The following is a 57,671-nucleotide window of genomic DNA, read 5'->3' as shown; positions in this document are numbered from 1 at the left end:
CGAATATTCGCTTCCCGTTGCCAAAAGTGCTGCGTCGCGCTTGTGGCGTCCGGTGTTCGGGACGATGGTGTTCTGTTTCATGAGCGGGATGATGATGCAAATATCGGGCCAGCAAGAACTGCCGCTTTCGACGGTGCAGGAAACCTCGATCGTGTCGAGCGGGATCGTCGTGGCGATCCTCCTTGTTCCGGTGCTGGTGGTCTCGAAGCCGCCGAACCTGAGTCGTCTCTACAAGATGGCTTTGCCGCTTTCCGCGGCGGGCTTTCTTCTTCTGCCGATACTCTGGAACGCGGCAGGGGGGATCGTCAATGCGTTCGCCCAGCTTGGATCGATGGTGGCTAGCATCATTCTGTGGTGCATGCTAGCCGACATGGCGCGAGACACCCGATTGCCCTCACCGCTCGTATTCGCCGCCGCTTTGGCGTGTACGAATGCCGCGCAGCTGCTCGGCGTGCTCGTCGGGTTCTTCAATGCGTCGAGCATCACTTCCGGCGGAATCATGCTGACGGTAATAGCGCTCGTCTCGCTGTATCTGCTCTCCATGCTTTCATTGTTTCTGTTCAAAGACAAAGGGCTTGCCCTGGAGGAGCCTGCGACGCCCGCTCCTCAGTTGGTCGTGCGCGAGGAGCAGTGGTTTTCCGCTCGCTGCGAGGAGATCGCGTCAACTCATCAGCTAACAGCCAGAGAGCAGGAGATATTCGTGCTTCTTGCCCAGGGGCGCACGGTTCACGGCATCTCGGAGAAGCTCTACGTATCGGAGAACACGGTCAAGTCGCACATCAAGAGCATCTACCAGAAGCTCGGAATCCATCTGCGTTCCGAGCTGCTCGAACTCGTCAATCATGTTGATGACGAGTTCGATCAGCAAGCAAAGCAGATTCGCTGAGGGACGTTGGCGCTCTCCTACGAGCAGCTCATCCCCGGTGTGCACGAGGCGCAGAAGCCGCAGGCGGCGGGCGTTGCGGCTATGCCGCCGAGGGCGCTTTCGCGCAGCTCGAACGGCAGCGAGCGGCCTACCTTGCGCATGGCTTCGACCGTTTCGTCGAAGTTGACGAGGTTGCCGATGCCTGCGAGCGCGATCTGCGCGCTCACGAGCGCCGTTGCCGCGCCCGAGGCGTTGCGCTTCTGACAGGGCACTTCCACGAGCCCGGCGATCGGATCGCATACGAGCCCCATCATGTTGGTGAGCGCGTTGCTTGCGGCGGCGAAGCACTGCGCGGGCGTCCCCCCAGCGAGTTCGACGGCTGCTGCTGCGGCCATTGCGGCCGCCGAGCCGATTTCGGCCTGGCAGCCTCCTTCGGCTCCCGATACCGTGGCGTTGCGCGTGATGAGGTAGCCGATGGCGCCGGCGCAGGCGAGCCCTCGCTTCAGATCGTCGTCGCTGAAGCCCCTGCTGTCCTGCAGGGCCAGGAGCACGCCGGGGATCACGCCCGCCGAGCCTGCCGTGGGAGCGGCGGCGATGCGTCCCATCGAGGCGTTCGTCTCGAGCACCGCCATCGAGTAGGCGATGGCGAGCGAAAGCTGATCGTCGCAGAGGTTGCCCCCGAGCCTTCTCAGTGCGGAGAGTTTCAGCGCTTCGCCGCCGATCAATCCTCCCATAGAGGGGAGGGGCTCTTCGAGGGGCCGCGTTGCCGATTGCCTCATAACGGCGAGCGCCTCGTCGAGGTAGCCGTCGGTGTCGCTCGCGTAGCCGAGGCTGGCTGCAAGCGCGTCCTCGCGTTTTAAAAACGCCTCGGAAATGGACATGCCGCTCTCTTCGCAGTAGGAGAGCATGGCGGCACCGTGGGGGAAATCGAGCTCCTCGAAGCGCGCTTGGGCCGCTTCGACATCGGCTGCATCGTCTTTCGAGACGCCGGTTGCGCTGTCACCGGGAATGATGCGCACGTCGCGGATTGCGGGATGCGCCTCGATGGCGGTCTTGATTTCCGGGCAGACCGCCTGATCGGTTTCCAGGATAGTGTAGGCGGCATCGCCCTTTCGCTCGCGGTACATGCGGGTTGTGGCGATGTTGACGCCCTGATCGCTGATGCTTTTGGCGATATGGGCCAACACGCCCGCTTCGTCGTGCTGACGGATCACGATGCTCGTCTTCTCGCCGGTCACTTCGACGTCGATGCCGTCGATGCGCCTGATGACAGCTGCACCGCCTCCGATGCTCTCGCCGCGGATGCTCATCTCGTTGCCGTCTGCGTCGATGATGCGGATGTCGACGGTGTTAGGGTGGTCGTACTCGGCATCGGGTTCGGGCGTAAACGAGAACGCCATGTTCGCTTCGCGGGCGAGCTGAAACGAATCGCGGATGCGCAGATCGTCGGTATCGAGGCCGAGCATGCCTCCGACGAGCGCTTTGTCGGTGCCGTGGCCGACGAGCGTGTGGGCGAACGATCCGAGAAGCGAGAACTCGACGGATCGTGGTTCCGCGAGGCAGAGCCTGCGCGCCATGTAGGCGATGCGCAGCGCTCCTGCGGTATGCGAACTCGAGGGCCCGACCATGATGGGGCCGATGATGTCGCGTATGCTCAAGGTGTCCATTGAGGCCTCCTTGGAAGTGGTTTCGAATACGCGGCCATCGTATCACGACCGCGGGCGTCTCCATCGAATCGTAACGCCGCTCGGCAAGCGGATATCCGGCCGCGTGCAACGGCGGGTAGGAAGCATTGCGTGCGGGAGTGTGTGGCGCTGCGGCGCTCGGTTGCCGAACGTCTGGCTCTCGCCGAAAAATCGCTCACCCGATGGGGCGCGGGCGAACGCTGTGCGGATGCGTCTGCGTGCAGCGTCTGAAACGCAGTGCGGGAAAAACCCTCGGGTCGGTGCAAGTTTTTTCGGTTGTGCGTGATCGGGGCGTGTTGTTTGACCGCTATTGCGGCGAGTTCGACTTGCCACCAGGGAAAACGCCTTGATCGGCGCGCCTGCGCATACGCAGGAACAGACGCGCGGGCTGGTTTTCCGCCTTTCGGTTCGCATAACCGAAAAATCTTGCACCCAAGTGCCCCGATTCCATACGGTATGTCCTTGCTTTTATGGGGGCGCGTGACGAGACGAGCCGCGCGGCGCGGGCCGGGTGCGCGTGATGGGCGGGGCGCAGGCGGGGACGCGTGATGGGTTGGGCGCACGTGACGGGCGCGCGTGACGTAGAGCGGGTACGCGGCGCAGGGCGGGGCACTCCGAAAGGCAGCATGCGCCCGGCAGCAGGCCGGCAACGAGCCGCAGCGCGCGGCAGAAGACCGTACGCGGAATCGATTTATGATGAATGCTTCACATGACGCGCATTTTCGCGTGAACCAGCTACAATGGCTAACGTTTCGCCCGAGGGCGTGCATGCAGAAAACCCCGATACACCAATGCAAGGAGCACAGAGCATGACGGCACCTATCGTCATCGTAGGACATCGCAACCCCGACAACGATTCGATCAGCGCGGCGGTCGGCTACGCATATCTGAAAAACGAGCTGGCCAAGCGAGAAGCAGCGCGATCCGGCAAGGCGCCGGCGGAGTACGTGCCCATGCGCCTCGGCCCCATGCCCCCCGAAACCGCCTGGGTGCTCGAGGGCAACGGCATCGCGGCCCCCGCGATACTGAGCCACATCCACGCGCGCGTGCTCGACGTCATGACACCGAACCCCATCTCCATTCCGCGTACCGCGACGCTGCTCGAGGCAGGGCGTCTGCTGCGCAAGCACAACATCCGCTCGCTCGTCGTGGTGAACGACGATAGGACCTACCACGGCCTCATCACCACGCGCATGATCGCCGAGCGCTACATCTCGGCTACCGATGCGCTCGAGGGCGACGGCTCCAACAGCATGGCGGTTGCGGGCGACCTCATTGCGTCGCTCGGTCAGAAGGTCGACGAGATGACCGAGACCGATGTGCTCGTGCTCGATAAGGAAGGCCTGCTCAACGAGGCCGTCGAGGACCTTATGGCAAGCGCTCTGCGCGAGGCGGTCGTGCTCGACGACGACGGTTACTGCATCGGCATCGTCACCCGCTCCGACGTGGCTACGCGTCCGAGGCGCAAGGTCATCCTCGTCGACCACAACGAGACGCGCCAGGCCGTGCGCGGTATCGAGGAGGCCGACGTGGTCGAAATCGTCGACCATCACCGCATCGGCGATGTGTCCACCGTGAATCCCATCCAGTTTCTGAACCTGCCGGTCGGTTCCACGGCGACCATCGTCGCCATGGAGTTCGAACGTCACGACGTCGAGATCCCGAAATCCATCGCGGCGGTCCTCCTTTCCGCCGTCATGACCGATACCGTCATCCTCAAGTCGCCCACGGCGACCTCGTTCGACCGCGAGCAGGCCGAGCGCCTTGCCGCCTTGGCGGGCGTCGAGGCGACCGAGTTCGGTCTTGCCGTGTTCAAGTGTCGTGGCGGCGAGGATAACCTGCCGGTCGATAAGCTCGTCGGCGCGGATTCCAAGGAGTTCCAACTCGGCGATTCGACCGTGCTCATCGCGCAGCACGAGACGGTCGATCTGCCCGCCGTCATGGAGCGAGAGGACGAGATCCGAGCCTATATGCGCCAGCTCAAAGACGACAACGGCTATGAGTTCGTGCTTTTCATGGTGACCGACATCATGGCGGAGGGCAGCCAGTTTCTGTGCGAGGGCAACCGTCGCATCGTGGATCGGGTGTTCAACATCAAGTGCACGGGCGTGGGCGGTACGTGGATGCCGGGCATCCTGAGCCGTAAGAAACAGGTCGCAGCCCGCATCCTCGGCTCGTAGACCGACGGACGGGTTGGTGCGCAATCGGCTCGTAGGCTGACGCGCAGGTTGTTGTGCAGTCGGTTTCTTGGGCCGACGCGCGGGTTGGCCTTTATTCTCGGCTCGTGGGTCGGTGCGTAGACGAGAGCATGCCCGAGCGGGCGGTGCGCTTCAGGCGCACTGCCCGCTTTCCTTTTCCCAGATTCTCCCGATATGCCCGATGAGGAACTCCTCGAACCGCCTTGCTTCGGGGGATTGTTCGCCGTCCGAATCCACGATGGCTATGGTCCGCGCAAAGCGAGTATCGGCGAGGGAGACGAGATCCGCTTCGTAGTCCGAAAGGTCGCCCCAGCTGTGCTCGGGCCAGAATCCGATGCCGAGGCCGAGGCCGATCATCTTTTTCACGACCGAGGGGTTGTCGCTTTCGAAGGCGATGTGCGGTGTGAAGCCCGCAAGCGCGCAAAGCTCGTCGCAGAGCGTCCGGAAGGCCCTCGATCCCGCGAGGCAGATGAAGCGGCTTTCGGCCAGACCGCTCAGATCGGCGGGTTCGGGAGGACGCGGGCCGCGGCTTGCCACGGCGATGCCGATGCGCTCGGTAAACGTCGCTTCGACGGCGGCGTCGGGCGGCGAAGCGCTCAACCCGTGAAACGACCCGTCGGAGGCGAGGGCCGTCACGTGGATGTCGCACAGGGGCTCGTGCTCGTTCTGGCTGATGAGGAATCGGGTGTCGGGATGCTCGGCGCTGTAGAGAGCGATTGCGTCGACGACGATGCCCGAAGCAGCCTGGACGTCGATGCGAACCGTGTGCCGTTCGCTTTCCGAGAAGGCGGCGATATCGCGGGCGATGCCGTCGATGCTCGCGAGGGCCGGCGCGAGCCTGTCTTTGAGGTAGGCTCCTGCGGGGGTGAGCCTGATGTTTCGGCCTGTGTGCTCGAACAGATTCACGCCGAGCTCGCGCTCGAGGCGACGGATGGCCTGGGAGAGGGCGGGCTGCGCCACGTGGAGCTTCTTGGCGCTGTTCGTCACGTGCTGGCTTTCGGCCACTTCGAGGAAATATTTCAACTGCAGCAGTTCCATAGGAGATCCTCGCTTATTAATAATATAAAACTTATTATAACGATAGAAACAATATATTAGACGGTATTGAAAGAAAAGCGTAGCGTACTGTCCGTTGGCATGCAATCGATAGGGCTGCGCATCGGCGCGCCTTTTGGTAGGAGATGGTTCTTCGTGGCTGAATTTCTCGAAGCGGCAATGCTCGTCTGCTTCGGACTCTCGTGGCCTCTCAATGCGTTCAAGGCGTACAGAGCGGGTACGGCGAGGGGGACGAGCTGGCAGTTCATCGGTTTGATCACGATCGGGTATGCGGCAGGTATCGCCGCAAAGTTCGCGTCGGGTTCGATCAACTGGGTGCTCGCCGTGTACTTCGTCAACGTGGTCTGCCTCGGTGCCAACTGGCTCGTGTATTTCAGGAATCGCAAGCTCGACGCCGTCGCCGATGCGGATGCTGCCGCCCGTGCGCTCGGGGACGAGCAGGCGTGTCGGATGCGCGTCGAAGCGGCGCTTGAAGAGGGCTTTGCCGATGGCGTGCGCGCCGCCGCCCGCGGCATCTAGACGGCTGGCCCGGTTGCGGTTGCGCCGCCGCGAGTGGTGAAGCGCTCCTGCGAGCAGCGTCTCAGCCGCTCGCCCTCACGCGGACATCGGCGTTCGGGCGACGCATCTCGTGTTGTTTGGCGACCTTGCGATGCGTGCAAACGGGCATGCGCCCGGGCGCCGTACTTGGGTATAATGGCGTTATGACCCTCATCCGAACCAATACACCGAACGCTGCGGCAGCCGACGAGGCTGCATTCGAGTACGCCCTCCGCGTCTTTTCAGAAGGAGCGCGCCCCGTTGTCATCGTGCCCTCCTACGACGAGACGGTCCGCCTCAAGAAGGCCTGGTCCGAGCGCATGTCGTTCGGCATCGATGTGGCTACGCTTTCTTCATGGGCAGCCGATCTGTGGGAGCTGTACGGCGACGGGCGCACGTTCGTGGACTCCGTGCAGTGCGAACTCATTGCGGGCGCAGCCCTGCGCGACCATTGCGAGCAAAGCCCCGGATGCCTCATGCAGCCCACTTCGGGAACGCGCTCGTTTATCGCGCGCGTTGCGCGCGAAGCGCTGCCGAAGGCGGCGGGCGAGCACGATCTCGGCCAGGGCGAGCGCGAGGCGGTCGAAGTGCTCGACCGATATCGCGACATCGCGGCTTCGGCGGGCTTGGTCGAGCAGTCCGAAGCCCTCGCGCTGCTTGCGGATACTTCCGTGCTTGCGCAGTACCGTCCCGCTACCGTGGGGTTCGAACCCGACGCTTTCACAGCTGTCGAGCAAGATTTTCTCGCGTGCGCTGGGGCGGTCGCGTTCGTCAACGAGAGAAGCGCGGAGCCTGTCGGGAAGCGCGCGCCCGAGCTGGCATCGCTGCTCGCAGCGCTTTTCGAACCCGATGAGGAGCATCCCGTTGCTGCAACCGGCGCAGTGCGGTTCGTGCTGCCTTCGGGACGCTACGCTGCGCCCCGATCGCTGTGCGATGCCCTTGCCGCAATCCGATCCGACGATCCCGGTGCGTCGGTCGCGGTGGCGGCGCGTGACGCCTATGCCTGCTTCGAGGAACTCGCACCGAGGCTTGCCGCGCGCGGCATCGCGGCCGAAGTGCGCGGCAGCGCGCCCTTCGCTGCGACCGAATTCGGCTCCTCATGGCTCGCCTTGCTTGAAACGCTGTTCGGGGAAACCCCGTTGCTTTCCCGCGCTGCGACGGACTTCGCGATCGGCGCCTATTCGGGCGTCGGCGTGCGCAGCGCATATTGGATGGACGCTCGCTGGCGGGCGAACCGCTCCGTCGATCGCGATTCCATTCTGACCGATCTTGCCGGAAACGCCGACCATGGGCTCAACGGCTTGGTGGGTTCTCTCGAAAGCGGCAGGGTGGAAGAGGCGTTCGATATCCTGCAAGCCCATATCCTCAAGCAGGCGGGATGGCCCGAGGGCTACCGTGATCGGCAGATGTCGGCGCTCGCCCTGGCGCGAACCGTCTTCGAGGCGGCCGCTGCGCTCGGGGCCTGTATGGAGGACTACCGCTCGGTGCTCGAAGGGCAGCGCCTGTTCGTGCGAACCGTCTCCGATCCGGCGGCGGAGCGATCGGGCGAGGCGAACAGCGCCCTGGCGGACGAGTGCGGCGAGGCGGGCTGCGGTACATCGCCCGTTCTGATCGTCGATCTCGAAGGCACCGCGGCCTTGGGCGCCGCGTCCTGCGACTGCCTGTTCGTCACCGATCTGACGGCGGCGGCGTATCCCGTGCGCGATGACGGCGGTGCCGTCTCATCGCTGCTCGAGAAGCTCGATGCGGCGGTCGAGTGCGACGGGCTCTCTTCCGTACGCGCAACGTTCGCCGATGCGCTTTCAGTGCCGAGGTCGCTGCTCGTGCTGTCGCGGCCGCTCAACAACCCGGCGGGCGACGAAGAGCGGCCTGCGGTCGTGTTCGAGGACGTGATCGACTGCTACCGCTCCGAGCTGCAGAATCCTGGCGAGACCGACAAGAAGACGGGCCTTACCGCAGCGCTCCTCCCGTACGCGAGCACCCTCGGCGAACAGGGCGCCTACGAGAATCTCTCGTTTCAGGGAGAACCGCAGAGGATGACGGCTGAGATCCCCGTCATGCCCACCGGGTTCGTCACGTCCGACGCGCGCGACAAGATCCTTCTGCCCCAGCAATGGGGCGGGGTGGTAAGCGAGGGCTACAGCCTCTCTCCTTCGGCAATCGAAAGCTACCTCGAGTGCCCCTACAAGTGGTTCGCCCATCGCAGGCTTCGGCTCGAAGAGCTCGATGCCGGGTTCGGGGGTCGTGAGTTCGGCCTGTTCGCCCATCGTGTGCTGGAGCATTTCTACGCTCAGTTCAGATGCGAGGTCGCTCCGAAGGTCACCGCCGATACGCTGCCGCGGGCTCGCCGTATCCTCGAGCGCGTGTTCGACGATCAGCTCGCATACGACGCGACGCTCGTCGGCGATGCGACGGCGCTCGTCGCGCTCGACGATCTGGAGCGGCGCGAGGTCGACGATCTCAAGCGCAAACTCGTCGGCTACCTCGATCGCGAGGCGAGGCTTCTGCCCGGGTTCGCTCCTCTCGACGGCGAGGTGAGCTTCGGCCGGAAACAGGGAGCCTTCGAATATGCGGGCTTCAAGGTGAACGGGACGATCGACCGCGTCGACGTGGACGGATACGGCCGTGCGGTGGTCGTCGATTACAAGGGTGCCGTAGGCAGGTCCTATGCGCTGAGGGAAAAGGCGGATGCACCCCCCGCTCTGCCCCGCAAGGTGCAGACGCTCATCTACGCGCAGGCCGTGCGCAAGACCATGGGCCTCGAGCCGGTGGGCGCGCTCTACCTTTCGTACGGCAAAGACGAGGGCATCGCAGGCTCGTTCGACCATGCGCTGCTCGACCCCGAGAAGGACCTGCTCGGCATCGATGCCGCTACGTGCGGAACGCTCGGTTTCGCAGAGCTGCTCGATCGCGTCGAGGAGGCCGTGGCCATCCGCCTCGAATCGCTGCTTGCCGGCGATATCCCTGCGTGTCCGCGCGATGAAGACGCCTGCACATACTGTCCGGTTACCGTCTGCAGCGTGCGCGATGCCCTGCAGCGTCGGAGCGAGGGAGACGAGTGATGGGCTCGGTATCCTACACGAGCGAGCAGAAGCTCTGCATCGAACAGCTTGTCGGGCCGGTCGACATCTCGGCAGGCGCCGGATCGGGGAAGACGTTCACGCTCTCGCAACGCATCGCCTACGCCCTTTCGCCTGAATCGAACTCGGGGATCGACGACATAGACCAGGTGCTCGCCATCACCTTCACCGATAAGGCCGCATCCGAGATCAAAAGCCGCGTACGGTCGACACTGCGCGCGAACGGCCTGTTCGAACCTGCGCTCAAGGTTGATTCCGCGTGGATATCGACCATCCACGGCATGTGTTCGCGGATACTGCGCGCCCATGCGCTCGAGCTCGGGCTCGATCCCGGGTTCGCGGTCATCGACGGCTTGGATCGCCAGGAGATGATCGACGCTGCCGTGAACGAGGTGATCGGGGAAGGTTCTGAAATCGTGAGCCGCTCCGAATTCGATGCGCTGTTCGAGGCGTTTCCCGCGCGCAGCAGCGGGTTCGGAGGATCGTCGATATCGGCGATGGTCGAAGAGCTCATCGCGAAGGCGGCGGGCATGGTGAGGGGCTTCGACGGGTTCGAGACGGGACCGGATCCGGCGCCGCCCACGGAGTTGGCGAAACGGCTCCTTATCGCATATGAGGAGCTGCTCGCTTCCTACGAAGGCACCAAGCAGACGGCTTCTCTCGAGAAGAACCGCGCGTTCGCGCTCGATGCCGTCCAAGCCTTGCAGGAGTTCCTCGAATCGGGCGACAAAACGCTCGACGGCCTCATCGCCGTGCTCGATGCGTGCGAGTTCCTCGGCAAGCGCGGGTGCCCAGCGGAGGAAACCGAGTACTACCAGAACGTTCATGCGGGCGTTGCGCAGGAGGCGTTCCTCGCGAAGGCACGCCCGCTTCTGGGCGATCTGCTCGCGCTCGCCAGGCGAGCCCAGAGCGTGTACGAGGCGAGCAAGCGCTCGCAAGGCGTGCTCGACAACGACGACCTGCTCAAACTCGCGCTCGATGCGCTTTCCCGCGAAGAGATCGCACGCGAGTACCGCGATCGCTTCCGGCTTGTGATGGTCGACGAGTTCCAGGATACGAGCCAGCTGCAGATCGAGATCGTCCGCCATCTGGCGGGCGAGGGCCTGCGCTACCTGTGCACCGTCGGCGACGCCCAGCAGAGCATCTACCGGTTTCGCGGTGCCGATGTGAACGTGTACAAGGCGTTTCGCGCGGGGCTGGAAACCGACGAGGTCCGTGTCGGTGGCGGCGAGCCGACGCTGCTCAAGCTGTCCCGCAACTTCAGGAGCCACGCCGACGTGCTCGCGTTCGTGCGTGCCGTCTGCTCCCAGGACCAGGTGTTCGGAGGCGATTTCCTCGATCTGACGGCGGTATACGATGGAAGCGGCTACCGCTCCGCGAAGCCGCGCATCCAACTCGTGGCGGCTACGGTTCCCCAGGGCCTGCCGGGCAAGACGGCCGATCTCGTGGAAGCCGAAGCGCGGGCGATCGCTGCATATTTCCGTGAAATGCACGAAGCGGGCCATCCGCTTTCCGATATGGCCGTGTTGCTCGGTCGCATGGCGTTCGCCGAGGTGTACGCCCAAGCTATCCGCGACGAGGGCTTCCCGTGCATCATCGCAGGCGGTTCGCTGTTCCATAAATCCCCCGAGGTGAAGGTCGTCGAGCGCCTGCTTCGCGTGCTTGCCGACATGGGCGATACCCAAGCGCTCTTCGAGGTATTGACCAGCCCTATGTTCGAGCTTTCGGCCGACGATATGCTCGAACTCGCAACCGGCTTCGACGAGGCGAACGGCATCCCTATCAAGCGCGATCTCAGCAAGGGGTTCGCGGCGCTGTCCGACCGCATCGACGAACTGTCGGCGGGCCTGCGCCATGCGGTGCTGCTCATGCAGAAAGCCCAGATGGAAATCCGCTACAATCCGCCGTCGAGAGCGCTCATGGACGTGCTGCTCGATTCGGGATGGATCGCGCGTCTTGAAGCCCAGGGAGCCGAGGGCTCGGCGCGCATCGCCAACGTGCTCAAGGCCGTACGGTTCGTTGAATCGATGGAGCGCGACAAGGGTTTCGGCATCTCCCGCTGTTCCGCGGAGTTTTCGGCGATGATCGCCGCCGGCATGAAGGAGGCGCCCGGCGCGCTTTCGGCCGATGGGCAAGAGGCCGTGAAGATCATGACCATCCATGCTTCGAAGGGCCTGGAGTTTCCCGTCGTGGCGCTCGCCCGGTTTGCGAAAGGCCCCTCGGGTCCTTCGGGAAAGCTCGTGGCCGAGACGATGGGAAACAGCACGTACCTCTCGCTCGCAGCGCCCTCTTCGTTGCCCGTCAAGGGTTCGCTTTCGGCCAAGGCGCAGGGAAAGCCGTACGCCGCCCCTGCGGGCGAGGATCCCCGCACGGCAACAGGGCTGCTCGACTACCACGCTTCGCTCAAACGGGTTTCGCGCATCGAGGAAGACGCCGAGGAGCGTCGCCTGTTCTACGTGGGTGCGACGCGCGCCAAGGAGGCGCTGTGCGTAGTGATGGGCATCAAGGAGCAGAAAACCGATCCGTACAAAGCCTATCGCGGCACCCTCGACGATATCCGTTCGGCGTTCTGCGGCGAGGGGCTTTTCCCGTCCGAGAACGCTTCTTTCGAGTACGGCGGAAGCGAGCCTGCCGAGTTCGTACGGGTTGCGGTGGTTGCCGAGGGCGAGCGGGAGGCCGGGGACCCGACGTGCCAGCAGGCGGGAACGTGCGCCGATCTTGGAAGGTTGGGAACGGTGAGCATCCCCGATGTCGAGCCGTTTTCGCTGCTCGGAACGCGCTCGGCTCTTCGGGGGGCTGCGGGGCTCTTCTCGTATTCGTCGATCGCCGAAGCGCACGATCCGGATTTCGCCGAACCCGTGTTGCCGCCCGAGGCGTTTGCGTCCGACGCCGACAAGGCGACCGACTTGGGTTCCGCCTTCCATCGGCTCGCCCAGCTTGCCGCGCTGCACTCGATCGGTTTCGCCCGCTCGCGCATCGGCGCGATCGAGGCGACGTACGGCATCAAGGACGTCGATCGACTGCACCGCGCTGTGGACCGCTGGTTCTCGTCGCGGGTTTGCGCAAAAGCGCTCGGCATGCGGCGCCATGATGCCGAGGTTCCGTTCAGCGTGATGGTCGCAGGCGCAGGGTGCCTCGAGGGCGAGATCGATCTTCTGTGCACAGACGACGGCGCCTGCGCCTTCGTCGTCGATTACAAGACGGGCGGAAACGATGCCGAAACCGACGAGCAGCTGCATGAGAAGCACCTGCTGCAGGCGCAGTGCTATGCGTACGCCGTGCTGAACCAGGGGTTCGAGTCGGTCGAGTTCGCGTTTGTCCGCGTTGAGCGGGACGATCCTTCAGGCGGCGATACGCTGCAGGCGGTGCCGTACCGCTTCGAGAAAAGCGAGCTGCCTTCGCTGGCTGCCGTTATCGCCGATCGCGCAAAGGCCGCCCGGAACTGAAGCGAAGCTGTTCGAGGCCGGGCGAGCGTCTTGGGTGTTGGGTGTGACGTGCGGCATCGGCGCCGAATGGGCAGCCCGATTCGCGCAGCGACGCGTAGGAAATCGGTTGGGCTGTCGAACAGGATGCGTGCGTTCCGATTGAACAGCGAACATGCTGCTCTGCGGGCGCAGCTGGAATCGATGCGGCCTGCGTACGGCACCCGATGGCGATCTGTTCTTTAAGGATTCGAGCAGATGCGTGCCAATAGCGGCTTATCGGCGAATATGCCGTAATGTGGCAGAGATTTCGACCTGTGTCAATAAGGGAATCGAATACATGATTGCTGAAGCGGCGGATCGCGGAGAAACACCAGGTCGCGAATTCTCGAAAGCCGCTGCAACCGAAATGTATTATATTATCATTTGGCACAGATCGATTTTTCTGCCAAAACCGACGGTTTCTCCATCGGATCGGGGCACCGCAACGGTTGCCGTGATCCGCGTCTTCGAATAGGGGCTCATCGTCGGCTTACTTTTCCAGCAGCACTTCTTCGAGCGAGCGCTTCGGTACGTGGTGCACGCGGGCTTCGTCGCGCCAGTAGGCGGGGGAGCCGTTAGCTGGCATGTCTTCGACGACGACGTGCTCTGCGGGCTTGCCGAGGGCGATAACGAGGTCGGGCGCGAACGTCGCTCGGTCGATTCCGAGCGCATCGGCGAGGCTCTTCTTCTTGAATGCGCCGATCGGGCAGGCGGCAAAGCCGGCGCTTCGCGCGGCGAGCATGATCGTCTGCAGGGCGATTCCCTCATCCCATGCGGTGAACAGATCTCCCATGACCAGGCTTTCGTCGTGTAGCATGACGATGTAGCCGGTTGGGCGCTCGCCCTCGCCGGGTCCCGGCCAATCGGGAAGCGCAGCCGCCCACGAGAGGCAGTCGAACACGCTTGCGCATGCAGCCGGATCGCTGACGATCAGATACTTGAGCGGCTGTTTGTTGCCGCTTGAGGGGACGAGCCGCGCGGTGTCGACGAGCTCCACGAGCAGCTCGTGCGGGATGCGCTCGCCTTCGAGGAACCTGCGGCAGGTTCTGTTTTGGATTACGGCGTCTTTGAACACGGGAACTCCAATCCTTCGTCTTTGTCTATAATGGTGGTAACCGAACGACAGCGCAAGGCGGGCTTTCGAACCGTTTTCCGACCGTTTGCATGCGACTGCACGAGCTAAGGACTGAAGCATATGGATACCACCGCAGACAGCATAACGTCAACTGACGAGAGCGCATTGGGCGAACCGCCGATGTCCGATGCGGCTGCGAGCGCAGAGGCTTGCGCTGCCGCCGTACTCGAAACGTTCTTCGATCTCGTGCGCATCGACAGCCCCTCGCGCAGCGAGGCCCAGGTCGCCGCGTATTGCAAGCGGCGTCTCGAGGAGCTTGGGTTCAGCACCCGCGTCGACGATACGCGGGAGGCGACGGGTTCGGATACCGGTAACCTGATCGCGCGTCTTCCGGGCACGGCGCCCGGGCACATCGCGCTTTCGGCCCATATGGACTGCGTGAGCCCGTGCTGCGGCGTAGAACCGGTTATCGAAAACGACGTTGTGCGTTCGGCGGGGGATACCGTGCTCGGGGCGGATGACAAGGCAGGCGTTGCCGCCATCATCGAGGGGCTTGCCGCCGTTGTCGCATCCGGTGCGCCGCGTCCCGACATCACGGTCGTGCTCACGGTGTGCGAGGAGCTGAGCCTGCTCGGCGCTGGTGCGCTCGACTCCGATCTGTTCGACGGCACGGTGCCCTGCTTCGTGTTCGATGCGGATGGGGCACCCGGGTCGATCGTGCTCGGCGCACCCTTCCACTATACGCTTCGGGCGACCTTCGCGGGCAGGGCGGCCCATGCGGGCGTAGAGCCCGAGGCGGGCGTCTCGGCCATCCAGATGGCGGCAGCGGCCATCTCGGCTATGAGGCTCGGTCGTATCGACGAGTGCACCACGGCCAACATCGGCATGATCCGCGGGGGGCGCGAGGTCAACATCGTAGCCGATGCGTGTTCGGTCGACGGGGAGTGCCGATCGCTTTTCGAGGATCGCGTGAACGCCCAGCGCGACCATATGACCGAGGCGCTGACCGCGGCTGCCGAGCGCTTCGGGGGATCGGTGGACATCGGTTGGCGCGTCGACTATCCGGGCGTGCTCTTCGACGAGCAGGATCCGATCGTCGAAGAGCTCTTTTCGGCGGCGCGTGCTGCGGGCCTCGAGCCCAAGACGACCGTTTCGGGCGGGGGAGCGGATGCCAACCTGCTCGGTACGAAGGGCGCGAAGGCCGTCACGCTCGGCATCGGCATGACGGCCTTCCATTCGGTTGACGAGCGTATCGCCGTTGCCGATATCGTCGGCACGAAGCGCTTCATCGAGAAGATCGTCGCGGAGTTCTGCGGTTAGGCCTGCATAGGGGTAAGATGCGAATCGGTGCAGGTTGGGGGTTGAAACCGCGCGATAAGCTCTTTGATCGGAATCGGATCGGTGAAGTCTGCTGTTTCGCCGTGCTCGCGACGCGCTTTCGCCCGGAGGGCCATAGCGCGTCGATAGTCGAACGCATCTGCTTGACCGGGAATTTCTCCGTCTGCAATTGATTGGAGAAAGCGTTTCGCGTCGTCGAGCTGACAGGAATCGTGCGGATCGACCTCGGCCATGATCCAAGGGGTTGCGCCGCTGTCGGGGTAATAGCAGATAAAGGTATGGGCAAATTTTCCAATCGGTCCGACTGGTTCTTGATGGGCAATCCGCGCTTCGACGGATTCTCGGCTCACGAAGGTTTTGCCCCCGGAGCGCTTTCCTGCCAGAACGCCGTTTGCGACCATGGCGTTGATTCGGTATCGGCTCGCTCCGAGCAGCTCGCCCGCTTCTTCTGCTGACAAAAGCTCGGTATCGTCGTCGGCGACCGGGTGGGCAACGGCCAGATCTCCTCGCATAATGGGAGGTGCGAGCTCTATGCGCCGCTTAGCCTCGTCAAGGGAAGCGAATGTTTTGGGTTCGAGGTGCGGGTAGTGTATTTCGAAGGCGTCGTCGCTTTTTTGGATAATATAGCCGCCTGGAACGGCCTTGCCGTTTATGTGCACATCCCAGCGACGAGGTGGTTCCTCGTCCGTATCATGCTCGTGCCAAGTTCTTATTTGGCGTGACATCGTTCCTCCTGAATGGTTTGTTGCTGTTCTGGCGAGTGGTTGCGTATTGCTGCCCGGTCGGTTTGTCCGTATAGCGAGGGCAGAGGGGGTAGCTTCCCCCAAACTGAGCTTCGATGGCTTCGATCATGTCGTATTGTCCGAGGTCTTCGAGGTTTTCCCTGGTAATCCATCCGTATCCGAGCAGCTGCTTTGCGAGGTCATCGCAATAGGTGCAGGTGTGGCACTGACGGTTGCACGTTGCCGTGCGCTTGAAGAAAGACGTTTGGTCAAGGGATTTGTTGTCGATGTGCGCGCTGTATTCGATACCGTAGTATCCAATGCTGCTGCAGAGGATATCGAACAGGTTTCCGCTGTAGGATTCGTTGAGATACGCTTTTGCGCATCGGATCACCTTGCTCGGCAGCATGTCGCGCCCAACGATTTTGAAGAACCGTGTGATCTTCTCGTATCGATGGAGGTCTTCCGGCCGAACCCAGTTTGATTTGAAAATCTGTCCAGGGTCTTGCTTGGTGATGTTTCCGCAAGCGAACGAAAACGATGTCCCCTCGGAATCCATATCTTTCGAACGATGGGAGATATAGTTCATGTGAAACTTGCGGTACGGGCACTTGTCGAGGCATCCCTCGTTCACCATCAGCTTGATTTCGACGCCGAGGCGCTCGACGATATGCCGAAGGAGCTTGAGGTTCTTGTTGATGGCCGTATCGACGGTTATCGTGTTGGCACCGGCTCGAGCGAAGGACTCGGCCCGTGAAAAGCAATCGATGTCGGAAAGAACGGAGGCGCTGATCTCGAGGTCGGGGCAAGCTTTTCGTGCGTGTTCGATCAAGAACGGGTTTGCGAGCGTGACGGCCTCTACGCCATGGTCTTCGTGCATGCGTCGGATAAACCCGATTTGCCGAGTAAGCGTTTCCGCGCTGTACCAAGCAGAGCCATCGCAGGTTGAATTCATGGTGATGTCTGCTCGAATGCCCGTTTGGCGAATGTGCTCTACCGCGCTCGTGAAATCTTCCTCGGTCGTCTTTTCGCCGACGCGACCCGATCCCGTAATCGATTGCGGAGCGTTGAGATATATCTCGCGAATGCGATTGCCGCCGCATTCCTTCAGTGCGATGAGTTCATCGAGCGTTTCGGTGCTTCCGTTGTACGGGACGGAGAGTTCAAAGTTCGGCATAGTGGTTTCCTTCGACGCCTTCCGTTCAGGAGCGTGAACGGAAGGCCTTGACGTGCGGTCCCGTCCGCAATAGACGAGATCGCTTGCTGCGCGCTATTTGCTTTCGGCTGCATCCCACGCTTCGAGTGAGGCGGCATGTCTGCCGGCGATGCGCCCGACGCACCAATTCTCTGAGCCGTTGCCACCGGTGATGGCATAGGTGTGCCCGTTCATGTTGCCGAACGATCCCGCGGAATACAGGCGGGGGATCGGCTCGCCGTCAGGATCGACTACGTTGGCGTTTTCGTTTCGCCTTGCTCCGCCGATCGTATTGCAGATGCCAGGATAGAGCGGAATTGCATAAAACGGGCCGGTTTCGATCTTCGCCAATTCGGCGCGTCCGAAATCATCGTCCGTTCCAGCTTCGCACAATTCGTTCCAACGCGCGATCGACGCTTTGAGCTTTTCGACATCCATTTTGTCGTCCCACTTGCTGGCGGCGATGTTGGCGGCTAGCTCTTCGATTGTCTCGCCGGATGTGATCCATCCGCGTTCGAGTTCCCACTGGTTGTCAGCGGACCAACCTGCCCAACCGCCGAGTTCGGGATCGAGATCTTCGGTCATGTAGCCGATGCCCATGCCTCCGTTAGCCGTTGCTGCGCCGCCGACCATTCCGCCCCAGCTGCCTCCGGAAAAAGACGTGTGGTCGAAGATGTACCACGAAGGAATTCGGTCGAAGTCGCAGATCTCCTCATCGAAGTTCGCATAGGGTTTCCAGCCACCGTGAGGGCTGAATACCTCCTCGTTGCCCCAGCGCTCCCCGAGCCTGCTCACTTTGATGTAGTTTGGGGTGGGACTTGCCACGGATACGCCGCCGGGAACGATTTCGGGATCATCGAACCATGCGTCGTCCCCGCCGCAGACCTGCTGCATGTGCCAGAGATCCGCTCCAACCTTCTGCGTCATTTTGATACCGTCGCCCGTATTGTACTTCCAGCCGTAAAAGCCCTTCATGGGATAGCATTTGAGGTATTTCTCTTGCAGTTCGTAGTTGAATTCGAATCCGCCCGTGCACAAGATGACGCCTTTTGAAGCCTTGACTGCTTTCTTATCGCCGTCTTCGCCGATAAGCGTGTAGCATCCAATGATTTCTTTCGTTTCAGGGTTTTGAATGAGCTCTTCGTCGTGACAATCGAACAGGACCTCGATACCGCGGTCCTGGCGATGCTGGTCCATCGCCTCGAAAAAAGCCTTGCCATAGCCGGTTCCCGACCCTACGTACATCTCCTCGAATCCCGTAAAAATGTCGTATTCGGCGCGCGGCGTTTCCCCGAGCGTATATTCGAGGCCGTATTCGTCGGCATAGTCGGGGTTCAGTACGGCCTCTTCTGCCCACGCCTGACAGACCTCTTTCGGCGTCTGCCCGTGGAACGCTTCGAAAGCGAATTGTGCCGCTGCGTCAGCGTCGTGGGGAGCGGTCCACTGCCCCATGTTGATCGAGGACGATCCGCCTCCTCGGAAGGGAGCTTTTTCCAAGTACATGACCTGCGATCCCTCGTCGTAGGCGGTGATGCCGGCCCAGAGACCCGCTCCGCCGTATCCGATTACGAGGACGTCTGTTTCGTAGTCCCATGCAGTCGGCATCCAGCTTGGCGTGGTCTCCTCGGCTTGCGCGGTGCAACCCGATAGGGCGGCTGCACCCGCTACGCCTGCTGCGGCGAGTGCCGACCCCTTGAGGAAGTTGCGCCTTGATATTCCATCTTTCATGATTCCTCCTTGTTGTATCTGCTGTTCTCTACACGTCTCAGAGAGGCGTGCGATTGCCGTTGAGCGGGCCCGCATCGCATGGCGTTGCATGCGAGGGAGCGCTTCTTTGCTCGGAATACGATGGGGCCGTTGGCTATTCGTGGCACGTATAGCACTCGTATGTGCCCATGTGATGGCAGCTTTGACACGCTTTTTGAGCTGTTTTCGCGATATCGTCGGTAGCGTGCATGTCGTGGCAGCTGCCGCAATCGATCGTCTCGTGGTCTTCGTTTACCGGCATATCGTGGGGATTGACGGTGGTTCCGTCGTTGTCGGTCAGGATCGTGCTCGATGCCGTCTTTTCTGCAAGAGCCTCGTAGCTTCCGTGGCATACGTCTGTCAGGCAGGTTGCCTCGTCCACTACGGTTTTCTTCAGGCGCTTCGCCGTCTTGTCGCCGTATGCGACGCCGTCATGCACGGAGGTGAGCCCGTCGATGTCGGTATGGCAGTCGATGCAGGATTGCGCTGCGTGGTTTGCCGCGGGACAATTGCCGTCCGTCATCGATCCGCCTTCGGTTGCGTGACATGTTGCGCAGTCGGAATCTGCAGAAAACGAGAAATCACCCTGCATCACGGGGGCTTCTTCGTCGCTCTGAGCCGTTGCCTGCTCGGATGTCTCTTTGGGTGCGCATCCGTATACGCATGCTGCTGTGGTTGCGATTACGATCACCACGAAGATGGCGATAAGCGTTTTGCTCGGTGATTGAGCTGATAGGTTTCCGTTTTTCATGAACGTCCCCTCGTCGGTTCGTGCGGCCACTTCCTCCGCAGTGGCAGCGGTTCGTCTGATGCGGGTCGAAGCATCGGCGATTCGGCTGCGCTTTTCATCATCCGAAAGCGATGCTTCTCGTTGACGGCGCGGATGATTTCGGATGGTACGTATCATCTGTTTCATATGAAATGCTTTTTGCCAGCGGAAATGCGCAGGGAGGCGAATCTATTCGATTGGAAATGTTGCTATACTTTGATGCGGCTGCAGCGGTCATTCCGAAGCCGCGTGCTATGGGAGGATCTAATGGGGAACCCTAAAGCGAAGAATACCCGTCTGGAAATCGACGGGGCGAACGTCGCGTCCAGCGAAGGTCGAGCTTTCGCCAGAGGCCGCCTTCTGCCGATCGCGTGCGTTGTGGGTTTGATCGGGGCGCAAGCATGGATGCCGATCATCGGTCTGCTTTCCGACGTGTATCGAGCAAGCGCCCTTTCCCTCGGCGGTCTTTCTGCGCTTGTTTTGCCGTATCTGAGCACCTGCGCAATCTCTGCCGCAATGTTTTCCTTGCTCAGGGCGAGAGGTGCACAGACGTCAGGAATCTACGGGGCTTTCGTCGGCGCTCTTCTGACGTGCCTTGGGACGGCGATGCTCCTTCTTTTCGATGGCCTTGCGTCGAGCAAGATGGGACTGCTGTTTGCTCTTGTCGGCTTCCTCTTGGGGCTTGGCAATAGCCTGATGGTCATGACATGGAGCCTCGTTATTGGCCGCTTGGCGGGAAAGGCGCTTGCCGGCGTCGCTTTTTCGGTGGTCATCGCTTGCTGTGCTCTCGCTGCTTTCGCCCAGCAGGCGGGGGCGAACTCGGTGCTGCTGTTCGCTACGGCAGCTCTCTCTGTCTTGTCTGCTGTCTGCTACGGGTTTGCTTCGGCGTGCGGGGAAGCGATGGAGCACCAGCGCCCAGTTAGCGGATTGGGGCAGGCGTATTGCAGGATCGCGGTTTCTCTCGGTTTGTTTGGCGTGCTGTTCTCGATGATGATCATGCAGTTCTCTATTGCCCCCCATGGTCAGGCCAGCTGGTTTACTTGGATGTTCGGCTTTGCGGGGATAGCCGTGGCCGCGTTGCTGCTTGCGGCCGGACGGGCGGTACGGAAAACGTGGGATTTCGTATTCGCCTACCGTTTCGTTGCGATCCCTGTGCTGATTGCGTTTTTTCCGTTCGATCCCGGCAGCGATTTTTCACTCAAGTTCGCCTTCTGGTTTTCGACGTTGGCGCTATGGTGCTTTCTCGGCATAGCGCCCGGGGTGCTACGCGAGGCGGCGGCGATTTTACATGTGCCGGCGTTTCTGACTGTCGGTATAGGCGTGTGCGGGTTGGCTGCTGGAGCTGCGATCGGATACTGCGTTGCATGGGTTGTCGAGCTGATCGATCCGACTCCCAACTTCTATATTAACGTTGCGGCAATCGTTGCGATGTCTTTGGGGCTGATCGGGTCGAATACTGTGGTAACGCGCGGTAGCCTTGCTCGGGCGTACCGGAAGGCATCGGTTGCGGTGGGCGAAACCGACGAGGTCGATTTTCCGTTGAACGAAAAAGTCTCTATGGCGGTCAAGGCCTACGGGCTCACCGGTCGCGAGTCGGATGTGCTTTCGATTCTTGCTCGAGGACACGGTTTGAGCCGCGTTCAGGATGAGCTGTTCATTTCAGAGGGAACGGCGATCACCCATAGGCGGCATATCTACCAAAAGCTCAATATCCATTCGAAATCAGAACTCATCGATTTAGTGACGCGCTTCGAGATCGATGGCTGCGACGATGATTAGGGGTTTGTGGATGCTTTACTGCACGGCGAAGGAGGCGCGCAATGGCCGATGGGCGAATGAGCGCGAGGAATCAGGCGCATGCAGACGGCGTCTCGCCACCGTCGTTGTGGTGAAAGTATTTCAAAAAAGATGCCGATTTGCAGAATCGGCTAGCGAATAGCGCCTTTTACCAGTGGAAATATAAACTCACATCTATAGATACACCCGGATGCGTGGCGTTTGACAAGCCTGTTGGGGGATGATAAAGTTCTCGTTCGCGTCTCTAAGGGGCGCGATTTTTCGTGTGCGTAACAGCTGAACGCACTCGAAATATAGGAAAGAGCGACTACCTATATATACAGTATAGGCAGTCGAAACGGAAAAGGTAGAAGGAGTACAGCTTTGCCTACAATCAACCAGCTGGTCCGCAAGGGCCGCCAGCATTCGGCCGAGAAGAGCAAGACGCCGGCGCTGAAGGGCAACCCGCAGAAACGTGGCGTGTGCACCCGTGTGTTCACCACCACCCCGAAAAAGCCGAATTCGGCACTTCGCAAGGTCTGCCGTGTTCGCCTCGTCAACGGCATGGAAGTGACCGCCTACATCCCGGGCGTCGGCCACAACCTCCAGGAGCACTCGATGGTGCTTCTGCGCGGCGGCCGCGTTAAGGACCTCCCGGGTGTTCGCTACAAGGTCATCCGTGCTGCGCTCGACTGCGCCGCCGTTGACAACCGTCGTCAGGCCCGCAGCCGCTACGGCGCCAAAAGGCCCAAGAACTAGCAATCGTTAAGTCGCGCGGGCCGATCGGCCTAATGGGCATGAGCCCCGAAGCGCGCAGACAGGAAAAGGAGAAAGAATGCCGCGTCGTGCAGCAGCAATCCGCCGCGAAGTGCAGCCGGATGCAACGTACAACAACCGCTTGGTCACGCAGCTGATCAACAAAGTCCTCCTCGACGGCAAGAAGTCCGTCGCCGAGGGTATCGTCTATGGTGCTTTCGACATCATCGAGAAGAAGACCGGCGGCGATCCGCTGGCCGTGTTCAAGAAGGCCATGGACAACGTGCGCCCCACCCTCGAAGTCAAGCCGAAGCGTGTCGGCGGTGCCACCTACCAGGTGCCGATGGAGGTCAACTCCCGTCGCGCCACCACGCTCGCCATCCGTTGGATGGTGGACTTCTCGCGCAAGCGTAAGGAGCACACCATGAAAGAGCGCCTCGCCGCCGAGATCATGGATGCTGCCGAGAACACCGGCGCTTCGGTCAAGAAGCGCGAGGATCTCTACAAGATGGCCGAGTCCAACCGTGCATTCTCGCACTATCGCTTCTAAGAAGGGCGGTATCGAGAATGGCAATTTTACCTCTGAAGGACACGCGCAACATCGGCATCATGGCCCACATCGACGCCGGTAAGACCACGACCACCGAGCGTATCCTCTACTACACGGGCAAGACCCACAAGATCGGCGAGGTTCACGACGGCGCTGCTACCATGGACTGGATGGTCCAGGAGCAGGAGCGCGGCGTGACCATCACCGCCGCCGCCACCACGTGCTTCTGGAAGTATCCCGGGGGCGCTGACAACGGCAAGGAATATCGTTTCCAGATTATCGACACGCCCGGCCACGTTGACTTCACGGCCGAAGTCGAGCGCTCACTGCGCGTTCTCGACGGTGCCGTAGCCGTGTTCGACGCGGTCGCCGGTGTGCAGCCGCAGTCCGAAACCGTATGGCGTCAGGCCAGCAAGTACGGCGTGCCCCGCATCGCCTACATCAACAAGTACGACCGCGTGGGCGCGGACTTCTTCAACGCTATCCAGACGATGAAGGACCGCCTGGGTGCGCCGGCTGTTGCCGCGCAGATGCCCATGGGCGCCGAGGACAACTTCTGGGGCGTCATCGACCTCGTCACCATGACCGCATGGGACTTCAAGGCCGACGACAAGGGCATGACCTACCCCGAGCCCATGGATGCCATCCCGGCCGAGTTCGCCGATGAGGCCGAGATGCGCCATCAGGAGCTGCTCGAGGCTGCCGCCGACTGCGACGACGACCTCATGGAGAAGGTCCTCATGGAGGAAGACGTCACGGTCGACGAGCTGAAGGCCGCCATCCGCAAGGGCACGATCGCCTGCAAGATCCATCCTGTGTTCGTGGGTTCGTCCTACAAGAACAAGGGCGTGCAGGAGCTGCTCGACGCGGTTGTCGATTACATGCCGAGCCCCGTCGACATCCCCGCCATCAAGGGCACGAACCCCGACACGGGCGAGGAAGACGAGCGTCCCTCCGACGTGAAGGCTCCCTTCTCTTCGCTGGCGTTCAAGATCATGACCGACCCGTTCGTCGGCAAGCTCACGTACCTTCGCGTGTACTCGGGCCAGCTCGACTCCGGTTCGTACGTGCTCAACGCGAGCAAGGGCAAGAAGGAGCGCATCGGCCGCTTGCTGCAGATGCATTCCAACAACCGCGTCGACATCGACGAGTGCGCCGCCGGCGACATCGTTGCCGTCGTCGGATTGAAGGACACCTCCACGGGCGACACCCTGTGCGACGAGAAGAACCCGATCATCCTCGAGTCCATGGAATTCGCCGAGCCGGTTATCGACATCGCCGTCGAGCCGAAGACGAAAGCCGAGCAGGACAAGATGGGCGTCGCTCTGCAGAAGCTCGCCGAAGAGGATCCAACCTTCCGCGTTTCCACGAACCAGGAAACCGGCCAGACCATCATCGCCGGCATGGGCGAGCTCCACTTGGAGATCATCGTCGACCGTCTGCTTCGTGAGTTCAAGGTCGAGGCGAACGTCGGCAAGCCGCAGGTTGCCTACCGCGAAACGGCCACCAAGCCGGTTCAGGGCGCCGAAGGCAAGTTCGTCCGCCAGTCCGGTGGTCGCGGTCAGTACGGCCATGCGGTCATCAACCTGGTTCCCCAGGAGCCGGGCGCGGGCTACGAGTTCGAGAACAAGATCGTGGGCGGCGTTGTTCCCAAGGAGTACATCACCCCGATCGACAAGGGCATCCAGGAAGCGCTCAACTCGGGCGTTCTGGCCGGATACCCCGTTGTGGACATCAAAGTCGAGCTCGTCGACGGTTCGTATCACGAGGTTGACTCCTCCGAAGCCGCATTCAAGGTTGCCGGTTCCATGGCCATCAAGGACGCGCTCAAGAAGTCGAGCCCCGTTATCCTCGAGCCGATGATGTCGGTTGAGGTCGAGACGCCGGAAGAGTACATGGGCGACGTTATGGGCAACCTCTCGAGCCGCCGTGGCCAGATCCAGGGCATGGGCGATCGCGGCAACGCGAAGACCATCAAGGCCAAGGTGCCCCTGAGCGAAATGTTCGGTTACGCGACCGACCTTCGCAGCGGTACGCAGGGTCGTGCGGTCTACACGATGCAGTTCGACTCTTATGAGCCGGTTCCGAAGAACGTTGCAGAAGAAATCATCAGCAAGGCTGGCGGAAACGCGTAGGGCCGTGTGGTCTCGCATAACGCTTAAGCATAATGGAGGTAAAACAAGTGGCTAATCAAAAGATTCGCATCCGCTTGAAGGGCTATGACCACGAGATCGTGGATCAGTCCACGAAGCTCATCGTGGACACCGCCCAGAAGACGGGTGCCAAGGTTTCCGGTCCTATTCCGCTGCCGACCGAGCGCAACATGTACTGCGTGATCCGTTCTCCCCACGTGAACAAGGATTCGCGCGAGCAGTTCGAGATGCGCACGCACAAGCGTCTGATCGACATCCTCGAGCCGACCCCCAATACGGTCGACTCCCTGATGCGTTTGGACCTTCCGGCCGGTGTCGACATCGAGATCAAGCTGTAAGGGGGCATAGCGTAATGATTACTACCATCTACGGTAAGAAGCTGGGTATGACCCAGATCTTCGCCGAGGACGACCGTGTGCTTCCCGTGACGGTCATCCAGGCGGAGCCCAACAAGGTCTGCCAGGTCAAGACTGCCGCTACCGACGGCTACGAGGCCGTTCAGATCGGCTTCGGCTCCATCAAGGAGAAGAAGGTCAACAAGCCCATGGCGGGTCATTTCAAGAAGCAGGGTACCGCGCCCACGCGCTATCTGCGCGAGGTTCGCGTCGACTCCGCTTCCGACTACAAGGTCGGCGATGAAGTGACGGTTGCCAACTTCGCCGAGGCGAAGAAGGTTCACGTGTCCGGCACGTCTAAGGGCAAGGGTTTTGCGGGCGTTATGCGCCGCTACAACTTCGCCGGCGGCCCGGGCGGTCACGGTGCGCACTTCCATCGCGCTCCGGGTTCGGTCGGCCAGTGCGCTACGCCGTCGCGCGTGTTCAAGGGTCTGAAGCTTCCCGGCCACATGGGCTGCGAGACCGTCACCGTGAAGAACCTCGATGTCGTTCGCATCGACGAAGACCAGAACCTCATCCTCGTGAAGGGCGCTGTTCCCGGCGGCAAGAACGCCGTGGTCCGCATTCGCATGGCATAGAGTGCAGAGAAACTTGAGGAGTTAAGACATTATGGCAAGTATTGAAGTAAAGAATGTGAGCGGCAAGAAGGTCAAGAGCGCCGACCTGTCCGCTTCCGTGTTCGGCATCGAGCCGAACGTGCATGCCATGCACGAAGTTGTCCGTGCCCAGCGCGCCTCGTGGCGCAGCGGCACCCACAACACGCTGACCCGCGGTCAGGTGCGTGGCGGCGGCAAGAAGCCGTGGCGCCAGAAGGGCACCGGTCGTGCCCGCCAGGGTTCCACCCGCTCTCCCCAGTGGGCAGGCGGCAGCACCGTGTTCGGCCCCCATCCGCGTTCCTACGCGTTCAAGGTGCCGAGCAAGGTCGTGAAGCTCGCGATGCGCTCTGCGCTCTCCGCTAAGCTGGCCGACGGCGAGCTCTTCGTGATCGAGGAGTTCGGCTTCGAGAAGCCTTCCACCAAAGAGGCCGCTGCCGCCATCAAGGCGCTCGGCTGCGAAGGCCGCACGACGGTGGTCATCGCCGACGACGATGTGAACGCGTACCTGTCGCTGAGGAACCTTCCCCGCGTCAACGTGCTTCCCGTTGCCGAGGCGAACACCTACGAACTGATCGACAACAAGGCGCTGGTCTTCACGGCTGCCGCCCTGGCTCGCATCGAGGAGGTGCTCGCATAATGAAGGATCCCCGCGAAGTCATCATCCGCCCGATCATCTCGGAGCATAGCTACGACATGATGGAGGACAACTGCTATACCTTCGAGGTCGCCAAGACCGCCAACAAGGTGGAGATCGCTCAGGCGATCGAGGCTATCTTCAACGTGAAGGTCGTCAAGGTCAACACGCTGAACGTCAAGGCAAAGCCGAAGCGCGTTCGCTACCAGCTCGGCAAGACCCGCACGTGGAAGAAGGCCATGGTTACCGTCAAGGAAGGCGACTCGATCGAGTTGTTCGCTTCCTAGGCTCGCTTCGAGCTCGAGCATCGAGCGAAACGAGCCGACTGTACGCCGAGCGCATCGCTGCTTGGCGCAGGCGCTGAATTTCGGGGCCGGATCCGTTTTGGATCCGGCCCTTTTTGTGCGCGAGCGCATGCGCTTCGGGCAAACGCGTTTGGACCCCGACTGCGGGGTGGGCGCGGATAAAAGTGGCTGAGATTTACGACTTGGTGGATCGAAGAGCGCTGATTCTTATGTCATCGTCGGTTTTCGGCATTGTATCCCCAGATGGCAAGAATCTTGCCTGGACGCCTTCGCTCTGTTTGCGCCGATCTATCCACCAAGTCGTAAATCTCAGCCACTTTGAGGCGGCGGATGCGGGTAAGGCGCGCGTTCGGACTGCGCTCCGGCATGGTGGAGGCAAAGGGCATCAGCCGCAGCGCGGCGCGAAGCTACGGGGTCGGGCGATCATGCGAGCAGGCAAGGTCGGATTCGGCGCTTGCGGGTGCCTGTGAGAAGAATTGCACCCAGAGTCTTACGGTTTCGGGATGCGTTAGTACCGAAGTTATCGCTCCCTGGTGAAAAATAGTACTGCTTTGTCTATGTTTGGCGGGGATTTCATCCTATCGGTGGCATGTTTTTTCTTGCCGAAACGGGCATCATACTCAGTGCGCGCATGACATCCGTCGCATCGAACGCAAAGCGAATGCCGTCCCCCGCGGTTGCTTTGCTGTTTGTCGGCCTTTAAGAATCGTCGGATGCATGCGCGTTTCTTGTTGCCTCGACTACGAGTAGAATGCGGTTCTTCCGATTGAGCGCTGAAGCGTCCGGGTCGTAGTCGATGACGGTGATGGGTACGGTGGCAAACCGCTCCTTCAGGCCGTGCAGCGCACCGCGTACCTCGACATGTCCTTTCAGGCAGCCGAAACTCTGAGCGTATACAACATGATCGACGCCTGCCGCTTCAAATGCTTCCAGTTGGTCGATGAATCGAACGTCGTCGACAAGAAGCGCGTTGGCGTCGGGCATGATCGCCTCGCAGCAAAGCGTGCCGAGGAAATCGACGAGCCCGTCGTTCAAGGGCGCTTCGAAAACCATATACGGATTTCCGAGAATCCCGATGCGCGGAATGCCGTTCGACTCGCTTTGCGCGAAAGCGCCGCACGGCGCGGCCGCATTCCCGAAAGCAGCCCATGCGGGATCGCTGGCTTTTCGGAGGATGATGCGGGGAGAAAATCCAAGGGGGTTTTCTACCAGATCAGGCAATGCGTCGAACAGGCATGATGCGCATCCCTCGGGCACGACAACGGTGCCGATGCTCGGATCGGTTCTGCAGAGCCTGATGATGCGCCCTGCGACGGCAGCGACTGTTGAGCAGATATCCTGGCTCACCTCGCGCCGCCCGATTTCGATATCTTCGGCTTCTATGCGGCCGAGCTCGATGGTCTGAGGGCGTTGAACTGCGCGATCCGACGCTTCGCCGCGCTCGGGCGAAGCGTCGGGTGCGGTGCCGTTGGCGCGGGCGGCGCCCGCCCGTCGCTCTTCGATCGTGTCAGCAAGGGTGCGAAGCCGGATGAGGATATGCGCCGTATCGGCGATCTCGTCGATTTTGAGCGCGGTGAGCGAGCGCCCCGTTGCTTCGAGGATCTGCTCGGCTTCTCGGATGCTTGCGGCATCGTAGGCGCAGCCGAACGATTGGAGGCAGACCATGTCGACGTTCTCGCGTGAGGAGGCGAACGTCGCAAGCCGATTGAGCCGCTTGCCCTGCTTCCAGACGGCAAGCTCATCTTCGGACCTCAACTCAGACGGCGTACCGCCGTGCTCGGCTGCAGCGCGCATCGTGCGCGGCGGGCCGGTAAGCCCGATAGGGGAGAGCACGGCGAATCCGAGCGCTGCGAGCATGGTATCGATGCCGTGGCTCAGGGCTGGATCGATATGGTAGGGTCTTCCTGCCAGCACGATGCCGCGTCCTCGCTCGGCGTCGATTCGATCGAGCGCTTTGCGGCATGCATGCTCCATCGTTGCGACGAACCGCGCCTGCGCGTTATCCGCTTCCGATAGCGCCCGCTCGATCTCCTGCTCGGTTAGGGGAACCGCCTGCGGGACGATGTGTTGCAGGGCGGCAAGAAGCGACGCGCGATCGGCTGCACACGATGCGATGCGAGCGGGCTTCGACGAGGAGAGCTTCGGCGAGACGAGTTTCGCGGTGCCGCTGCGGAGCGCGGGCATGCTGTCGCGTACGGCACGTGCGTACAGGCTTGAGACGGGACAGTGCGAGCCGCGCTCGTATTCCGGCATGAATACGGCATCGACGCCCTGATCGAGAAGCGAGCTTATGCGCTGATGGACGATCTTGGCGGGATAGCAGACGCTTTCCGACGGTATGGTGTCGACGCCTCCTAAGCCGAGGTCTACCGCGCCGCCTACAGCGATGGAGAACCCGAGGCTTGCCATGAGCGTATGCCAGAAGGGCAGTGTCTCGTATTCGTTGAGTGCGCAGGGCAGCCCTACGACGACGTTTCTGCGCGGCGAATCGGAGCCGTTGGACGATACGTTTTTGTACCGATTGAGAAGGCCTTGCTCGAGAGCCACGGTGTTGGGCGCCTTTCCGCGAGCGGCAAGCTGGCCGCCGATGCGGCCTCGGGCGTTTTCGAAGAACGAATAAGCGCGTTCGCAGCGGTTGCCGTCGACGAAGCAGCGGTCGTCGGGAGAGCGACGACGGGAATCTCTGCTTCGATGCAAGTTCGCAGCCCGCGCAGGGCTCTTTCGCTCGGGGTCGGTGCTCTCTTCGAACGTAACGATGGAAAGCGCGCATGCGTTGGCGCATCCGGGGCACGTTTCGGTGCGGTAGCGGGGCTCGAGCGTCGAGATGGCGGCGCTGTCGAGAAGCGAGCTCGCCGCACCATCGGCCCGCGATCGGGCAACGAGGGCGGCGCCGTAGGCGCCCATGAGGTGGGCGATATCGGGCCTTACAACCTGCTTCCCCGAAACGAGTTCGAAGGCGCGCAGGACGGCATCGGAGAGAAACGCTCCGCCCTGTACGACTGCGGTTTTCCCAAGGGAATCGAGACTGTCGAGCCCGATAACCTTGAACAGGGCGTTGTTGACGACGGAGTAGGCTATGCCGGCTGCGATGTCATGCGCGGATGCGCCGACCTTCTGTGCATGCCGTACGCGCGACGTCATGAAGACGGTGCACTTGGTTCCGAGATCGACAGGTGCGGTCGCCTTAAGCGCGAGCTGCGCAAACGCGTGGGGCGTGCTGCGCAGGGAGTGGGCGCTCCCCTCAATGAACGACCCGCAGCCCGACGAGCAGGCTTCGTTGAGCACCGCCTTCGAAATCGCGCCGTTTTCGACCCAGAGCGCTTTCATGTCCTGCCCCCCGATGTCGAGCACGAAATCGGCTTTTGGGCAGAGGCTGCGCGCGGCTTGCAGATGGGCCGTGGTTTCGACGACGCCCGAATCGACGCCGAACGCTGCCATTAGGAGGCTTTCGCCGTATCCCGTTACGGTCGCGTGCCCGATCGTGCAGAGCGGCGTGCCGTCGTATTCGCGGGGCATGGCCCGGTAGAGGTCGAGCAGCATCTCGGCAGCAGTGGCGAGCACGTTTCCCGCGACCGGCTGGTAGTCGGAGTGGAGCAGGCAACCATCTTCGTCGACGAGCGCGAGTTTGACGGCTGTAGAGCCTGCATCGATGCCGAGGTACACCGTCCCCTCGGCATCGCCGAAGCGCTTGCGCGGTGCCTTGTGCGCGGCATGACGCTCCTTGAAAGCCTCGTATTCCGCATCGCTTGAGAACAAGGGGGATAAGCGCGGCAAATCGTTTCGCGCCGCCCGGGCGGTGCCGAGGGCCTCCTCGAGTTCGGCAAGCGAAAGGTGTGCAACGGGCGCATCGAGGCGAACCGCATCGTCCGAGAGAAGCGCAGCGCCCTTTGCCGTGAACAGATGGGCGTCGGCTGGCTTGATGCCCGTGCGGTGGTCGAGGTCGAGCGCACGCCGGAATCGGTGGACGAGGCTCGGAATATGCTCGAGCGGTCCTCCGAGAAACACCGTGGTTCCCGTGATGGGCCTGCCGCAGGCGAGTCCGCCGAGCGTCTGCTTGACGACGGCATCGAGCGCGCTTGCGGCGATATCGCTCTTCTTCGCCCCCGCATTGAGCAGCGGACGCACGTCGGTTTGGGCGAACACGGCGCAACGCGATGCGATCGGGTAGGTCTTGGTCGATCCCATTGCAAGGCTGCTCATCTCTTTGGACGATACGCCGAGCATGAACGCGATGGTGTCGATGAAGCCCCCTGTGCCGCCGGCGCACGTTGCGTTCATGCGCTGTTCGAGCCCGCCAGCGAGGTAGACGATCTTCGCGTCCTCGCCGCCGAGCTCTATGATGGCATCGGCTTCGGGGATCTCCTTTTGCACGATGCGGGTGGTTGCGACGACTTCTTGGACGAAGGGTACGCCGAGCATCTCGGCCAACTCGATGCCCGCCGAGCCCGTTACGGCTACGGAGCCTGCTACGTTTCCGTAGCGCCATACGAGATCGTGCGCCACTTCGGAAAGCGTAGTCTTGATGTCGGCTCGGTGTCTGCGGTATGCGGCGCGCTCGACGGTGCCGTCCTCGTTGAGAACGACGATCTTGATGGTTTTGGAGCCTGCGTCTATGCCTATGCGGTACGTCATAGGTACTATCTATACCGCAAGTTGGCGAAATACGCTATGCGGCTGGAAGCATGAATCGGCGGTATACACGGTCTTCTCGGGTTGGCGTAGGGCGGGATTTCTGGGTTCTATCGAGTGGCAGGTCTATCTAATGCCGGTAAAACACCTGATGGAAAGACAAGATTAGTCTATCGGTATTATCTCTAATCGATCATTTAGTGAGCATCGCGGGATGATTTTATCGAAGGTCGTTGTTACTGTTTCTTCAGAATCCCAAACAAAACGAAAGGATCAGCCAATGTGTTTCAGACCTGCAGCTGTCGAACTCGACAAGAAGTGCCCGCAGTGTGGTGCGACGTGCAAAGCCGCCGAAACCGTATGCCCTGAGTGCGGAGCTACGTTGCCGGCGGGTCCCGCAATGCCGGGTGCCCCAGGTGCCCCGGGTGCACCCGGGGCACCGAAGGCGCCGGGCGCTCCTGCGGCCCCGGGTGCACCGAAGGCGCCTGGGAAGTAGTTGGCGTCGACCGCGTTTTACGGCACCGCTCTACGGACAGGTCTATAGGGCATCGCAAGACGCAGATCGTGAAGCTGGGGCTTTGCGATGGCGCTTCAGGATGTATGTTCGGGCATGTATACGGCTTTCGACATCGGACGGTAGGTATGTGCTATCCTTGCACCCATTGCAACAGATGCGGTCGTGAACCCAAGCCGGGACTTTGTCCGATTTGCGGGTACTCTAACGGGCAAGGTGCCGTTTCGTGCAAACGATGCGGCACTGCGTTCCCTCGACCGCCTGGGCAGCTTCGGTCGGATACTCGTGTGGGGAAAAGGGAAACCCGTGGCGAATCGCGCTGACCGTCCGCTGTTAGATCCCCTCGAGAAACTCCGAAAGGGACATGTCGAATCCCCCTGCGATACGCTCGAGCATGTCGATGCTGGGATTGCGCTCGCCCGATTCGATTTTACTGAGGTAAGCGCGTTCGACGTTGACCATATTGGCAAACGTGACCTGCGTCAATCCGTTTTGCTCCCTCAGAAAACGGATTCTGGCGCCAATAGCTTTTCTTGTCATTTTAGTCATAGGGTGATGGTATCTTTAGCAGTATCGTGTACTGTGTTCGATAGGACACAATTGGCGTTATCATTAGGAAATGAGCATGTTTAGCGCTGGGGGTGATGCGTTTGGTTGCATTGCATGGGTTGCCATGCATATATGGTAATTGCTTATATACTTGAAGTCCACTGCGGCGCATCCGCAGTCTTGAAAACGGGGGATGCCGACTCCCTCTCATCACGAATGCAATAACTGGGGGTAGATGTTGCATGGAAAACGTATCGACTGGCCAAACGCGCGAGTATGAGCAGACGAAAAAGAAGGTTCGTCAAAAGAAGAACGAGTGGTTGTTCGTTAATCCGTATCTCATTGTCGGGATCGTGGGAGCTTCCTTTTGCTTTTCATGGTTCTTCTCGATTATCCTTACGCCCAATTTCCTTTACGCGGATATTGGGGAAACTCGCTTATACCAGCTACTGCACATCGGGTTTGCGGGAGCTCTTTTTGCTGCATACTTTGCAATCTGGCGATTATCCGGCTTTTTCCAGGTGCACAGAGGAGCTCTTCTCGTACTTTCGCTTGCATGCGGTCTTGTGAGCGCTGTTCCCGGCGTATGGCCGTCTTTTTTGCACGATGTGGCGTTGCCGATAAGAACGGCGTGCGCGGGGGCGGGAGTGGCATCGCTTGCTACGCTTTGGATCGAATTTCTCTGCGTTCATCTTAAAGACCAGGTTCGGGTTGCAATCGCCTCGATCTTTGTCCTTTCGTTTGTGTGGTATGCCGGTGTGCTCTTGGTTGATGTGCGGTTTTCCCCGTTTGTCGTACTTGCGTTCGTTTTGATCTCGTGTTTGATCTACCTTTTCCTTCGCAAGCGTTTTGCGCTTATGGATACCATGCCTTCGATCGACGCAAAAGAGTCAGATTCTCGCCTGCTGATCACATGGAAACCCTCTCTTCTTACGGTGATGGGATCGGTTGCCCAGGGGTTTGTGCTCTATTGGCTTCTTCAAGCGGAATCGTATGTCCCTGTAGCGTCGTTTTTGTTGGGGGGAGGTTCTCTCGTAGTCGCACTGCTCCTGCTTATTGATTCGCTGAAATCTTTTGCGATCAAGGAATCGTTCATCAGGAAGCTGTTCCTCCCCGTTTTGGCGGCGTGCATTCTTACACTTCTCTTCATCCCGGCGGAATGGCGCTACGTCCCTTGCTTGCTTGCGTTCGGCTTTTCCCTGTTGCCGTACTCAAGTGCTCTTTTTGCTACGTGCGAGCATATCGTGCGTTGCGATCTCTCTTCTATACGGGCGTTCTCATGGGCGCGGCTCTACGCGGCGATCGGGCTCCTTCTTGGTCTTGGAGCTGGATGGTCGGCTTTTTCAAGCGAGATATTCGGCGATATAACGTTGCCGGTATTCGTTGTCGTCATTGTCATGTTCTTTATTCTCGTGTCAACGACGTTGAGCACGAAAAGCTACTACCCTGGCGAAGATGAGCCCGGTGAAAGGATCGCCCGCATTGGGGGTGATGGGGAGATATTGTTTGAGCATCAGGTAGATTCCTCGGGGGATGGGAAGAAGTATTTTCAGCAGAAATGCGATGCAATTGCCGAGAAGTACGGCTTGACAAACAGACAGACGGAAGTCCTGCACCTGCTTGCGAAGGGGAGAAATGCAGCCTACATACAAAAACAGCTTGTGATTTCGCAGCATACGGCAAAGGCTCATATCTATTCGATATACAAGAAAACCGAAACCCATTCTCAGCAGGATCTTATGGATCTGGTTGAGAACTACGAGCTTGACGAGGGCAGTAAGCGATAGGGCATCGCGTGTTTTGAGAGCGGGTTGATCATATGGCAGCGATTGAAACAAAAGGAACGTCGGGGCTGGGCGCTCTAAAACTCGGAATGGACGCCTTGGCGGGTTTTGTTGGGTTCGGATGCGCAATAGCATCGGTACTCGGGCTTTACGCTGTTGTGCCCGGTCTCGTGACGGCGGCTGGAACCGACTGGCTGTGGATAAGGCTCGTATATGCGATATCGATGGCGGTTGGCTTTTTGGTTGTGAGTTTGGGGGCCCATGCGATAGCGCGGCATAAGTGCATCGTTTTGATAGCCGGGTCAGTAGTGGGCGTGAGCGCTATGGCGTTGGTGCTGTTCGTACCTGCTGGGCCTCGATTCTTGCAATTATCCTGCCATAGTGCGATAGCCGTGGGCATGTCGTTTCTTGTCGTCCAGTGGTTCGGCTTCGTTTGCTCGCAGCCGTACCGAATGGTTTTAATGCTTGTTGCGGCGGGCGTTGCTGCGGGTATCGGCGGTTGCTTGATCGAGGGGTACCTTGTTGACGGTGCTGCTCGGGTGCTGCTCGTTGTCGTGTGGGTGGTATCGCTCGGATGCATGGTCGCCCTGATGCGTTTTCGATCGGGAGATGCTTTACCCCCGGCGATAAGCAATAAGGAGTCCGATAAGCGCTCGAAAATTCTTTGGACCTCAACGATCATGCTTTCGTTCAGCAGTTTCGAGTTCGGTTTGGTTGTCAGTGTTGCCTCGGAGACGGGAGCCGCTACCTGGTGCCTCGTTGCCGCTTTAGGCGCTGCGGTGTTGCTAGCCGTTGATTGGGTGGGCAAGAGGGTTATAACGGAGAGAAGCATGTCGCCGATAACGCCCCCGCTCACAATGCTCTCCTTTGTTACGATGTTCCTCTTCAACGATCTGGTCCAGGTGGCGGCGCTCTGTTTTCTGTCAGCGCTCTTTTCCATCTATACGGTTTTCGGCTGGGCGGCTATGGCGGAGCATGTTCGCATTTCGCGGCTTTCTCCCTTGCATACGTTTGCAAAAGCGCGGATTCTCGACTATCTTGCCATGGCGGGCGGCCTTGCATTCGGTTTCGTTGCCTTCTCTATGGCTGCGAACGGCGGGCTTCTTGCCGTGCAGGTATCTGCGGTTGTCGCCATAGCCTACAGTTTCCTCGCGGCGTTCTGCCACAAAGCGCGATTTCCCGAGGCAGGTGTTGAGGACGTCGGACATGTGTCCCTTCCTGAAACCAAGGGGCTTTGGAAGAAACGTTGCCGCGCGGTGAGCGAACAGCACGGCTTGTCTGAGCGGCAGTACGAAGTGCTCGTGCTGGTTGCTCAGGGTCGCAACGCGAAGTACATAGAGCAGACTTTGATGATATCTCTCAGCACCGCTCAAACCCATATTCGCAATATCTATCGTAAAACAGGCGTTCATTCGCGCCAGGAGCTCCTCAATCTCATCGAGGCCACCAAATTGTACGGCGAAGATTGATTTTAATGCTCTCGCGCTTTGGGTATTAGGGGCTGAGGGTCTTAGTCGGTCGTACCTATAGAGAAGGACGTTGAGGCTTATCTTTCCGCATTTGGCGAGGTCGGCCATCGTCAAAACCTAGGTATCGACACGAACACCAAGATCGCTACGATGACAGCTGCTTTTGAGCCAAGCTATCCTTCGCGTCAATGGCGCCATCATACGCCAGAGACGAGAAGGAGGAATGGTTCATGGCTGATTATCAAGAATTCTTGGACAGCGTCGACCGCAAAGCCTACCATGAGGGCGAGGTTACCTGGGAGGAAGACGGCTACACCGTTACGCGCACGTACAATTACAGTGCTCCCGGTTGCCACGACTCTTGCGGTGTTCTGCTGTATACCAAGGATGGAAAGCTTGAGAAGGTCGAGGGGGATCCGCTTGATCCGTATGCGAACGGCAAGCTTTGCATGCGCTGCCTCGATTTGGAGGAAATGGTCAATCACCCTATGCGCTTGAAGTACCCCATGAAGCGCGCTGGAGCGCGCGGGGAAAACAAGTGGGAGCGCATAACGTGGGATCAAGCTCTCGATATGATCGAGACGTACATCAAAGAGGAAATCGACGATAAGGGTCTCGGCCGCGAAGCTATCCTTGTCGGGCATGGTACGGGTCGCAATATCAACTGGCAGGTGCCTTTCATTGCGGGTGCATGCTTCAGGACCGCGAACGTGGGCGGCATCTACTTTTCCGGATGGTGGTGCTACATGCCCCGCGTGTGCGGAGCCGCCGGCCCTCTGGGCGACTATCCGATCGTCGATGCTTCTGAAACGCTGCCAGATCGCTACGCGAACGAAGAATGGGTTCGGCCCGACGTGCTTGTCGTATGGGGTAACGAACCGCTGAAGTCGAACGGTGACGGTTATCTAGGCCATTGGCTTAACGTGTGCGTGCAGGCGGGAACGAAGGTTATTTCGATCGACCCTGTGCTTACTTGGTGGGGTGCGCGCGCCGAGTATTGGCTGCAGCCCCATCCTGGTACCGATTGCTGCATAGCCCTTGCTTGGCTGCACGTCATCATGAACGAGGATCTGATCGACCACGAATTCGTCGAGAACTGGTGTGCGTACTACGACGAGCTTAAAGACCACGTACAACAGTTTACCCCTGAATGGGCAGCTGAGATTACAGGCGTTTCCGCCGATGACATCGTTGCCACGGCGCGCATGTACGCAAACGCCGACCGCGGTGCGATCCAGTGGGGCCTTGTATTCGATGCGGGCACACGCTCTTCCATGCATTGGACCGAAGCGGTTTGCGATCTCATGGCAATCTGCGGCAATATCGAAAAACCGGGAACCCATGTACTCGTTCATAATTCCTTCGACATCAATGCGGGCTACTCGTCGGTGGACCTGTATGCGGATCCGAAGGCGCTTGAGAGGAAATTCCGCAAATGGATGGTAGGCGATGAAGGCCTCGACTTTGTGGGCATGTCGAACTGCGATGCTATGGCATCGGTACTCGAAGCAGGGATGGTTCCGGCTACGGGCGAGCCGTATCCGATCAAAATGCTTTGGGCTCAAAGCTGCAATGCGTTTGCCGGCCACGAGGGACAGGCGCCGCGTGCGTACAAATACATGTCGCAGATACCGTTTATCGTGTATGCCGATCCGTTCATTACGCCGACTATGGTGGCTATTGCCGATTTGATTCTACCCGTATCGATGTCGGTCGAGCGCGATTCGGCTCGCACGTGGTGGACGCCGCTTCGCGCCATGAAGAAGGTGACGAGCTACTACGAGGCCAAGTCGGATGAGGAGATAGCGCTATGGCTCGGAAAGCGGTTGAATCCCGAGCTGTTCGTGCGCTGGGATTCCGCTGAAGATTTCATCAACGACTACCTGCTTACCGACCTTGCGGTTGTGGGACCCGATGGGAAAGTGAAGAAGGCGAACTTCTCGGCTGCGACCGATGACGAATGGGGCCATACTTCCGTGACAGACGATAGCGGCCCTTCCATCACAACGAAGTGTCCCTATACATTTGATCAGTTGGTTGAAGCTGGCGGACACGCGTATGACGAGTGGAACGCTACGTACAACAAGCACGAAAAGGGTATGTTGCGCCCCGATGGGCAAGTTGGCTTCAATACGCCTTCGGGCCGTATCGAGCTTGTGCCGACGATTTTCCAAGCATGGGGTATCCCCCCGTATCCGGAATACACCCCAGCGCCCGAAACATGGGAAACGACGCCTGAAGTTATGGAAGAGCTGCCGTTTTACATGATCAACGGTGCTCGCTCATACGAATTCTTCCACACCGAGCATCGCCAGGCGCCGACCATGCGCGAATTTCATCCGGAACCGCGGGTAAAAGTTTCCCCGAAAACGGCTGCCGATTACGACTTGCATGACGGCGATTGGATTTGGATGGAGAACAACGAGGGCCGATGCAAGCAGATGGTCGAAGTGTTCGAGGGCATTCCCGACGATTGCGTTTCCGCCGAGCACGGTTGGTGGAAACCTGAGGAAGAAGGCGCTGCGCCGCATTTGCATGGTTGCTTTGACTACAACGTGAACAATCTGACCCGTAATTTCCAATCAGGTCCGGGTGGCATCGGTTCTCCGATCAAGTGCACTCGTTGCCGTATCTACAAGGTGCAGGAAGGCGATGTCATGCCGGGGGTTCAGATCACGCAGCTTGGCGGATGGCGCAATGACTACGAGCCCATGCAGGCGTAAGGAGGAGACTATCATGACCAAGGCGATTCTCATCAACTACGAGTACTGCACGGGCTGCCACTCCTGCGAGGTGGCCTGCAAGAAGGAGCTCGGCCTGCCCAAGGGCGAGTTCGGCATCAAGCTCACCGAGACCGGCCCCTGGGCCTACGGGGGCAAGTCGGGCCCCGAGAAGTGGGAGTGGACGTGGCTGCCCGTCATCACCAAGGCCTGCGACATGTGCGAGTCGCGCACCGAGAAGGGCAAGATGCCCATGTGCGTGCAGCACTGCCAGGCGTGGTGCATGTACTACGGCGAGGCCGACGAGCTCGTCCGGAAGATGGACGGCGAGACGCGCTGGGCGCTCTACACGAGGTAGCAAGGTTCGGGCCGCGACTGCTTGGGCGCTTCTTCGGGCGGTCGCGGCTTTCAGGTACGGAAAACCGTTGTTGGATGTCCGTTCAGACGGGCTGTTCGACGCTTCCGAAGGACTCAAAGGCATGCGGGAAGGAGCGTGGATGCAAGCGGCCGCCTTCGGGGGTATTCATTGGGGGTTTCATTCAATAAGGAGGTTTAGGTTATGTCTACCGATATTGATGCTCGTAGCAAAAAGAGGGCGATGCTCGTATTCGCAGGCTGCTGCGTTATGCAGGCTTTCGGCTTGGGAACCGTTCTGAATTCTTCCTCGGCTTATTTCGCCATCGTCCCCGGCGCGTTGGGCGTGGACATGGGCGTGTTCGCAATGTGGATCACGTGCTATGGCATCGCAGCTCTGTTCGGTACGTTCTTCGCGGGAATACTTATCCCGAAGTTTGGCGCGAAGATCGTTATTTCCACTGACGTCATCATCACCGCATTGTGCTGCGTGGCGTTCACTTTCGCCGATCCTACGTGGTCGTGGCAGTTCATGGCCATCGGCGCTGTTATGGGTCTGACGGGCGGCATGTACTTTTTGTACGCAACGCCGTTGCTCATGGGTGCATGGTTCGGTAAAAAGGTTCTCGGTCGGTATCTCGGCATCGCTCAGCTTATGTCTGGCGTGGGCGGAGCTATCTTTCCTCTCGTGTTCACGTCTTTGTCCACGGTTCTCGGTTGGCAGGGCGTCTATTACGTAAATGCAGTTTTGCTGCTGTGCATTCTCATTTTCTCGCTCACCGTTTTCAGCGAAGATCCGGCGAAGGTTGGTTTGCATGCTTACGGTGCCGATGAAAACGAGATTGCCGATTCGAAGAGCCTTCCCGGCGTTCCGCTCAAGTACGCTTTGCCGACATTGGCGTTCGTGCTGCTGTTTTTAGGGTGCATGCTTTCCGCATTCCCCGGCAGCTACAACTCGTTCGTACAAGCTAACGCCGTGGAGGTTCTCGGACCCGAGGCGCTGATCTTCTCGTCGACGCTTATGATCGCGCTGCAGATAGGCTACATCATCGCTTCGTTCGTGGGCGGCATCCTCGTTGACAAGATCGGCGTTCGCTGGTTGACGGTGATTCTCTATGCGATCCTGATTGTCTGCTATATCAGCTTCTCGATGGCAACGACCGAAATGGCTCTTATGGTGACGGCGTTCTTCTTCGGCATGAACAATGCTATCGTAACGATCTCGGTCCCCATGCTTGCACGCGAGCATTTTGGAATGAAGGCATACGACAAGATATTGTCGTACTGCATGATGGGGGTTGGCCTGTGCGGTTCTATGGGTGCTCCGGTTATCGGTATTATTTTCGATACGACTAAAACCTACAGCGGGTCGTTCCTCGTCGGCGCCGTAATCGCCGTGATCGCTATCGTCATCATATTGCTGTCGTTCGTTCCTGCGAAGAAGGTTAAGGAAGCTCATTGGGAATCGTAGGAAACAAGTGGAACCGCGGTCGCGATCGGCTGCGATCAAGTTCGAAAGGACTGCACGCATGGGATTGACAAAACCTCTGGTACTGGGCGGTTTCCCAAGGGAAACAGGACTCCATCTGCCCGGTCGCATGTGGTTCATGCCCAACTAGTCTCATACTGATGACCGCCTCCCGCCCAAGCGGGCGGGAGGCGCATAAGCGAGGAGGATTGTTCTGTGGCAGAGAAAAAGAAAGGCATCCATTACGCTTGGTGGATCGTAGCGGGATGCTGCTTTATGCAGGCGTGTTGCCTGGGCCTCATGATGAACTCGGCGGGAATTTTCTATACGCCGGTCACCGAGGATCTCAACATTGGGTTAGGTCCGTTAGCGCTGTATGTAACCGTATACTTCTTCGTCACGACTTTCACGTATCCGTTCGTGGCGAGAATTCTTCCAAAGTACAATATAAATATTGTTTTAAGCGTGGCTGTCGCCATATGCTGCGTTGCCATGGGACTGATGTCGACGTATACGTCGGTGTGGCAATGGTATGTTTCCGGCGCCCTGTACGGTATCGGCGGTGCGTTCGTGTTCGTGGTGGCCGCTACGGTTCTGATCGAAAACTGGTTCGATAAGAAGCGCGGTCTTGCCTTGGGCATTACGCAGTGCTGCTCTGGTATTGGGGGAGCGATCTTCCCTATCGTGGGAACGATGCTCATCAACCAGGTTGGATGGAGATCTACGTATCTGATTCTAGCCGTTGTCGCCGCGGTGCTCGTTCTTCCGTGGACGATGTTCGTGTTCAAATACAAGCCTGAAGACAAAGGCCTCAAGCCCTATGGTTACGAAGAGAAAAAGAACACCGAGGGTGCGGTTGTTTCCGCTTACCCTGGCGTCCCCGCGCGCAAAGCCCTGATTACCGTAGCGTTTTGGGCGTTGTTTTTGTACGGAGGCGTTGAGGCTCTGATGTCGGGATACAATACGCATTTACCGGGCTTCTCGGTTTCCATAGGACTTGGCGACATGTTCGGTTCCCAAATGTTGTCGTTGTCGATGATCGGGTATGTATTCGCAACGGTGATTATGGGTTGGCTGACCGATAAGATCGGCGTGATCATCCCATCGTTTATAACCTTGCTGATAACGGCTCTTTCCCTATTCGGGTTTGCCGTGCTGCGAGACCAGCTGCCCCTTTCGGTCTGCGCCTTTTTCTTCGGAACCAACTCGGTCATCATTACGATTAGCATGGCTACGCTCGTATCCGAGATATTCGGCAAACGCGATTATGCGAAGATACTATCGTATATACGCATGTCGGGCTGCATTGCGGCCTTCGGAAGCAGCGCGATCGGATTCGTATACGATGCGACAGGGCGTTTCGACATTTCGTTTTATGCTGGAGTTGCCATCATAGCCATTTGCGCGGTCTTGGTGCTTATCGCAGTGTCCCAAAAGAAAAAGATCCGAGAGACGCTTTGGATCACCACCGACGCCGGTCCGTCGGACGCGCAGGAGACGGGCTCTTCCGCAAAAGCCCAAACTACCTAGGAATCCCGAAAAGACAAGGTCAACCAACGGCTGATTGGAATAAGCCCCGCAGGCTAACGGCGGGATAAGGTTCTCATGCTCTCGGACTGCCCTCGTCTGCTAAGGGAATTAAGCCTTCGGATTTGCGATTGCATCCAATCGGTGCAATGCGGTTAGCGTGGCGGATCGCTACGATACGGCACGTTTTCACAAAACGAAATCGTTGGACGAAGAGAATAGGAGCAATCATGGCTGATTACCAAGAGTTTCTTGACGGGGTCGACCGTGAGGCGTATCACGAGGGGGAGTGGCGATGGGAGGAAGACGGATACACCGTTACCCGTACGTACCACTATTCGCCGCCGGGATGCCATACGTCATGCGGTATCCTTCTCTACACGAAAGATGGTAAAGTCGAGCGCGTCGAGGGCGATCCGCTCGATCCCTGCACGAACGGCAAGCTGTGCATCAAGTGCCTGACGCTCGACGAGTCGGTTAACCATCCCGATCGCCTGAAGTACCCCATGAAACGCGCGGGCGAGCGCGGGGAAAACAAATGGCAGCGCATCTCCTGGGATGAGGCCTACGACGAGATCGAGGCAAGGGTCAAAGAAATATGGGAGACCGATGGCGGCAACGCGATTATCTGCGTACACGGCACCGGAAGAAACATCAACTGGCAGGTTCCCTTCTTCGGGCAGGCCGCGCTTAAGACGCCGAACATCTCGACGTTCGGTTTCACAGGGTTTTCTTGCTATATGCCGCGTATCTGCGGGTCCATTGCACCGTTCGGAGATTTTCCGATCGTCGACGCATCCGAGACGCACGAGGATCGGTACAGCAATTCCGAATGGGTTCCCCCCGAGGTACTTGTCGTATGGGGCAACGAACCGCTCGCTTCGAACGCCGATGGGTATATCGGTCACTGGCTCGTGCAGTGCGTTCAAATGGGTACGAAAATCATCTCGATCGATCCTCGCCTGACATGGTGGGGCGCGAGGGCCGAATACTGGTTGCAGATTCGTCCCGGTACCGATGCTGCGCTCGGGTGCGCTTGGCTCAACGTTATCATCGGCGAGGGGCTCTACGATGCAGACTACGTTGCATCTTGGTGCTCTGGATTCGAGGAGCTTGCGGAATCGGTAAAGGATACGACGCCTGAGTGGGCTGCTGAGATCTGCGATCTCGATGCGGATGAAATACGTGCATCAGCCCGCTTGTATGCAGGTGCCAAACCGGGAGCGATTCAATGGGGGTTGGCGTTCGATCAGCAGCTTTCGGCCATGGCGCTCTGTTTGGCCGGCTGCGATCTCATGGCCCTGTGCGGAAACGTCGATGTGCCGGGTGGAAACATCCTTGTGCATAATGCGTTCGAGATCAACGCCGGGTATGCTTCGGGCGAGAATCTGACGCCCGCAGAGTGGCGCGCTAAAAAGCTTAATAATAATTTTGCGCTATCGGTCGAGGGCGGCGATTTCGTAGCCCATGCCAGCTCGGATGGGCTATTGCAGGCGATTGAAGACGGTTTCCCGTATCCGATCAAAATGATGTGGATTCAATCTTCGAATACCTTGTCTTGCCCGAGCCAGGATGCACCGCGCGTTATGAAGGCGATGCAGAACATCCCCTTCATCGTGAACGCCGATCCGTACGTTACCCCGACGTCGGTTGCTTTGGCCGATATCATCCTTCCCGTCGCGATGAGCGCGGAACGCAATTCCGCTCGCACCTGGTGGTCGCCATGTCGGGCCATGGTGAAGGCGGCCGATTTCTATGAGGCGAAATCCGACGAGCAGATAATTCTCGAATTAGGGAAGCGCTTGAATCCCGAAGTGTTCGGGCAATGGGAAACCGATATCGATTGGCTGAACTGGTATCTCCACGACGGGACCGGATCGTTTTCTGCGACTACCGAGGCAACCGACCAAGGTGGCGCGAAGAACTCGGGTAAAACGCTCTTTACCGCATCATGGGACGAGCTCGTGCGCGATCCGAGCATGGTGGGCCATTGCTATGACGAGTTCAATGCCACATACAACAAGGCGGAGAAGGGGATGTTCCGTCCCGATGGTTCTGTGGGCTACGGAACCCCATCGGGGCGTCTGGAGCTTGCGCCCATGCTTTACCAGTATTGGGGGCTTAGCACGACGCCGTTCCATACCGAGCCGCCTGAGAGCCCGATTTCGACGCCGGAGCTGATGGGCGAATATCCTCTTATCCTTACCTGCGGCGGGCGTTCGTTCGAGTTCTTCCATTCCGAGCATCGTCAGCTTCCGACGATGCGCGAGCTCCATCCGCAGCCTCGTTTGCTCGTGAACCCCGCGACGGCCGAGAAGTACGGCATTCAGGATGGGCAATGGGTGTGGATTGAAAACGATCATGGCCGGTTCAAGCAGATGGCGAAAGTGTCACCGGTCGTCAACGAGAAGACGGTCCATGCCGAGCATGGCTGGTGGTTCCCTGAGACCGAACCATCGGCTCCGTATCTGTTCGGCACATTCGAGTCAAATCCGAACAACTGCACCAAGGCTTTTGTTACGGGCCAAGGAGGCGTCGGTTCTCCGATCAAAGGTATGATCTGCAAGATATATCCCGTGCGCGAGGGCGATACGATGCCCTACCAGCAGATTGCCGAAGCGGGCAATTTTCCGTGGTATGAAAAAGTCGAGTCTCCCCGTCAGGACGAGATCGATCGGTTCCATGCGGCTCTCGATAAAGGTATGGAGTTCGATGTGATGGCAAATCAACTCGTTGATCCGGCTTCGGGCGAGCGTATCGATCTGAAAACCGGCGCCAAGGCTGAGGCGTAGCGGACGAGTGCGGTAAGGAGACTATCATGACCAAGGCGATTCTCATCAACTACGAGTACTGCACGGGCTGCCACTCCTGCGAGGTGGCCTGCAAGAAGGAGCTCGGCCTGCCCAAGGGCGAGTTCGGCATCAAGCTCACCGAGACCGGCCCCTGGGCCTACGGGGGCAAGTCGGGCCCCGAGAAGTGGGAGTGGACGTGGCTGCCCGTCATCACCAAGGCCTGCGACATGTGCGAGTCGCGCACCGAGAAGGGCAAGATGCCCATGTGCGTGCAGCACTGCCAGGCGTGGTGCATGTACTACGGCGAGGCCGACGAGCTCGTCCGGAAGATGGACGGCGAGACGCGCTGGGCGCTCTACACGAGGTAGCAAGGTTCGGGCGCCCGACTTCGAGATCGGGCGCCTGTTCGCCCCGATGTAACCGAACGGCGATTCTGCGCGGGGGTAGCAATGGCCGAAAAAAGCAAAAAAGAGATGACGTTTGAGTTGTCCGCTGAAGGCGCTCGTGCACAAGGGCTCGTCGTGGGGTGCGTTGGGTACGGATTGTTTCTCAGCTGGATGTGGATCATATACTTCAGCAATTTCGCGGTGTCTTATGCGGGTATGGATGCCGACCATGCTTTGCAGTTGCGAATTATCATGCTTGCGGCGCTCGGCATCGCCCTGCCGATACTTGGCGCATGCGAACGGTTCTTCGTCTCTCGCAGGGGAATCGCGGTGTCTGCCCTTGCTTCGGTCTTTCTCTGTCCGCTCGCATCGGTTGCGGCTCTGCTGTTTCCCTGCGAGTGCACCAGCCAATGCGCATATTCCTGCCAATGTGCGGCGATGCTGGCGCAAGGGGTCGCATGGGCTTTTTCGGGGATCGGGTATGCGTTTCTCATGATTTACTGGGTCTGGTTTCTCGTGGCGTTGGGGAAGATGCCGAACCACTCGCTTGTTATCGCTTCGACCATGGTGGTTTCGTCCGCGGTCTTTTTTTCGGCCACGTTGCTGTTGCCTTCGGTGTCGGTTGCGGTCCATGCTCTTTTGCCGGCATTGTCGGTTATCTGCTCGATGTTTTCGCATCGGCGGCTGGCAACGGTAACCGTGGGGATTGCGATAAAGAAGGCGGTGCCCGAGAGAGATTTTGACGTGGCAAGCGGGAGGCTATCCAAGAAGACGCTGACGATGACGTGGTTTTCGGGTGTTGCGCTTGGATTCTGCGGACATACGGTGACCACGGGTTTTTACATCGCATGGGCCGATATGGTTCTTTCAGCCCTTTTCGTTGTTGCGTCGGTTGCCATGTTTTTCGCCGTAAGGCGCCACGGGGGATATAGATACGGCGATCTTTTATGGCTTTATGTGCCGGTAGCGACGTTCTGCCTTATCCCCATGTGCTTGGTTAGCGGCATGGGAAGGGCCCTTTTCGCCTGCATTCTCATTGCTGCGCTCACCGCTTACAGCTTTGCCGATCTTGACATGCTGGTCAAAGATATGTCGAGTGCCGCTTCCCACATTACCAAAGTGATGGCTTTTGGCCGGATCGGCAACGTTCTCGGGCTTGCGGTGGGGTGGTTGGTGGCTGGCTTCGCTTTCCGTATGGAGTCATTGCGACCGGATGCGTTTGTCGTAGCTTGCCTCGGACTTGTACTCGTTCTGGTTGCAGCATCGACCTACATGTTTCGGGGCTTGGGCTTTTTGTCGGCACCGACCGTCGTCACCAGGACGGCAGACGACCGGTATGAGCGACAGTGCTTCCTTTTTGCGAAAAAGTATGGGCTGACCGAGCGTCAGCTCGACGTTTTGCGGTTGCTCGGTCGCGGGCGAACGGCATTGACCATTCAGGACAAGCTGTTCATCTCGGAATCGACGGCGAAAACCCATATCTACAACATATACCAAAAAGTCGGGATCCATACGCAAAGGGAGTTGATGGAACTGCTCGACGCGGTAAACCCCAATGTGGACGAAACGCTGTTCTAGCGGTTGCGCGAGCGTTCGTATAGGCGGTACAGCCGTTCGACGAGCATGCTGAGCTTGGTCGTCTCGGCAGCCTCTTCGGGTGTGAGGTATATATCGAGATCGCGGTTCAACGCCATGATGAGCAGGATCTTCTTGGTCATGACCGCTGAAGTTCCCCCGCACTTTGCTTCCATGTCTATGCTCGAGAGCTCGGGGATCGAGACTCCGAGCGCCCGAGAGAGATTCATTTGCCCTAAGACGTTCAGGGAATCGGGCAGTTCGTCTTCGGGCTCGAGCAGCATGCGTATACGGATGTACGACCGAATGGCGGTTTCGAATTCGTCAAACGTGGGGTGCGGTTCGGAGTTCAGGGACTTTGCGATCTTCTTCGCTTCTTTCTCTGCGGTTTCGTAACGATGTTCGAGCGCTCGGTCGCGTCGTCCCGGCCCCATGTTGTATTCCATGGTGGTGCCCCTTGCTTCGGTTTGCTTGATACTGATTGCGCTGCGGCGTTGCTCTCGCCTCCGCTACGACCGGATGAAACGGGGCCGTAGCGGAGGCTGCAAGCTTTCCAGCTATCGCTAATCGGTGAATTCCACGTATTCGATTTTCATCATTTCAGCAAGGAGTTTGAGATCTTTTCGATAGTCTCCGTATACCAGTGCGGTATGGTCTCCGAACTCGTTTTGCTCCATGAACGCCCCATCGCGGTCTTCCAGGGGGAAGTAGGGGCCTTCGGGGCATCCGTAGCGGTCGTAGCCGGTGCCTCCGACGATTTTCGACTTGTATACGAGCATCCTCGTACCGGCGGGATTGAACCGCATCATGGTTATTTCTTCACCGATATGATCATTGAAGTCATAGCGAATCGTAGCGCCGAAGCCGGCATTTGCTGCGAAAGGCCCAACGCCATATTCGTCGTCGAGATCGAATCCATGCATCTTGCGGTTTGGCGTAGCATGCCAAGTGCAATACAGTTTGTTGGGGTATTCGTCCATGCATTCGTGGGGAGAGAACCACATTGCCCCGTAAATCTCCCCGTCCTCTATGACAACGGGCGTCGTGTTGGATTGATAGGGAGCTTTGCGGGATAGGCACATCATAACCACCATGGCATGCAATGCATTCATATCCCCCTCGCAAGCGGAGGGGATTCCCGCCTCATTGTTGAGCGAATGCCCGAGGCAGAAAGTCACCTGCTCGTGATTCAGGCGAGTGGTGGCGCAGCACTCTTTGCATTGCGCCGTGAACGAATTGCAGCCGAAGTGTTTCATGAGTTTACGGGTGAGGACATTGAACCGTACGGATTTCAGCAGCTTGTCGCGATCCATGAACACATCTTTAGCCCCGTCGAGCAGCTCATCGGCAATTTTTTCCGCTTCCGCCTCCTCATCTTTGCTAAGGTTGTAGGCTCTTCTTTCGGGGAGCGTGTGGTTGTTGAAGCCGTCGGATCTATCGAGCTGGTCAACAACTTCATGCAGGTTGACGGAACGTGCCGATACGCCGAAGTCGGCGGCAACCTCGAAATCATCGGTGAGGTATAGGTCTGATTCGTGGCGGATCATTTTGAGCGTTCTTGTATGGGCAAGCGCTTTCATGACTTTGATGCAGCGCAGACGGTCGCGGACGTCATCCCAGTAAAGCGTTGCGTACACATTGTCGTATCCGCGGTTATGGGCATCGCAGACTTCAGACATCGTGATTGCCCCGGTGTCGGTGTGGATGAGTATGGGGCAATCGAAGTGCTGATAGACTTCGCGAGCCCAGAAGGGCATCGGATTGCCGTCGAGAAGAATTGCGTCGAACCGTCCTTTGAGCGCCTCGATTTCCCCGATAGTGTCTTGAAGAAGGTTGAATTCGTCGGAATTCGCAGCAAACACGGTATCCATGAGTTCTATGTCTGGCCCAGAGAGCTTGTCGACCAGCTTCTCGTTGAACGCTTTAAGCCCGGCCGCTGCCGCCATTTCGTCGAACTCATGGGTCAATTCGTCCTTGTTGCCAAATCGGCAGGGACCCTCGTATGCGTAATCGTGGATGAGCGCTCCGAATACCGGCAGCACAACGCATTTCTCGTCGATGGGGCGTTTGAATGATACGTCCATTGATGAAGCTCCTCTCGCATTCGCCTGGATGCCGCATGCATCCCCTTGGAAGACACCTTAAGAACAAAGGAGACGGTTGGCACCGAAAGATGAGTGCGAAATCGAGGGAATTCGCCTATCGTACTCTCAGTACGAAACGGTTGATCGGGAAAACGTTTGGCCTTTCACGAACTTGCGGACTTGCTCGACGATGGTTTTATGCATCGCTGAAAGTCCTTTAGATCTGGGTGCATCAAGATACTGTTCGAGCATGGTTTTCGATACAAAATCGATTTCTGATTCGAGAACCGCATCGACGGGCTGCCCATCGAGCAGTCTGACGAGAAGGGCGGCAAGTCCTTTGACGATGAGGGCTTCGCTGTCGACCTTGATGCTGACGGTTCCGTTTTCAACGGTAGCAAGTATCCATGTTGCAGATTGGCAGTCTTCTACGGTTTCGGCATTCTTTCGATCTTCGTTCGTGAACGGGTCGAGATAAAACGTCGAGTCGATGAGATACGAGTAGACGGAAAGCCAATCATCGAAGGAAGCAAGAAAATCAATGAGCTCGGCTTCTCGTTTGGCAATGGTATCGGCATCGTCCGTTTCAACGTATGCGTCGGCGCCCCCCTTCTCAGAGGCATTCTTTTTGGTATTTGACTTTATGCCAGGCATGACAACTCCTTGCTGTGGTGTTCGAATGCAGTATAAAAGGGGAAAGAAAGCGGGTCATCGTACTCTCGATGCAGTTTGGGTGGCCTGCATCTCGTATGCGCAATTGCGAGGGCTGAGGAAGCGCTCTCGACGATAAGACGCATCCTTAGCCTTTGGGCGTTAGCGATAAAGCAGCTTAGGCTCACGTACCTACATGCTCCGCATGAAGGCTAGTCTTTTCCTGTTTTCCCAGATCAGATATCGTCAATTCTAAAGTATGCATCAGAATACTCCGTTAGGTACGGCGACAACGGCCAAACGCGCACGCTATCCTTGCCCGCGACGGCGCTATATGCGTTTCATGACGAGAACGAGGAAGGATGTGACCATGAGCGAAGACGAGTTCTATAAAAAAGCTGAAGTTGTCAAGCTCGACACGCTTTCGGATGTCAACGATATCGGGAAGCCGTGGCGCTACGAGGAAGACGGGCTGACCGTTACGCGCACGAGCCCCTGGTCTCCTCCGGGGTGCCACCCGGTGGGTTGTGGGCTGAAGCTGTACGTCAACGACGAAGGCCGTTTGGTCAAGGTTGAAGGCGACGAAAACAATCCCGTTACTCAGGGCCGGCTTTGCCCGCGATGCATCGCGCTGAAAGATTACATCTACAATCCCGCACGCTTGCTTCATCCGATGAAGCGCGATCCGAAGGATCGCGGCAATGCGGATGCGTGGGAGCAGGTTACTTGGGACGAGGCTTTCGACATCATCAAGAAGGAGTACGATCGCATTACGGCTGCATACGGGCGCGAGAGCATTGTAGTCTTTGCGGGAACTGGTCGTGAGGGCGGTACGTTTGCTCCGTATGGCACCATGTGCTTCGGAACACCGAATTTCTGCTATACGCAATCGGGCTACGCATGCTACACCCCACGTCTTGCCGCCATCGCCTACATCGCCGGCACGACGTATCCCGAGTGGGATTACGCCGGTGCGCTGCCGGGTCGCTGGGACGACGATCGCTATGAGCTTACCGAGTGCCTCGTCGTTTGGGGCAAGGCCCCTCTCGAGTCGAATCCCGATGGGTTTTTCGGGCATGCGGTTATCGATGCGATGCGACGGGGGACGCGTTTGATCGTCATCGACCCCCGTGTCAACTGGTTGGCGACCCGTGCCGATATCCATTTGCAGCTTCGTGCGGGTACCGATACTGCGATGGGCATGGCGTGGCTCAACATCATCATCAACGAAGATCTGTACGATCACGACTTCGTAGAATACTGGTGCTATGGTTTTGAGCAATTGGCCGAGCGGGTTCAGGAAATGCCGCCCGAGAAAGCTGCGGAGATATGCGATGTGCCGGTTGAAAAGATCTACGCTGCCGCACGAATGTACGCTCAGGCGAAGCCAGCGGCTATTCAGTGGGGTCTAGCGGCCGATCAGAAAACCGATGGCATGCAAAACGGGCAGGTGACCGTCGACCTCATGGCGATAACCGGCAACCTCGATGTTCCCGGTGGGCAAATTCTTCCCGGAACCGGCGCCGGTCACAACGAATCAGGATTCGGGTTCGAGAAAGGTGTGGGCGAGGATCTTCAAAAGAAAATGATCGGCCTCGACCAGTATCCTGCCTACTGCATGATTATCCTGAATGCGCATGCCGACCTTATGCTGCACGCGCTTGAGACTGGCGATCCCTATCCCATCAAAATGGGTTTCTATGCGGGTAACAACCTCATGAGCTGCACGTCGATGGAGCCGAAGCGATGGCATGACGCCATCGTCAAGTCGCTTGAATTCTGCATCGGTTTCGATACATTCATGAATCCGTCCATCGAGGCATCGTGCGACATCTTCCTTCCTCTTTCGACGGTGGCAGAGCGGGAAGGCACGGTCTTCACCCACTATGCGCCTTGTACCGTGACGGCTGGTTTCATGCACAAGGCGATCGAGGTCGGAGAAACCATGACCGATTTCGAGCTCTGCTACGAACTCGGACGACGGCTGCGCCCTGAGGTTTGGGAGGAATTCGATACGGCAAAAGAATTCATGGAAGCCCTCCGCCTGGGTCGTCGCGAACAAGGAAAGTACTTTGACGAGGTATCTAAAAACGTTGTCTGCCAGATTCCCGTCGATTATTACAAATACGAGCGGGGGGAGATGCGCCAGGACGGACAGCCCGGCTTCGCAACGCCGACCGGTCGCGTCGAGCTGTGGTCTACGGCGTTCAATCAGTTCGGCGATGACCCGCTGCCGTATTTCCTCGAGCCCGAGTTCGGTCCTGCGAATCCCGAGCTCATGAAAGAATATCCCTACATTCTCACTACCGGTGCACGCACCACGGCGTTCTTCCATTCCGAACATCGTCAGATCGCGTATCTGCGCGAACTCAACCCCGATCCGATCGTCGAGATCAACCCCAAAGTCGCCAAGGACCTAGGTATTACGGATGGGCAATGGGTACGTATGTGGAGCCCGTTCGGCGAATGCGTCGAGAAGGCGCGCATAACCGAAACGGTTGATGAAAAGACCATTCATGCGCAGCATGCATGGTGGTTCCCCGAGGAGGATGGTAGCGAGCCCAACCTCTACGGTAACTTCCGCTCGAATATCAACAATCTGCTTCCCAACGACCATTACGGTAAACTCGGTTTCGGCGCTCCGAACAAGTGCCTTGTGTGCAACATCGAGCCTGTTTCCGAAAGCTACGACACCGACATGGACTTGATCTGGGAAAAATTCGGAAAGCTGGTGTAGCTATGGCGACGTATGGACTATTGATCGATTACGAATACTGCACGAACTGCGGTTCATGCCAGGTTACGTGCAAGGAGGAGCATGCCTATCCGGTAGGGAAGACAGGTATCAAAGTGCTCTCCGATGGACCGTGGAAAATTGACGACGAGCATTGGAACTGGAATTATTTTCCGGTTCTGACTGACTTGTGCGATCTATGCGCCACTCGCACGGCGGGTGGACGTGAACCGATGTGCGTACATCATTGCCTTTCGAACATCATTACCTACGGACCTATCGAAGAACTCGCCAAGAAGCTTGATGAGAAGCCGAAGCAATTCTTGATGGTGCCTCAATTCAACCCCATTGCAGCCAAAGGCGAATTCGTTCCGAGCGGCAAGCAGAAACACCGTGCAGCGCACATCGAGGTTCAGGGTACGGGCAAGGCGTCGTACGCCGTCCATCGCCATGATACCAAGGTGGGAGAGATAGACGAAACCGACGAACTGGGCGAGTAGGCATCGAGATTGTAATTGATTGGGGTAGACATGGACAATGGCAACAGGATCGGCAAGCTTGCCTCGATACGGTATAGAGGCGGGATCAAAGGAGAAGAGCCGGCTGACGACCGTTCAGTCGGCGAACCGCTCACCGTTCTGCTTGGCGATATGAGCTTACCTCGCGGCATAGAGGAGGCGGTATTGGACATGCAGGTTGGCGAGCAGCGTACGGTGGACATACCATGCGAAAAAGGCTATGGCGAATACCAGGACAAACTTGCAAACTGGTATCCGAAAACCATGGTCGAGGGGGGATACGGCCTTTCCGTGGACGATGTTATGTTTTGGACGAATCCAGACGATGGCAGGAGGATGCCCGTTTGGGTGACCGAGATGACACAAGATGCGGTAAAGCTGGATTTCAATCACCCCTTTGCGGGCAAGACGCTCACGTACTGGATCGAACTTGTCGATTTGAAATAGGCGACTGGCATGTGCTACCCCTGTACTCGGTGCGGCAGATGCGGCAAGTACGAGAAATCGAGTCCGTACTATACGCCGCCTGCAAAAATACCGTGCTTTGCATGCGGCGGCGAAGTTGATCCTTCGACAGGCGCGTGTTCGACGTGCGGATCAGCCGCCTTCGAAGCTGCCGGTGTCCGATCGGCAAAAGAAGACGATCCCCGGGAGAATAACGATCTCTAATATGCAGGGAGCCGAGGCTTGAAGCTTCGGCTCCCTGCGTTCATATGAAAGGAAGCAGTATGGCCATCCGTCCCTTATCGCATGATTTTTCTCCGTTCGAGCAGTTGGGCTTCGATGATGAGCCCGTTGGCGTAAAGTTCGAGTATCTCTTGCCGAAGACGATTTTGCGCTTAAGCGAGCCGATGGCTATGTGCGAAATGGTGAGGGAAGCGCAGACGCGGGATACCCCCTTCTATATGGACGAGAGCAACGAGGACTGCATGGGGAGGGGCGCCATGGGGATGATGCCCGATGATCCCAGCTGGGCTGAGGCGGGGTTGATCGGAGAACGCATGGGCATCTTTAGCGATGCTGGCGCGAATATGAGATGCATGCGCCACTACACGACATTCTCGAGGGGGGCGGTGCGCTATGTGGTGTTCGCCCGGCTGTCAGCGCTTGAATTCGAGCCCGATCTGCTTATTTTCAGCGGCCCGATGAGCCAATGCGAGGTGATTCTCAGGGCGATGGCGTATTCGACGGGGGAGATGTTCGAATCGAAGGCGACCCCGGTTTTCCAGTGCTCGTGGCTGTACTCGTACCCCAACTAACGGGAAAGGTCAACTATCTTGTTATGGGTACGGGCCACGGAACGACGGCGCGCGAGACGTACGAACCCGGCTCGATACTCGTTTCCGTACCCTCGCCGTGGTTTCCGATCATCCTTGAAAACCTTGGTCGAATGGAACGCGTTCCCCATGCATGGGAGATTGGCAGAAAGGCCTGGCTTAAGGAAGAGGGGGCGATATACGAAAACCTTATTCACGATTCCGGGGCAAGGCATTGATCGCCCCTTCGGGAGACGATGGCCTATTTATCGAAATGAACTCGCGGATGGCCGTGTTCTGCGATACAATCCACAAGGAGCAATAGGGGATTGCGCTAGAAAGCGATATGGTTTTTGTGCAAGCCATGCGTGATACGTCGAATACGAGGAGCATTAGATGAAGGTTACCGAAAAGAAGCTAGACGACGGCAGGATTCAGCTCGAAGCCGTTGCGACGCCGGAAGAAGTCGAGCAGGCTCTGAACGCCGCCGAATACGGGTTCGCGCAGCAGATGAACCTCAGGCCCGTGCAGGGAAAGTCCATCGAACAGATCGTCGAGGACCAACTCGGCATCAAGGATCTCGCGTCGATCGTCGAGCCGCAGGCGACCGAGATGCTCGTGCCGTTCGCTATCGATAAGAAGAACATCATTCCGTCGTATCCCCCGAAGGCTACGGCGAAGAGCCCCTTGAAACGCGGCCAGAGCTTTACGTTCGGCCTGACGGTTTCGCCTCGCCCCGACTACGAGCTCAGCTCGTACGATCCCGTCTCGATCACGGTCGCTCCGTTTGAGATCGATCCCGCGGAGGTGGAGAACGAGATCGCCCGCATGGCCGATCAGTTCGCCGAATTCGTGACCGACGATCCTCATCCGGTTCAATCGGGCGACCATTGCATGCTCGCCATCGAGGCGACGAAAGACGGCGAGGTCATGCAGGGCCTCACAACCGATGGGCGCACCTACACCGCCGGCGCTGGCCTCATGCCCGACGGGTTCGATGAGAACGTCATCGGCATGGACGTGGGAGAGACCAAGTCGTTCACGTTCACGGGCCCCGGTCTCGATGACAAGGGAAACCAGATCGACGAGACCATCGAGTGCACCGTTACGGTCAAGGAGATCCAGAAGCGCGTCATCCCCGCCATCACCGACGAGTGGGTCAAGAAGAACATGCCGCTCTACCGCGATGCCGCCGCACTGCGCGGAAGCATCAAGGAGCGCATCGAGAAGGGCCGCATGAACGAGTACGAGAACTATAAGCGTCAGGTGGCCGCTTCCGAGCTGGCGAAGCGCTTCACGGGTCGTATTGCCGACGAGGTGTACGAGGCCATGCAGCAGACGATGCTCATGAACATGCGCGGCGAGCTGCAGCAGCAAGGGATGACGTTCGAGCAGTTCGTCGAGCAAAACGGCGGCGAACAGCAGTTCAACATGATGCTCATGATGCAGATCCGCGAGACGCTCGTCCAGGGCTACGCCCTCGATGCGCTATTCCGCCACGAGGGGCTTGTCGTAACCGACGAGGACCTCGAGGATGCCTGCAGGCTCATGAACCCGCAGAATCCCCAGATGGCCCGCCAGCAGATGGAGTCGTCGGGACGCGGATTCGCCCTGCGCGAGATCGCCGAGCGCATGAAGGCGAACAAGTGGCTGCTCGAGCACGCGGAGGTAACCGTCGCCGAGCCGCAGAAGTAAAAGCGCTTTTCTGCTACGAATCGAACGAGCCCGACGAATGACCGTCGGGCTCGTTTTCGTTTTACCGATGAGTATGCAGGCGGCGGCTGTTCTGGCCGTTTCGATCACGCATGTTCGGATGCTGGGCATCTGCGCGGGATCGCGCCTTCGGCGCGCCGCAGCGCTTCAGCGGGCGGCTCTGAGCAGCGCGACGGTTCGTCCGAGCAGCTCGACGCACGAATCTATTTCGACGTGCGTGTTGTAGAAGGCGGGGGAGAGCCTTGTGACGTTCTGCACGCCGTACACCTCGTGGAGCAGCGGCTGGGCGCACTGGTTGCCCGAGCGCAGCGCCACGCCCTGCTTGTCCATGAACGTGGCCAGATCGAAGGGGTGCACGTCGTCGACCGTGAAAGAGAGGCACCCCGCGCGCCGCGCGGGATCGCCGAGAACGTGCAGGCCGTCGATCGATCCGAGCGCCCGTTCCGCATACGCCGTCAGCTCGTGCTCGTAAGAGGCGATCTTGTCGCGGCCCGCCGATTCGATATAGCCGATCGCGGCCGCAAGCGCGATCGCCCCCGGGTAGTTGGGGGTTCCCGCCTCGAAGCGCAGCGGCGGCTTCTCGAATGTCGTCTCCGCGAAGCTCACCTTGTCGACCATCTCGCCGCCGAACCGGACGGGGGAGAGCTCTGCAAGCAGCTCGCGTTTGCCGTACAGCACGCCGATGCCCGCGGGCCCGAGCATCTTGTGCCCGGAAAAGCACAGAAAGTCGCAGTCCGCGTCCTGCACGTTGACGATCTCGTGCCGTACGCTCTGGGCCGCATCGACGAGCACGCAGGTGCCGCGTTCGTGGGCCATCGCGGCGATCTCCCTAACGGGGTTCACAGAGCCGAGAACGTTCGATACGTGGGCGACAGCGACGAGGCTCACCTTCTGGCTCCGCAGTACCGTTTCGAGCGCTTCGAGGTCGATGTCGCCTTGCGGCGTAAGCGGAATCACCTCGAAGCGCGCACCGGTTCGCTTGCAGAGCTGTTGCCAGGGAACGAGGTTCGCGTGGTGCTCGAGGGCGGTTACGGCGATGGTCGAGCCAGGCCCCACCCGCTCCTCCCAGGCGCGTGCCGCCATGTTGATGGCATCGGTGGTACCGCCGGTGAATACGATCTCGTCGCTTTCGGCTGCGTTGACGAAGCGCTGCACGGTTCGGCGCGCGCGCTCGAAGGCCGCGGTCGAGCGTTCGCTCAGGGTGTGGATGCCCCGGTGCACGTTGGCGTTGTCGGTTCGGTAATGCGCCGCGAGCGCATCGAGTACCGCATCGGGCATCTGCGTGGTCGCGCCGTTGTCGAGGTAGATGAGCGGGCGGCCGCCGATGCGCTGCTCCAGAATGGGAAAATCCCCGCGGATGGCGTCTATCCTGTCTGCGAAATCGTTCATTGTCGATCGTCTCCCTGCGAATCCGCAATGGTTTTGCTGAGGGTTCTTATGGTAGCGCAAATCGATGCGAAGCCGGCAATGCGCTCGTCGGAAAATGCCGATTTGAGATCGGTCTTTTCGAAGAAGGATAGGGGAGTCGATGCGACTTCGGCCGGCATGCGGCCATCGAGCAGACGCACGATAAGAAAGAGCACACCGCGGACGATGAGCGTATCGCTATCTCCCCGAACGCGCATCGTGCCATCGTCGTTTGCGGTGGCTGCGAGCCGGACCTGCGATTGGCATCCGTCGACGAGCACGCAGGATTCCTTCTCGCTGTCGTTCATGGCGGGCAGCCTGGCGGAAAGCTCGAGAAGGTACGTGTATTGGGAGAACGCATCGCCGAGCCCTTCGAACTCTTCGACGATCGCCCGTTGTTCCTCGTCGATCGTCAATGCGGGTTCGCTCATTGACGATGCTCCGGACCGCTGGACTTCAAAGCGAGTTGCGAGCGGACGGCATGGCAGAGATCTGCGACCGTTACGATGTTTGCCGTCGTGTCGGCATCGATGTCGATGCCGAGTGCTTTGTTGAGCGCGATGACGAGCAGTATCTTCTTGGTCATCGAGGAAGACGTTCCCTCGCATTTTGAATCGAGTTCGTTTTTGCGGACGTCTTCAACCGA

General features: G+C 59.0%; 44 protein-coding genes (2 of these 44 running past the window's edge). 29 read left to right on the top strand and 15 right to left on the bottom strand.

From position 1 onward, the window contains the following. Positions 1–886 carry the 3' portion of a helix-turn-helix domain-containing protein gene (locus tag MWL89_RS11350; RefSeq protein WP_244386093.1) on the top strand. The gene continues 404 nt to the left of window position 1, outside the view, so only the last 886 of its 1,290 coding nucleotides appear in the window; its start codon lies beyond the left edge, outside the window; its stop codon occupies positions 884–886. A 17-nt stretch (positions 887–903) separates the two neighbouring features. Here the strand turns inward: MWL89_RS11350 and sdaAA are convergent, their stop codons facing one another. Further along, positions 904–2,532, bottom strand: coding sequence for an L-serine ammonia-lyase, iron-sulfur-dependent, subunit alpha (gene sdaAA / locus MWL89_RS11345; RefSeq protein WP_244386092.1), 1,629 nt, complete (start codon positions 2,530–2,532; stop codon positions 904–906). An 827-nt stretch (positions 2,533–3,359) separates the two neighbouring features. Between sdaAA and MWL89_RS11340 the strand changes: the two genes are divergently transcribed. Further along, positions 3,360–4,730 (top strand): putative manganese-dependent inorganic diphosphatase, encoded by a 1,371-nt coding sequence (locus MWL89_RS11340; protein WP_244386091.1) that lies wholly within the window; start codon positions 3,360–3,362, stop codon positions 4,728–4,730. 150 nt (positions 4,731–4,880) lie between these two features. On the opposite strand, the gene MWL89_RS11335 is transcribed toward MWL89_RS11340, so the two are convergent. Next, the gene (locus MWL89_RS11335; RefSeq protein WP_102377588.1) at positions 4,881–5,786 is read right to left on the bottom strand and encodes a LysR family transcriptional regulator; all 906 of its coding nucleotides are present in this window, start codon (positions 5,784–5,786) and stop codon (positions 4,881–4,883) included. 153 nt (positions 5,787–5,939) lie between these two features. On the opposite strand from MWL89_RS11335, the gene MWL89_RS11330 reads away from it, so the two are divergent. From MWL89_RS11330 to MWL89_RS11315, 4 genes are all read left to right on the top strand, one after another. Continuing rightward, positions 5,940–6,323 carry a hypothetical protein gene (locus MWL89_RS11330; protein WP_244386090.1) on the top strand — a complete coding sequence of 128 codons (384 nt, stop codon included), beginning with the start codon at positions 5,940–5,942 and terminating at the stop codon, positions 6,321–6,323. Positions 6,324–6,505: 182 nt separating this feature from the next. Continuing rightward, positions 6,506–9,403: a PD-(D/E)XK nuclease family protein gene (locus MWL89_RS11325; RefSeq protein WP_244386089.1), complete on the top strand. Its 2,898-nt coding sequence runs from the start codon at positions 6,506–6,508 to the stop codon at positions 9,401–9,403. Further along, positions 9,403–12,867, top strand: a complete 3,465-nt coding sequence (locus tag MWL89_RS11320; RefSeq protein WP_244386088.1) for a UvrD-helicase domain-containing protein — start codon at positions 9,403–9,405, stop codon at positions 12,865–12,867. Before MWL89_RS11325 ends, MWL89_RS11320 begins: the two co-directional genes overlap by 1 nt. Positions 12,868–13,183: 316 nt before the next feature. After that, positions 13,184–13,360 carry a hypothetical protein gene (locus MWL89_RS11315; RefSeq protein ID WP_180994965.1) on the top strand — a complete coding sequence of 59 codons (177 nt, stop codon included), beginning with the start codon at positions 13,184–13,186 and terminating at the stop codon, positions 13,358–13,360. A gap of 15 nt (positions 13,361–13,375) precedes the next feature. Here MWL89_RS11315 and MWL89_RS11310 read toward each other — a convergent pair whose 3' ends face one another. After that, positions 13,376–13,960: a nitroreductase family protein gene (locus tag MWL89_RS11310; protein WP_244386087.1), complete on the bottom strand. Its 585-nt coding sequence runs from the start codon at positions 13,958–13,960 to the stop codon at positions 13,376–13,378. Positions 13,961–14,080: 120 nt separating this feature from the next. On the opposite strand from MWL89_RS11310, the gene MWL89_RS11305 reads away from it, so the two are divergent. Then, positions 14,081–15,280, top strand: a complete 1,200-nt coding sequence (locus tag MWL89_RS11305) for a M20/M25/M40 family metallo-hydrolase (RefSeq protein WP_244386085.1) — start codon at positions 14,081–14,083, stop codon at positions 15,278–15,280. On the opposite strand, the gene MWL89_RS11300 is transcribed toward MWL89_RS11305, so the two are convergent. From MWL89_RS11300 to MWL89_RS11285, 4 genes are all read right to left on the bottom strand, one after another. After that, the gene (locus MWL89_RS11300; protein ID WP_244386084.1) at positions 15,277–15,699 is read right to left on the bottom strand and encodes a hypothetical protein; all 423 of its coding nucleotides are present in this window, start codon (positions 15,697–15,699) and stop codon (positions 15,277–15,279) included. The genes MWL89_RS11305 and MWL89_RS11300 overlap by 4 nt on opposite strands. Before the next feature lie 289 nt (positions 15,700–15,988). After that, a complete protein-coding gene (locus tag MWL89_RS11295) occupies positions 15,989–17,197 on the bottom strand; it encodes a U32 family peptidase (protein WP_244386080.1) in 1,209 nt (402 codons plus the stop codon). A gap of 93 nt (positions 17,198–17,290) precedes the next feature. Beyond that, complete coding sequence (locus tag MWL89_RS11290; protein ID WP_244386076.1) at positions 17,291–18,943, bottom strand: FAD-dependent oxidoreductase; 1,653 nt, start codon at positions 18,941–18,943, stop codon at positions 17,291–17,293. Positions 18,944–19,076: 133 nt separating this feature from the next. Then, entirely contained in the window at positions 19,077–19,877 is an 801-nt protein-coding gene (locus MWL89_RS11285) for a cytochrome c3 family protein (RefSeq protein ID WP_244386073.1), read from the bottom strand. A 120-nt stretch (positions 19,878–19,997) separates the two neighbouring features. Here MWL89_RS11285 and MWL89_RS11280 point away from each other — a divergent pair, with 120 nt between their 5' ends. From MWL89_RS11280 to rplW, 8 genes are all read left to right on the top strand, one after another. Beyond that, positions 19,998–21,509: a helix-turn-helix transcriptional regulator gene (locus MWL89_RS11280; RefSeq protein ID WP_244386071.1), complete on the top strand. Its 1,512-nt coding sequence runs from the start codon at positions 19,998–20,000 to the stop codon at positions 21,507–21,509. Positions 21,510–21,890: 381 nt separating this feature from the next. Further along, positions 21,891–22,265 carry a 30S ribosomal protein S12 gene (gene rpsL / locus MWL89_RS11275; RefSeq protein ID WP_102377595.1) on the top strand — a complete coding sequence of 125 codons (375 nt, stop codon included), beginning with the start codon at positions 21,891–21,893 and terminating at the stop codon, positions 22,263–22,265. Between the two features lie 76 nt (positions 22,266–22,341). Beyond that, a complete protein-coding gene (gene rpsG / locus MWL89_RS11270) occupies positions 22,342–22,812 on the top strand; it encodes a 30S ribosomal protein S7 (RefSeq protein WP_102377596.1) in 471 nt (156 codons plus the stop codon). 17 nt (positions 22,813–22,829) lie between these two features. Then, positions 22,830–24,947, top strand: a complete 2,118-nt coding sequence (gene fusA / locus MWL89_RS11265; RefSeq protein WP_102377597.1) for an elongation factor G — start codon at positions 22,830–22,832, stop codon at positions 24,945–24,947. Between the two features lie 47 nt (positions 24,948–24,994). Next, positions 24,995–25,303, top strand: a complete 309-nt coding sequence (gene rpsJ, locus MWL89_RS11260; RefSeq protein WP_102377598.1) for a 30S ribosomal protein S10 — start codon at positions 24,995–24,997, stop codon at positions 25,301–25,303. Between the two features lie 14 nt (positions 25,304–25,317). Further along, positions 25,318–25,938 (top strand): 50S ribosomal protein L3, encoded by a 621-nt coding sequence (gene rplC, locus MWL89_RS11255; RefSeq protein WP_367997845.1) that lies wholly within the window; start codon positions 25,318–25,320, stop codon positions 25,936–25,938. Positions 25,939–25,969: 31 nt separating this feature from the next. Further along, positions 25,970–26,593 carry a 50S ribosomal protein L4 gene (rplD, locus tag MWL89_RS11250; RefSeq protein ID WP_244386068.1) on the top strand — a complete coding sequence of 208 codons (624 nt, stop codon included), beginning with the start codon at positions 25,970–25,972 and terminating at the stop codon, positions 26,591–26,593. Further along, a complete protein-coding gene (gene rplW / locus MWL89_RS11245) occupies positions 26,593–26,877 on the top strand; it encodes a 50S ribosomal protein L23 (RefSeq protein WP_102377601.1) in 285 nt (94 codons plus the stop codon). The genes rplD and rplW overlap by 1 nt, the downstream gene beginning before the upstream one ends. Positions 26,878–27,594: 717 nt before the next feature. Here the strand turns inward: rplW and MWL89_RS11240 are convergent. After that, the gene (locus MWL89_RS11240) at positions 27,595–31,527 is read right to left on the bottom strand and encodes a BadF/BadG/BcrA/BcrD ATPase family protein (RefSeq protein WP_244386065.1); all 3,933 of its coding nucleotides are present in this window, start codon (positions 31,525–31,527) and stop codon (positions 27,595–27,597) included. Positions 31,528–32,371: 844 nt separating this feature from the next. Continuing rightward, positions 32,372–32,578 (bottom strand): helix-turn-helix domain-containing protein, encoded by a 207-nt coding sequence (locus tag MWL89_RS11235; protein ID WP_279611969.1) that lies wholly within the window; start codon positions 32,576–32,578, stop codon positions 32,372–32,374. A gap of 251 nt (positions 32,579–32,829) precedes the next feature. Between MWL89_RS11235 and MWL89_RS11230 the strand changes: the two genes are divergently transcribed. From MWL89_RS11230 to MWL89_RS11190, 9 genes are all read left to right on the top strand, one after another. Further along, positions 32,830–34,374, top strand: coding sequence for a helix-turn-helix transcriptional regulator (locus tag MWL89_RS11230; protein ID WP_244386060.1), 1,545 nt, complete (start codon positions 32,830–32,832; stop codon positions 34,372–34,374). Positions 34,375–34,406: 32 nt separating this feature from the next. After that, the gene (locus MWL89_RS11225; RefSeq protein WP_244386058.1) at positions 34,407–35,840 is read left to right on the top strand and encodes a helix-turn-helix transcriptional regulator; all 1,434 of its coding nucleotides are present in this window, start codon (positions 34,407–34,409) and stop codon (positions 35,838–35,840) included. Between the two features lie 230 nt (positions 35,841–36,070). Next, positions 36,071–38,563 (top strand): molybdopterin-dependent oxidoreductase, encoded by a 2,493-nt coding sequence (locus MWL89_RS11220; protein WP_244386057.1) that lies wholly within the window; start codon positions 36,071–36,073, stop codon positions 38,561–38,563. A 13-nt stretch (positions 38,564–38,576) separates the two neighbouring features. Beyond that, positions 38,577–38,918 (top strand): 4Fe-4S dicluster domain-containing protein, encoded by a 342-nt coding sequence (locus MWL89_RS11215; RefSeq protein ID WP_102377608.1) that lies wholly within the window; start codon positions 38,577–38,579, stop codon positions 38,916–38,918. 201 nt (positions 38,919–39,119) lie between these two features. After that, positions 39,120–40,385, top strand: coding sequence for an MFS transporter (locus MWL89_RS11210; protein ID WP_102377609.1), 1,266 nt, complete (start codon positions 39,120–39,122; stop codon positions 40,383–40,385). 213 nt (positions 40,386–40,598) lie between these two features. Then, positions 40,599–41,912, top strand: coding sequence for an MFS transporter (locus MWL89_RS11205; protein ID WP_102377610.1), 1,314 nt, complete (start codon positions 40,599–40,601; stop codon positions 41,910–41,912). Between the two features lie 227 nt (positions 41,913–42,139). After that, on the top strand, positions 42,140–44,701 hold the full coding sequence (locus MWL89_RS11200) for a molybdopterin-dependent oxidoreductase (protein ID WP_102377611.1): 2,562 nt from the start codon (positions 42,140–42,142) through the stop codon (positions 44,699–44,701). 26 nt (positions 44,702–44,727) lie between these two features. Beyond that, the gene (locus MWL89_RS11195; RefSeq protein WP_102377608.1) at positions 44,728–45,069 is read left to right on the top strand and encodes a 4Fe-4S dicluster domain-containing protein; all 342 of its coding nucleotides are present in this window, start codon (positions 44,728–44,730) and stop codon (positions 45,067–45,069) included. Between the two features lie 105 nt (positions 45,070–45,174). Then, entirely contained in the window at positions 45,175–46,665 is a 1,491-nt protein-coding gene (locus MWL89_RS11190; RefSeq protein WP_244386055.1) for a helix-turn-helix transcriptional regulator, read from the top strand. On the opposite strand, the gene MWL89_RS11185 is transcribed toward MWL89_RS11190, so the two are convergent. From MWL89_RS11185 to MWL89_RS11175, 3 genes are all read right to left on the bottom strand, one after another. Next, the gene (locus MWL89_RS11185) at positions 46,662–47,108 is read right to left on the bottom strand and encodes a hypothetical protein (protein ID WP_102377613.1); all 447 of its coding nucleotides are present in this window, start codon (positions 47,106–47,108) and stop codon (positions 46,662–46,664) included. The genes MWL89_RS11190 and MWL89_RS11185 overlap by 4 nt on opposite strands. Before the next feature lie 117 nt (positions 47,109–47,225). Next, complete coding sequence (locus MWL89_RS11180; RefSeq protein ID WP_244386053.1) at positions 47,226–48,746, bottom strand: hypothetical protein; 1,521 nt, start codon at positions 48,744–48,746, stop codon at positions 47,226–47,228. A 126-nt stretch (positions 48,747–48,872) separates the two neighbouring features. Beyond that, positions 48,873–49,400 carry a SufE family protein gene (locus MWL89_RS11175; protein WP_102377615.1) on the bottom strand — a complete coding sequence of 176 codons (528 nt, stop codon included), beginning with the start codon at positions 49,398–49,400 and terminating at the stop codon, positions 48,873–48,875. A 367-nt stretch (positions 49,401–49,767) separates the two neighbouring features. On the opposite strand from MWL89_RS11175, the gene MWL89_RS11170 reads away from it, so the two are divergent. From MWL89_RS11170 to MWL89_RS11150, 5 genes are all read left to right on the top strand, one after another. Continuing rightward, entirely contained in the window at positions 49,768–52,134 is a 2,367-nt protein-coding gene (locus MWL89_RS11170) for a molybdopterin-containing oxidoreductase family protein (RefSeq protein WP_102377616.1), read from the top strand. 2 nt (positions 52,135–52,136) lie between these two features. Continuing rightward, positions 52,137–52,631, top strand: a complete 495-nt coding sequence (locus MWL89_RS11165; RefSeq protein WP_244386051.1) for a 4Fe-4S dicluster domain-containing protein — start codon at positions 52,137–52,139, stop codon at positions 52,629–52,631. Between the two features lie 30 nt (positions 52,632–52,661). Then, positions 52,662–53,096, top strand: a complete 435-nt coding sequence (locus tag MWL89_RS11160) for an FKBP-type peptidyl-prolyl cis-trans isomerase (RefSeq protein WP_102377618.1) — start codon at positions 52,662–52,664, stop codon at positions 53,094–53,096. 281 nt (positions 53,097–53,377) lie between these two features. Then, complete coding sequence (locus MWL89_RS11155; protein ID WP_244386047.1) at positions 53,378–53,908, top strand: DUF169 domain-containing protein; 531 nt, start codon at positions 53,378–53,380, stop codon at positions 53,906–53,908. A 393-nt stretch (positions 53,909–54,301) separates the two neighbouring features. Continuing rightward, complete coding sequence (locus MWL89_RS11150) at positions 54,302–55,600, top strand: trigger factor (protein WP_102377620.1); 1,299 nt, start codon at positions 54,302–54,304, stop codon at positions 55,598–55,600. A gap of 165 nt (positions 55,601–55,765) precedes the next feature. On the opposite strand, the gene MWL89_RS11145 is transcribed toward MWL89_RS11150, so the two are convergent. The 3 genes in view from MWL89_RS11145 to MWL89_RS11135 are tightly spaced (each overlapping or abutting the next) and all read right to left on the bottom strand, a layout consistent with a single transcriptional unit that may run on beyond the window. Next, entirely contained in the window at positions 55,766–57,007 is a 1,242-nt protein-coding gene (locus MWL89_RS11145) for an aminotransferase class V-fold PLP-dependent enzyme (protein WP_244386046.1), read from the bottom strand. Then, a complete protein-coding gene (locus MWL89_RS11140; protein WP_244386045.1) occupies positions 57,004–57,456 on the bottom strand; it encodes a SufE family protein in 453 nt (150 codons plus the stop codon). The genes MWL89_RS11145 and MWL89_RS11140 overlap by 4 nt, the downstream gene beginning before the upstream one ends. Then, positions 57,453–57,671, bottom strand: partial view of an acyl carrier protein gene (locus tag MWL89_RS11135; protein WP_244386044.1) — the 3' end only. The gene runs 243 nt beyond the window's last position; 219 of the gene's 462 nt are visible here — the last part of the coding sequence; its start codon lies off the right edge, out of view; its stop codon occupies positions 57,453–57,455. Before MWL89_RS11135 ends, MWL89_RS11140 begins: the two co-directional genes overlap by 4 nt.

Origin of the sequence: Raoultibacter timonensis (genome assembly GCF_022845715.1) — a bacterium.
Lineage (GTDB): Bacteria > Actinomycetota > Coriobacteriia > Coriobacteriales > Eggerthellaceae > Raoultibacter > Raoultibacter timonensis.
This window is presented reverse-complemented; position numbering and strand designations above follow the sequence as displayed.

What these genes read in the sequence shown, in the direction of transcription:
- MWL89_RS11200 (WP_102377611.1), top strand. Translation starts at nt 42,140, where the DNA reads ATGGCTGATTACCAAGAGTTTCTTGACGGGGTCGACCGTGAGGCGTAT.
- MWL89_RS11240 (WP_244386065.1), bottom strand. Translation starts at nt 31,527, where the DNA reads ATGACGTACCGCATAGGCATAGACGCAGGCTCCAAAACCATCAAGATC.
- MWL89_RS11190 (WP_244386055.1), top strand. Translation starts at nt 45,175, where the DNA reads ATGACGTTTGAGTTGTCCGCTGAAGGCGCTCGTGCACAAGGGCTCGTC.
- MWL89_RS11160 (WP_102377618.1), top strand. Translation starts at nt 52,662, where the DNA reads ATGGACAATGGCAACAGGATCGGCAAGCTTGCCTCGATACGGTATAGA.
- MWL89_RS11340 (WP_244386091.1), top strand. Translation starts at nt 3,360, where the DNA reads ATGACGGCACCTATCGTCATCGTAGGACATCGCAACCCCGACAACGAT.
- MWL89_RS11180 (WP_244386053.1), bottom strand. Translation starts at nt 48,746, where the DNA reads ATGGACGTATCATTCAAACGCCCCATCGACGAGAAATGCGTTGTGCTG.
- MWL89_RS11185 (WP_102377613.1), bottom strand. Translation starts at nt 47,108, where the DNA reads ATGGAATACAACATGGGGCCGGGACGACGCGACCGAGCGCTCGAACAT.
- fusA (WP_102377597.1), top strand. Translation starts at nt 22,830, where the DNA reads ATGGCAATTTTACCTCTGAAGGACACGCGCAACATCGGCATCATGGCC.
- MWL89_RS11210 (WP_102377609.1), top strand. Translation starts at nt 39,120, where the DNA reads ATGTCTACCGATATTGATGCTCGTAGCAAAAAGAGGGCGATGCTCGTA.
- rplC (WP_367997845.1), top strand. Translation starts at nt 25,318, where the DNA reads ATGATTACTACCATCTACGGTAAGAAGCTGGGTATGACCCAGATCTTC.
- rplW (WP_102377601.1), top strand. Translation starts at nt 26,593, where the DNA reads ATGAAGGATCCCCGCGAAGTCATCATCCGCCCGATCATCTCGGAGCAT.
- MWL89_RS11165 (WP_244386051.1), top strand. Translation starts at nt 52,137, where the DNA reads ATGGCGACGTATGGACTATTGATCGATTACGAATACTGCACGAACTGC.
- MWL89_RS11145 (WP_244386046.1), bottom strand. Translation starts at nt 57,007, where the DNA reads ATGAACGATTTCGCAGACAGGATAGACGCCATCCGCGGGGATTTTCCC.
- rplD (WP_244386068.1), top strand. Translation starts at nt 25,970, where the DNA reads ATGGCAAGTATTGAAGTAAAGAATGTGAGCGGCAAGAAGGTCAAGAGC.
- MWL89_RS11335 (WP_102377588.1), bottom strand. Translation starts at nt 5,786, where the DNA reads ATGGAACTGCTGCAGTTGAAATATTTCCTCGAAGTGGCCGAAAGCCAG.
- MWL89_RS11220 (WP_244386057.1), top strand. Translation starts at nt 36,071, where the DNA reads ATGGCTGATTATCAAGAATTCTTGGACAGCGTCGACCGCAAAGCCTAC.
- MWL89_RS11300 (WP_244386084.1), bottom strand. Translation starts at nt 15,699, where the DNA reads ATGGTCGCAAACGGCGTTCTGGCAGGAAAGCGCTCCGGGGGCAAAACC.
- MWL89_RS11225 (WP_244386058.1), top strand. Translation starts at nt 34,407, where the DNA reads ATGGCAGCGATTGAAACAAAAGGAACGTCGGGGCTGGGCGCTCTAAAA.
- MWL89_RS11230 (WP_244386060.1), top strand. Translation starts at nt 32,830, where the DNA reads ATGGAAAACGTATCGACTGGCCAAACGCGCGAGTATGAGCAGACGAAA.
- MWL89_RS11175 (WP_102377615.1), bottom strand. Translation starts at nt 49,400, where the DNA reads ATGCCTGGCATAAAGTCAAATACCAAAAAGAATGCCTCTGAGAAGGGG.
- MWL89_RS11290 (WP_244386076.1), bottom strand. Translation starts at nt 18,943, where the DNA reads ATGAAAGATGGAATATCAAGGCGCAACTTCCTCAAGGGGTCGGCACTC.
- MWL89_RS11140 (WP_244386045.1), bottom strand. Translation starts at nt 57,456, where the DNA reads ATGAGCGAACCCGCATTGACGATCGACGAGGAACAACGGGCGATCGTC.
- MWL89_RS11195 (WP_102377608.1), top strand. Translation starts at nt 44,728, where the DNA reads ATGACCAAGGCGATTCTCATCAACTACGAGTACTGCACGGGCTGCCAC.
- MWL89_RS11235 (WP_279611969.1), bottom strand. Translation starts at nt 32,578, where the DNA reads ATGACAAGAAAAGCTATTGGCGCCAGAATCCGTTTTCTGAGGGAGCAA.
- MWL89_RS11305 (WP_244386085.1), top strand. Translation starts at nt 14,081, where the DNA reads ATGGATACCACCGCAGACAGCATAACGTCAACTGACGAGAGCGCATTG.
- MWL89_RS11280 (WP_244386071.1), top strand. Translation starts at nt 19,998, where the DNA reads ATGGGGAACCCTAAAGCGAAGAATACCCGTCTGGAAATCGACGGGGCG.
- MWL89_RS11320 (WP_244386088.1), top strand. Translation starts at nt 9,403, where the DNA reads ATGGGCTCGGTATCCTACACGAGCGAGCAGAAGCTCTGCATCGAACAG.
- MWL89_RS11170 (WP_102377616.1), top strand. Translation starts at nt 49,768, where the DNA reads ATGAGCGAAGACGAGTTCTATAAAAAAGCTGAAGTTGTCAAGCTCGAC.
- MWL89_RS11155 (WP_244386047.1), top strand. Translation starts at nt 53,378, where the DNA reads ATGGCCATCCGTCCCTTATCGCATGATTTTTCTCCGTTCGAGCAGTTG.
- MWL89_RS11150 (WP_102377620.1), top strand. Translation starts at nt 54,302, where the DNA reads ATGAAGGTTACCGAAAAGAAGCTAGACGACGGCAGGATTCAGCTCGAA.
- MWL89_RS11215 (WP_102377608.1), top strand. Translation starts at nt 38,577, where the DNA reads ATGACCAAGGCGATTCTCATCAACTACGAGTACTGCACGGGCTGCCAC.
- MWL89_RS11315 (WP_180994965.1), top strand. Translation starts at nt 13,184, where the DNA reads ATGATTGCTGAAGCGGCGGATCGCGGAGAAACACCAGGTCGCGAATTC.
- sdaAA (WP_244386092.1), bottom strand. Translation starts at nt 2,532, where the DNA reads ATGGACACCTTGAGCATACGCGACATCATCGGCCCCATCATGGTCGGG.
- MWL89_RS11325 (WP_244386089.1), top strand. Translation starts at nt 6,506, where the DNA reads ATGACCCTCATCCGAACCAATACACCGAACGCTGCGGCAGCCGACGAG.
- rpsG (WP_102377596.1), top strand. Translation starts at nt 22,342, where the DNA reads ATGCCGCGTCGTGCAGCAGCAATCCGCCGCGAAGTGCAGCCGGATGCA.
- MWL89_RS11285 (WP_244386073.1), bottom strand. Translation starts at nt 19,877, where the DNA reads ATGAAACAGATGATACGTACCATCCGAAATCATCCGCGCCGTCAACGA.
- MWL89_RS11295 (WP_244386080.1), bottom strand. Translation starts at nt 17,197, where the DNA reads ATGCCGAACTTTGAACTCTCCGTCCCGTACAACGGAAGCACCGAAACG.